Source organism: Streptomyces sp. NPDC047982 (genome assembly GCF_043204165.1).
Taxonomy (GTDB): domain Bacteria; phylum Actinomycetota; class Actinomycetes; order Streptomycetales; family Streptomycetaceae; genus Streptomyces.
This window is the reverse complement of the sequence record NZ_JBIDBS010000001.1, coordinates 115,344-172,874: the sequence shown is the minus strand read 5'-3', so window position 1 is coordinate 172,874 and position 57,531 is coordinate 115,344. Positions and strand designations below refer to the sequence as shown.

Here is a 57,531-nt window from a genome sequence, read left to right as displayed (position 1 = left end):
CTTGATGTTTCCGCTCACGATTCCGCTCAGCCGATCTTCACTTTTTTGTCGATGGTCGTCTGGTCGATGTCCGAGGTACGCACGGTCACTGCGACCCTCCAGTCGCCCGCCATCGGGATCTGGACGCCGCTCGCGGTCCAGTGGCCCTCGGCGAACCGGGTGGGGACGGCGGGGAGAGGGCCGATGCCCTTGGACTCCAAGGTGAAGGCGACCTTCAGCTCGGGGACGTCCATGGCCTTGCCCCCGGGGCCATCGACCCAGATATGGAGCTCGTTGGTGCCGGTACGGCCGGGGGCGACGTCCACGCGCACCGTTCCCTTGCCGTTCTCGCCGCCCGTGTCGAACGGCAGCTTCACAGAGACCGGTCCCTCGGCCGCCGGGGCGGCCGACGTCGTGGAGCCGCGGGCCTCCTCCTCGGTACGCGCCGGCTCGGTCGAGGTCAGCACGGTCGTCACGGCCAGGAGCGCGACGGCGACACCGACCTCCGCCAGGACCGAACGGCGCAGGCCCGAGCGGTCGGGGTCGGCATCGCGGAGCCGCTTCTTCGCGGCGGTGGCCACGGCGGCCCTCTGCCGGGCGAGCTGTGCGGCGCGCGCGGGGTCCTCGGCCCCTGACGCCGACGTGGAGGCCGCCCCCGCCCCCGACGCCGATGAGGACGCCGATTCCGACGTGTCGTCGCCCGGTGCGCGGGGGGCCGGTGAGTCCGCATCGGTGGTGCTGGCGCCGACGCCGGTATCCGCGCAGGTGTCCGCCACGGCGGCTCCGGCACTCTCGCTACCGGTATCCGCGCCGTCGTCGTCGCGCCGCTCCTCCGTACCGGCCTCGGCACCGTCGCCATCGCGTCGCTCCGTAGCGGCATTTGCACCGGCACGAGCACCGGCAGCGCCCACGACCAGCCGCGCGGTCCAGCGGCGTGAGCTCCAGGCGATCTGGACCATGACGGCGACGAGTGCCACCTTCACGAGCAGCAGCTGCCCGTAGTCCGTGCCGGTGAGCGCGGACCAACTGCCCACCTGGCGCCAGGACTGGTAGAGCCCGGTGGCGGTGAGCACCAGCACGCTGCCGAACGCGACACGGGAGAAACGCCCCACCGCCACGGCATCGACGTCCGGAGTCCGGTACAGCGCGACGAGCAGTGCCGCCAGCCCGCCCAGCCAGGCGGCGACGGCCAGGAGATGGAGCAGGTCGACCGGCATCGCGATGCCGGGCTGGAGGCCCGCCGAGGCGTGCTCGGCGAGTGACCAGGTACCGGCGATCCCCGCGGCGATCACCACCCCGCCCGCGGCCAGTCCGAACGTGAGGTCCTTCCGCTCGCGCTCGTCCTCGCGCCCCGTCTGCGTGCGCGCGTACGCCCCGAACAGCACGGCGATGAAGAGCGCGGAGACGCCGAGCAGCAGCAGCCGGGAAACGAGTGCCGCCCCGGGCTTCGTGTCCAGCACGGCCTTCAGCTCGTCGAGGTCGAAGACGTCCGCGAGCTTCCCCGAGCCGGTGTAGGGGCCGCGCAGCATCAGCATCGCCAGGGTGGCGACGGTGAGCGTCATCCAGCCCCGTACGACCAGGCGCTGCAGTGGTCGCGCGCCCGCACCGCGCGGCCAGCAGACCAGCACGAAGGCGGCGCCGCCCACCAGCAGGATGAAACCGGCGTAGGCGGCGTAGCGCGCGATGTCGTAGAGGGTGCCGACGAGGCCGCCGCTGGTCTCGTTCGCGGGGAGGGCGACGGCGGTCTTCGAGGGCGCTCCGACGGAGAAGGTGAAGGCGCCCGAGATGGGGTGGCTGTCCGCCGATACGGCCTGCCAGGCGACGGTGTACGTACCGTTGGGCAACCCGGAGCGCAGCGGGACGCTGTACTCCATGGTGGAGCCGCACATCAGATCCTGTGGTGCGGCGCCGGTGTCGGCGCGTTTGCCGCTGGGGTCCAGGACCTTGATGGAGTCGTCGCCGAGTGCGACGGACTCGGAGAAGCTGAGCTTGATGTCCTGGGGAGCGGTGTCGACCACCGCCCCGTCCTGCGGATCGCTCCTCGTGAGCGCGGCGTGCGCGGACGCGGGGCCCGCGCCGCCCAGCAGCAGGCCGAACACCATGCTGACGAGGGCGGCGAGGAGCGCGGCCGCGGCCAGGGGGCGGCGCATCGCGGAAAGGGACGGGGACGGTCCGAAGTGTGGGGCGGTGGCTGTCATGACGTGTCAGTCCCTCACTGTTTCTTCGGGTTGTAGGTGCTCTCCTTCACAGGAAGGTCGACCTTGATCGTGTCGGCCTTCTCGAAGTGCAGCTCGACGGACACCTTGTCACCCTGCTTGGGCTGTTCCTTGAGCTTCATGAACATGAGGTGGTTTCCGCCGCGTTCCAGATCGAGCCGGCCGCCCGCGGGTATGTCGAAGGACTTCACCATGCGCATCGCCCCGTTCTTCGTCTCGTGCATCGAGACGTCGTCCGAGAGGGGGCTGGTGACCGAGGTGAGCCGGTCGGACGCGCCGCCGCTGTTCTTCACGACGAGGAAGCCCGCCGCCATGTGGTCGACCGGCTGCGGCATGAACGCCCCGGTCACCTCCAGTTCGGGCTCGTCGCTCGCGGTCGAGCATCCTGTCAGTGTCAGTGCCACCCCGGTGGCGAGGGCGGCGGCACAGGCGATGGCGGTACGGCGGTTCACGGGTTCTCCCCCTTGATGATCTTCGGAAGGTCTTTGGTGTAGTCGTCGGGCGAGGTGTCCTCGCTGTAGATCAGGTAGCCCTTGTCGGTTTTCGGGGAGAACGCGACGACCTGGGAGCCGTGCATCGAGACGACCGTCCCGTCCTTCTCCTTCTTCGGCGCGTCGATGCCGATGCCGATCTGGCGCGCGCCCGCCTGGATGGTCGGGAAGTCACCGGTGAGGCCGATGAAGGAGGGGTCCTGTGCCTTGAGCCAGGCGCCCAGCGAGGAGGGGGTGTCCCGTTCAGGATCGGTGGTGACGAAGACGACCCGGAGGTTGTCCTGGTCGGCCTTGGGGAGGGACTTCTTGGCGATGGCGATGTTGCTCATGATGAGCGGGCAGACGTCGGGGCAGTTGGTGTAGCCGAAGTAGATCAGTGTCGGCTTGCCCTTCGTCTGCTCGCGAAGGTCGTACTTCTTCCCGTGGGTGTCCGTGAGGACGAGGTCGGGCTTGGTGAACGGCTGGTCGAGCACCGTCGCGGCCTTGGTCTTGGCAGGGGCGGAGACATCGGCCACGGGACCCTTGGCGGTGTCGTCGCCGCAGGCGGACAGGGTGAGCGCGGCCGCGGCGACGAACGCCGCGGCCAGCACTGTTTTCTTACGCATGGAGCACTGAATCCTGGTGGGTCGAGGGGGACTGGTGGGTCGGTTCGATGGAACTGGAGGGGCGATGGGGCCGGCGGGTGGATGGGACCGGGGGATCGAACGGGACGTACGAGCCCTGGGTATCGGTGGTGCCGCGCAGCCGCACCGCGTCGTACGGGCGGGTGGAGCCACGGAGCCGGGCATGTGCCGCGGCGCCGTGGACCGGCACCGGACGGCAGGCCCGGTCAGGCGTTGCGGCGACGGCCCGTGAGGACGCCGAAGGCCACCCCCGCGGCGCCGACGACGATCCCGACGATGCCGAGGACGCGGGCCGTGGTGTCGCTGTCCGACGAGTCGGACGTCTCCGCGGAGGCCGTCGTGCGCTCGTCCGACTCGTGCGCGGCCCCGGCACCGTTCTTGTCGTCGGCGCCCGCGCCGTGGCCACCGTCGGCCGCCGCGGTCAGCTTGAGGACCGGCGCCGGGCTCTCCGGCTCGGCGGCCCCGTCCTTCGGCTCCTCGATCCAGCGGACGACTTCCTTGTTGTCGTACGTCTGGATGGCCTTGAACACGAGCTGGTCGGCGTCCTCGGGCAGCTGGCCGATGGACAGCGGGAACTGCTGGAAGTAGCCCGGGCGGATACCGGCCTCCTCCTTGGCGCCCTCGGCGGTCCAGGTGACCTTGGAGACGGCCTCGACGATCTTCTTGCCGTGCATGTCGAGCGGCTTGTCCAGCTTGCTCTTGGTGACCTGGATGTCCCAGCCGGGCACGGCCTGCGGCGTGACCGAGGCCAGCGGGTGGTCGGTCGGGAAGCTGACTTCGAGCTTGACCGTCGAGGCGTTGTCGCGCTCGTTGGGGACCTTGATGTCGACCGTCGCGTAGCCGCCCTTGGCGGCCTCGCCCAGCGGCTGTACGGACACGTGCGCGGAGGCGGTGCCCGCGAGAAGAAGGACGGTGGACGCGGCGATGCCGCCCGTCAGGGCGATGCGGGAAACATTCATGAAGGGGATCACTCCACGGAAGCACGTAGGAAGGGTGGCCCGGTGTACGGGCGCGCATCGGTGTCGCGACATCTCTTCCCCTCCGCGGCGCGCGTACGTCGGCGGTACGGAAACCGGGTGGTCCGTGCGCCGGGGCGTGCGTGCGTCGAGTGACCGGGGCGGCCTGGTGACCCGGGGGCGTGCGGGGCCGAGAGGCTGGGTGGCCGACCGGGGGTGTCGCGTCAGGCCGCGAGTGCGTACGCGGGTGGCGGCCCGCGCCTGATCACCATGTGCTGCAACGCGTCCCCGGTGGCGGGAAGCGGAGTGTCGTCCTCGGTACGGGGGGAGCGCGGCCCGGACGTCGGGGAGCCGGGCAGTCCGGCGCGCAGGGCGGCCACGAGCGCGAGCGCCGCGCGCAGGGCGCGCAGCCGGGCCCCGGCCACGAGCTGTTGCGCGCCGTGTGCGGACAGCCGGGCAAGCCCGGACAGTGCGATCTCGCCGCGTCGCAGCAGCCAGCCGGTGGCCACGGCGGCCAGCAGATGGCCGAGCAGCATGGGCAGACCGGGCAGCAGACCGACGAGCCCGTCCGGGTGCGAGCCGAGCACGGGGGTCAGGTGCTGATGCCCGACGGTCACCGATGCGGGATCGATGCCCGCGGTGGTGACGATGTGGCGGGCTTCGGCGGCGTTCAGCTGGGCCGGACCCGCGCCGCACACGATGCTCGCCGCCAACCGGATCAGCGGGTCGTTCCCGGCCGACGAGGCCGGAGGCGCGGCAGGTGCGCCCAGGCTGAAGAGGGCGTGCAGGGCGATCTGTCCGCCGGCCAGCGCGGCGGCGATGACCGGCAGAGAGCGCTCGCGCCCGGCGAGCGGTACGACCACCGCGAAGATCCCCAGAAAACCGGCGAGCAGCGTCCACGAGGGGACGCCCGCGCACGACGCCAAGGCATGTCCCGCCGCGGACAGCGCGACACAGACCGCGGTGAACACCGTGGCCCTCAGGAGCCGTGCACCGGCCCAGGCGCGTGCGACAGGAATGGACATAGCGGGGCCATCATCGCACCGCGCCCCGTGGCGGGGAACGGCAGGTCCGGGCAATCACCGTCCGTCCGATGTGTGCGACATGCCCCGCCGCGCCCGGCTCCGAGGGACAGGCTGGGGGCCTGCCGGTCCTCGCCCGGATCACCGTCCCGGGGACCGGCGGCGGGAGCGAACGGGGTGCGCGCGGGGCCGAGGGGCGTCGGCGCGGGGCCGGCGGGGCCAACGGCCGTTCCCCGGGGGCCGGTTCGGCATACACGGGTGCGTGGGGTGCTGGTATCCGCCGAATGAGCGGTCTCACATCCGGTATGTGCTTACGAACGGTTCGGCAGGGCAATACGTACCGGTGGTATGTCGAGCCGCAGCCAGGAGGCTGGAGCATGAGCATCTGGTGGTCCCTCCATCTGCGGCGCGAGGCTGCGAGCGTTCCGCTCGCCCGCCGCTTCCTGCTGGGCACGATGGAGACGGCGGGCGTGGATCCGGAAGTCTCCTTCGACCTGTCGGTCGCGCTCACCGAGGCCTGTGCGAACGCCGTCGAGCACGGTGGCGGCCATCGCCCCCGGGAGGACCGGCCCCCGCACGAGCAGGGGGAAGGGGAACAGGAAGAACGCGCGGACCGCGGCGGACGCGACGAACGGCGGGAGGAGCAGAACGCCTGCCGGGGCCCGTGGGACGCACGGGAGGAGCAGCCGCCCGGCGCGGGCCCCGGTCAGTACCGGGTCACCGCGTATCTGGACGGCGAGAAGTGCCGTATCGAGGTCACCGACTCGGGGCCCGGCTTCCCCTCCCGCCGAACGGTGTGCTCGTCGGGACAGCAGTACGGGGCCCTGCAGTACCCCTCGCTCAGTGCCGAGGACGGCCGGGGGCTCTGTCTGATCGAGCAGTTCGCCGACCACGTCCACTTCGGCAATCGCCCCGGCCGCGGCGCCGTGGTGAGCTTCGACAAGGTCCTCAAATGGCGGGAGGGCGCCCTGCTCATGGTGTCCTGAGCGGGGCGGCCCTCCGGCACGCGCGACGTCAGCCCTTGAGGGCGGCCATCCATGCCTCGACCTCGTCGGACCGGCGCGGCAGCTTGTCGGAGAGGTTCCGGTTGCCGTCCTCGGTGACGAGGATGTCGTCCTCGATCCGGACGCCGATGCCGCGGTACTCCTCGGGGACGGTCAGGTCGTCGGCCTGGAAGTACAGGCCGGGCTCGACCGTGAGGCACATGCCCGGCTCCAGCGTCCCGTTCACGTACGTCTCGGTGCGCGCGGCGGCGCAGTCGTGGACGTCCATGCCGAGCATGTGGCCGGTGCCGTGCAGCGTCCAGCGGCGCTGGAGGCCCAGCTCAAGGACCTCGTCCGCGGACCGGTCGCCCAGCAGACCCCACTCGACGAGCTTCTCGGCGAGCACACGCTGCGCGGCGTCGTGGAAGTCGCGGTACGCGGCCCCCGGCTTGACGGCCGCGATGCCCGCCTCCTGCGCCTCGTACACCGCGTCGTAGATCTTCCGCTGGAGCGGCGTGAACGTGCCGTTGATCGGGAGGGTGCGGGTCACATCGGCGGTGTAGAGGTCGTTGGTCTCCACCCCGGCGTCGAGGAGCAGCAGCTCACCGGAGCGCACCGGGCCGTCATTGCGCACCCAGTGCAGGGTGGTCGCGTGCGGACCGGCCGCGCAGATCGAGCCGTAACCGATGTCGTTGCCCTCGACGCGGGCGCGCAGGAAGAACGTTCCCTCGATGTAGCGCTCGCTGGTCGCCTCGGCCTTGTCGAGGACCTTCACGACGTCCTCGAAGCCGCGCGCGGTGGCGTCACAGGCCCTCTGCAGCTCGGCGACCTCGAAGGCGTCCTTGACCAGCCGGGCCTCGGAAAGGTAAACGCGCAGTTCCTCGTCGCGCTCGGCGGTGACCTTGTCGGTCAGGGCGGCCTCGATGCCGGCGTCGTGGCCGCGGACGGCGCGGACCGGTCCGGTGGCCTCGGTGAGCGCGGCCGGGAGTTCGCGGACGTCCTTCGCCGGGATGCCCAGCAGCTGCTCGGCCTCGGCGAGGGAATGGCGGCGGCCGACCCACAGCTCGCCCTGGCCGTCGAGCCAGAACTCGCCGTTCTCGCGGTTGGAACGCGGCAGCAGGTGGATGGTCGCCTCGTGACCGTCCTCGGTCGGCTCCATGACGAGGACACCGTCCTGCGTCTGGTCACCGGTGAGGTACGCGTACTCGGTGGAGGCGCGGAAGGCGTACTCGGTGTCGTTGGAGCGGGTTCTCAGGTTGCCCGCGGGGATGACCAGTCGCTCACCCGGGAAGCGCGCGGAGAGCGCGGCTCGGCGGGCGGCGGTGTGCGCGGCCTGGGGGATCGCTTCGAGGCCGTGCAGCTCGGTGTCGGCCCAGCCGGACTGCATGTTCGCGGCGAGTTCGTCGGAGACGCCCGGGTACAGGCCGTTCTTCCGCTGCTTGATCGTTTCCTCTGCTTCGGTCTCCGGGTTCTCCGGGGTCTCCGGGTTCTCCTGGATGAGCTCCTCGGCCACGACTTGTCTCTCCTTGATACGGGATTGAACCCCGTCCATCGTACGGGCGTACGTATAGAGGGGTGCGGGGCGGAGGACCTGTTGCACAGCCGGGCCGGACCGTGTGCGTTCCGTGAGCGTCCGTGGGGTGTACGGGGTCCGCCGGGCCGTACGACCTGGTGCTGCTCGGTCGGTCGCGGCCATGGGCTCGGCTCGCCGGAGTCGTTCCGGCTCAGTCGAAGCGTGCGGCGAGGACCACGACGTCCTCCGTGCCGCCGTCCTGGTCGAGTCCGTCCGGCAGCATGGTGCGCAGTACGTGGTCGGCGACGGCCGAGGCATCGTCGCGCAGCGCCTTCGGCACGCGCGCCGCCGCCGAGTGCAGCCGTGCGAACGCCCGGTCCGTCGAGTCGCCGGTGCGGCGCAGCAGCCCGTCGGTGTAGAGGAGCACGGTCTCCCCCGGAGCAGGGGCGATCTCCACGCTGGGCGCCTCCCAGCAGGCGAGCATGCCCAGCGGGGCGGAGACCGAGGTCTCGACGAACTCGGTGCGCCCGTCGCCGATCAGGAGCGGCGGGGTGTGGCCCGCGCCGGCCAGCAGTATCTTGCGGCAGGACGGTTCGCAGTAGGCGAAGAGGGCGGTCGCGGAACGGGCGGGCTCGGTGAGTCGCAGCAGCAGTTCCAGATCGGACAGCACGGCGACCGGATCCTCGCCCTCCATCACGGCGTACGCCCGCAGTCCGGCGCGCAGCCGCCCCATGGCGGCCAGGGCGCTCGGCCCGGAGCCGTCCACCGAGCCCACGGCGAGTCCGAGGGCGCCCTCCGGCAGCGCCAGCGCGTCGTACCAGTCGCCGCCGCCCTCCGGCGCCGCGCGGTGCCGGGCCGCCAGTTGCACGCCGGTGACCCTGGGCAGGCGGGTGGGCAGCAGCTCCTCCGCGACGGTGGCGACATCGGCTCTGGCCCGTTCCAGCTCCAGCAGCCTGGCCAGGTGTTCGCCGGCGTATCCGGCGTAGAGGGTGACGAGATGGCGCTGGCGTTCCAGCGGCTCGGCCGGTTCGTCGTACAGCCAGACGGCGGCGCCGAGCCTGCCGGTCGCCTCGGCGGCGATCGGTACGGCGTAGCTGGCGGCGTATCCGAGCCGGGCGGCCACCTCGCGGCGCCGGGGGTCCAGGGTGGTGTCGCCGAGCAGGTCGGGGGTGGTCCGCGCCCCTTCGGTGTCCGGGGCCCCTTCCAGGATCCGGCCGTAGGACGTGGCGCTGCGCGGCACGGTCTCGAGGTGCCCGAGTTCGGCGTGGGCGAGCCCCAGACCGACGGTGCTGACGGGGCCGCGGCGGTCGGACGGTTCGAAGACGACCAGACCGCGGCGGGCACCGACCAGGCCCGCTCCGGCGTCCAGGAGTTCGCGCAGGGCGTCGTCGAGCGTGCTGGTCCTCACCAGTCGTTCGGTGAGTTCATGCAGCGTCGTGAGATCGGAGACCCAGCCGGCCAGCCGGTCCTGGACGAATGCTCCGGGGGCGGCCGGTACTCCGGAGAGAGGACCGGCAGTGTGCGTTGAAACAGGAACCATGGGATCGATTCCAGCCACTTTCGGCAGGTGCGGGGCGCTCATGGCAGGCGGCTTTCCCGCCGGTGCGTTTCTTGGAATAGCATCGCAAACCCCCATGTCATTCTGCGCCGCTATCAGTGCATCTACAGGTACACGTAGCATCCACATGTACACGTACAAGTGAGGCGATGTCCAGCATTGTCCCTACGGGTTTTTCGGTGTCCAGGCAACTGTTAAGTTGGCTGAAAAATGCACCTTGTGACGGCTAATTGCGGTCGACTGAAGGTGCTCGACAGGGGGTGTTCTCGGGGTGAAGTCCCGGGAGAAGTCCCGCAGGGAGCGTCATTTCGGGCATGCTGGGTACGTAATCGATGATGACCAGGGGCAGTTCCGATCGCCCCGGGAACCCGGCAGCCGACCCGGACGTCCTCTCCTGTGACGGCCACACCCCCACCCCGAGTGGCGGGGTTTGCACCATGGGACGACACGCGCGACGTATGCGCTTCTCCTCGCCATGTTTGTGTCCGGCTCGTCTCACCCCCTTGCTCGATCTGGCTCAGCGCACGCTCGGTACGACGAATCACCTGTACGACACGTCGTGACGGGCGTGCACGCACGGCGAAGTGATGCCCACGCGATGCGAGGCACGCGTGGTGCGATGTGGACCCTCGGCGTTCAACGGAAAGGAACGAGCGCTCATGCGCGAGATCCTCGGAAGGCGACGCAGGCTCCGGCGCAGGGCAAGGCCCGCCCAACTCGACGCGGTCCTGATCTGTGCCACCGCGTGGCAGTGGCCCGTGCTCCCCGGAGTGGGGTCGGCGGCGGGCGGCGGTCGCGGTGGCCGTGACGGCCGTGGCCGTGGGTGTGCCTGCCCCGATCCCGAGTGCGCCGTACCCGGCGCGCACCCTTTCGATCCCGGTCTTCTGGCGGCGACCACCGACGAGCGCATGGTGCGCTGGTGGTGGACCAACCGGCCCACCGCGCCGATCGTACTGGCCACCGGCGGCCGTGCCCCCTGCGCGCTGAGCCTGCCCGCCGTGGCCGCCGCGCGGGCGCTGGCCGAACTGGACCGGATGGGTACGCGGCTGGGCCCCGTGGTGGCGACGCCGACCCGGTGGTCGCTGCTGGTCGCTCCGTACACCCTCGAACGGCTCGGTGAGCTGTTGTACGTCCAGGACCGGGTGCCCAGTTCGCTGCGCTTCCACGGCGAGGGGGGTTATCTGGTCCTGCCGCCGTCAGCGACGGGAACGGGGCAGGTGCGCTGGGAACGGGCTCCCCTCCCGGTCCCTCCGCCCGGTGCGAACGGCCGCCGCTCCGGCCGCAGGGCCGGCGCAGGGGCCGGTGGCGGACCCGGGGCCGGCGCCGGGGCGCCGTGGCTGCCGGACGTCGAGACGGTGCTCGACGCGCTGGTCGAGGCGAGCAACAGTGCCCCAGGCGGTGGCAGCCGCCTCGCGTACTGACGCGACGACGGAACGGTGGGACGGTGGGACGACCGGACGGCGGGCCGAAGCCCGGTACTTCGGAAGACTTTCGCTCCTGTGCACTTCAGGGGCCTGGACATCGGGTCCTCAGGGGCATCCGGGTCCTCAGCGCGTGAGGCCCGGTGCCCGAGCCCCGGGCTTCGGGACTTCGGGAGCCCGGGGCATCGCGGGTGCGTGGGCTCCTCGCGTGCGTGCCAGGCGTGGACCGGGACGGCGCGGGGCCGGGTACACGGACACCCGGGCACGCGGGTGCTCGGACACGCGGGCACGCGGGTGCTCGGACACGCGGGCGCCCGGGCACTCAGACACACGGGGAAAGGCATCCGACGAGGAGCGGGCATACTCCGTGATGCCGTTGTGGAATCGTCTCCGGAATCTCCGTCGAACTGTTCGAAACTCGGGTGAAGTTCGGGCGAAGCGTGCAGATGCCGTCATCTTTCACATCGTCCCCAATTCCGTCCGCGGCGGTCGTCCTCGGTGGTCGTCCTCCATCGGCGTTCCCGGCCGTCGGTGTTCGTCGAGTGATTCCCGTCCGGCGCCTTCGGGTGACCGGTGCGGGAATCCCCGGAGTCATGTCCCGGCGATGCCTCATGCCGGTTCCGTACCCGCTTATGCAAAGTCTGCCGCTGCAAAGTGTGGAGATGGTTGGCTTTCTGACGGGCCTTCCGTGGCCATTTCGCGGAAATTCGAAGGACTATTCGATTGTGCTTGTGAGGCTCGCTTAAAGGGCGCCGGGAACCTTCTCTGTCCGAGAGTGACCGCCTCGACGCGGGCTGCGGTGGGCCGGGACCGAGGAGGAGGAGGAGTGACGCGGGGCAGCACGTCAAAAGGGGCTCTGTCGTGCGGTGTTGACGACGATGAGCGGTGGTGGGAAGTCCGGCTTGCCGTGGAGGGCGGGCCCGATGGTCGGGCGGCGAACGGGGGGCCACGCTGCGGGTCCGTACCGATGGCGGTTCGTGCGCCGGGCGTGCGCTGTGCGCCGTGCCGGGATATGAGGATGCCCGATCGCTGGCGACGGGGGATGCACCAGCGACCGGGCTTCTAGAACCGTAACAAGAGATCTGCCGTTCGCAAATTCGATCTCGCGTATTCGGACAGGGATTTACCTGCCGGTACGGGCTGTTGTGACGTGAGTCACCGAGTTCGCCCGCTGATCGTCACTGTCAGCTGAGTGTCACTTGGCGGTTGGTGAGCCCGCCGCGGGCCCGGCGCTCCTCGGCGGTGAGCGGTGCGTCCGAGGCGAGCGCCCCGGCCAGTCGCTCCGCGAACTCCGCAGCGGGCTTCTCGCACTCCGCCGCCCCCATCGCGCTCGGCAGATCCCAGACCGGGACCATCAGTCCGTGCGCCCGGAAGGAACCGACCAGCCGAGTCCCTTCGCCCAGTGAGGAGAGACCGGCGGCGTGCAGTCGGGCGAGTGCGTCGAGAAGCTGTTCCTCGGGGTGCGGCATGACCCAACGCAGGTGGTTCTTCTCCGGTGTCTCGCACCAGTACGCGGCTTCCACGCCGGAGAGCCGCGCCGTGGGGATCGCCGCCTCGTTCGCGCGCTCCAGGGAGGCGGACACCTCGGGCGTGGCGTTCTCCGCGTCCGGAACCCAGAACTCGAAGCCGGGGTGGACGACGGGCTCGAACGCCGCATCGAGGTCGAGTACGTCCTGAAGCCGCGGTCCCTCGGCCGGGGCACGGCGTGCGGTCACGGGCGAACCGGGATCGGCGGCCAGCGCCTGCCGGAGCGTGTCCGCGAGGTCGCGGCTGAGGTCGCCCGACGGGGTATCGTTCTGCAGCCCGATCAGCACCGAGCCGTCGTCCCGGCGGAGGGCCGGCCATGCCATCGGCAGGACGGTCGCGAGAGTCACGGAGGGCACGCCGTCGGGGAGCCCGTCCCTGAGCGTCAGCTCGACCGTGGCGGCCGGTACCAGTTCACGCAGCGCGACCCAGTCGCACTCACCGGCCAGGCCCTCGAAGGGGCGGTGGACCAGCTCGGCCACGGCCTGGGCGGCGGCGCGGCCGTGACACGCCTTGTAGCGTCGGCCCGAACCACACGGACAGGGCTCACGAGCCCCGACCACCGGGATCTCGCCGTCCTTGAGTTGCTGCTTCCCGGCCTTGGTCTGAGGGCGCTTCTTGGCCATCGTGGGCTTTCTCCCGGTTGCGACAGTGCGGTCTGGGCCGCGAGCCTAGCGGCCCTCGTCGCATCCGGGACACACGCGCCTGCGTACCCCCGGCCCACACGCGCCTCTGCGCCCCCATGACCCCACAACCCTCCGCGTACGCGGTCGCGTACTCGGTCCGCGTGCTCGGTCCGCGTACTCGCCCCCGACCTGCTCGCCGGACCCGTTTCCGTGCCGCTCCGCCCGTACCGCGAGTGGGGCCTCAGCCCACGTCGTCGAGTGCCTCCGCGAAACCCAGCCGGTCCAGCGCCACCGGACTGGGCACACCCGTCGCGCGGCGCATGCCCGACCTTCTCGACGGCTCCGGGGCACCTGGCGTTCCCGGCATCCGCCCGCGCTCGTCGCTCCCGCGCCCCTCGGTGCCGCGGCCTTCGGTCCTGTTCCCGTTACCCTTCCCGTTGCCGCGGCCTTCGGTCCCGTGGCCGTGCCCGTTCCCGTCGTTCCGGCGTCTGTCGTCGCGGTGTCCCTCGTGGACGAGGACCCAGACGGTGACCTCGCCCGACGAGTCGTCACGTACGCCCCACTCCTCGGCGAGCGCGCTGATGATATTGAGACCGCGACCGCCGCGTGCCGTCACCGACGGCGTGGACGGAACCGGCCGGGTCGGGCCGCCGCCGTCCGTCACCTCGACGGTCAGCCCGCCCGTTCTGTCCACGCGCCAGGTGGCGCGGACGTCGCCCTCGCCCACATCCGTGTGCCGGCCCAGCGGCCTGCCGTGCCGGCAGGCGTTGCTGAGCAGTTCGGAAAGAATCAATACGGCATCGTCGACGACCGAATCCGGCATCCCGTGGCTGCGCAACTGCTCGCGCATCCGGTGCCGCGCCTGCCCCACGCCCGCAGGGCCATGGGGTACGGCCATGCTCGACGACGTGGGCACTTCCTGTGCCACCACCAACGCCACCCCCGAGACCTCCTTTGCCCCACGCCACGAAGTGGATGCCCCCTTGGACTGGACCGGAAACCGACCGTTCGCCCACCGGTGACGCACTCGTGACGATCGAGTACGGTTCGAATGCGCCGTTGCACTCCCTGTAACGGATGTTAAAGGCGTCCCAGTTGTGACAGAACCTGTTTGGGGCGATTCGTGATAATTGCATCCACGCCGAGGTTGACGCAGAGTTCTACGTCCTCCGGTTCGTTCACCGTCCAGACGTGGACGCGGTGGCCCGCGCGGTGCAGGCGTTCGACGTAGCCGGGGTGGCTGCGGACGATCCGCATTCCGGGCCCGGCGATCCGAGCCCCGGCGGGCAGTCGTCCGTCGCGCAGACGCGGTGAGAAGAACTGCATCAGGTAGACGGTGGGCAGGGTGGGTGACGCGGCTTGAACGCGGTGCAGGGAGCGCGCCGAGAAGCTCATGATCCGTACGGGCGAGGGACCGTCGGCCGGTGGGACGTCGAGCGCGAAACGCTTCAGAAGATGCAGCAGTCGCTCCTCGACCTGGCCCGCCCAACGGGTGGGATGCTTGGTCTCGATGGCGAGCTGGACCGGGCGGCCGGCGGCTCGTGTCTCGGTGACCAGTTCGAGCAGTCGTTCCAGGGTGAGCACCGAGCTGAGTTCTCCCGGTACCGGGTCCCAGTCCGGGGCCTCCGAGTCCTCGCGGTCCTTCCAGGAGCCGAAGTCGAGGGCGGCGAGCGCGGACAGCTCCAGGGCGGAGACCGCGCCCCGACCGTTGGATGTGCGATTCACCCGGCGGTCGTGCACGCACACGAGGTGCCCGTCGGCGGTCAGCCGGACATCGCATTCGAGCGCGTCTGCGCCGTCCTCGATCGCCTTCCGGTACGCGGCCAGGGTGTGCTCGGGGGCGTCGTCGGACGCGCCCCGGTGGGCGATGACCTGGATGGACCGGTGGGTTGAGGGCTGTCGTGATCGGGTCACCGCGTCATCGTGTCACCGGGGCGGGGGTGCTGTGTACTGCTCGCGCTGGAGGCGCCCGTGCAACGCGTCCTGTGACGTGCGCCGCGCAGCGGGGCGCGAGGTGCGGCACGACGCGGCGAGCGACGCGCGTGCGCCGTGCCACGCGCCGTGTCACGCGGTGCGCGACGCGCCGTACCGCGCGGCGTACGACGCCATGAGTGGTGTGGTGCACGACCCATGAGCGGGAGACCGTTTTGTCGGATGTAAGGATTGCTCCGAGGACGCACAGGTCCTGCTTACAGTGGCCTGACGGGTCTTGGGAAAGGCTGTCCCGGGACACGTACACAGCGGATCTCTTGCCGGCAATCGTGTGGAATCGAGGAGTAAAGAGCTGTGAGCACAGAGAACGAGGGCAGCGAGGGCACTGCGGGCGAGGCCGTTCCGCCGGTTCCGTCCGTACCTCCGGTGCCGCCGGCCGAAGCTCCCCAGGGGCCTCCTGCTTCCACGCCCGCCCCGGGGCACCCGCAGGCACCGGAGGGCGAGGCCGCGACCACTTCCAAGGGTCCGGTTCCGGCCTCGACTCCTCCCGGCTTCCAGTCGGCCGCCGAGGCGAACTGGCCCCCGCCCCCTCCCGCCGTGCCCACGCACGGGCACCACGGTGCGGACAGCGGGGCTCCGGTCTGGGGCGCCCCGGACCAGCTCCCCGCCCAGCAGGGTCGGCGGAAGCGGGGGGTGGGCGCTCTGGTGGCCGCGGTGGCGGCGGCAGCGCTGGTGGCGGGCGGCATCGGTGGTGCACTCGGCTACTGGGCGGCCGACCGGAACAACGCGTCCAACGGCTCGACCACGGTCTCGGCCGACCCGCAGGGCTTCAAGCGCGACCCCGGCACGGTCGCGGGCGTGGCGTCCAAGGCACTGCCCAGCGTGGTCACCATCGACGCGCAGGGTGGTGACGGCGAGGGCGGCACGGGCACCGGCTTCGTGTACGACAAGCAGGGCCACATCCTCACGAACAACCACGTGGTGGCGTCCGCGGCGAACAGCGGTCGGCTCATGGTCACGTTCTCCAACGGCAAGAAGTACGACGCCGAGGTGGTCGGCCGGGCGCAGGGCTACGATGTCGCGGTGCTGAAGCTGAGGAACCCGCCGTCGGGGCTCGCCCCGCTGCCCCTCGGCAACTCGGACCATGTCGCGGTCGGTGATTCGACGATCGCGATCGGCGCCCCGTTCGGCCTGTCCAACACGGTGACCACAGGAATCGTCAGCGCCAAGAACCGCCCGGTCGCCTCCGGGGACGGGTCCAGCGGCAACAACTCGTACATGAGCGCCCTGCAGACCGACGCGTCGATCAACCCGGGCAACTCCGGCGGTCCGCTGCTCGACGCGCGCGGCGCGGTCATCGGCATCAACTCGGCCATCCAGTCGACCGGCAGCGGCATCGGCCAGACCCAGGCCGGCTCCATCGGTCTCGGCTTCGCGATCCCGATCAACCAGGCGACGAGCGTCGCCCAGCAACTGATCAAGACCGGTCAGCCCGTCTACCCGGTGATCGGTGCCACGGTCAGGATGGACGAGCGGTCCGGCGGAGCGCTCATCTCCGACCGGGGCGCGGGCGGCACGGACGCCGTGGCACAGGGCGGCCCCGCGGACAAGGCCGGTCTCCGGGCGGGCGATGTCATCACGAAGTTCGACGACACCGTGATCGACAGCGGCCCAACCCTGATCGGCGAGATCTGGACGCACGAGCCCGGCGACCGTGTGACGGTGACCTACCAGCGCGACGGCAGGACGGCCACGACCGAAGTCACGCTGGGGGAGCGCAAGGGCGACAGCTGACCGGCTAGGCTGTCCTCGCGTCAACCCCGGTCGGTGAACCGGTGACGCGAGGTGGGTTGCCCGAGCGGCCTAAGGGAACGGTCTTGAAAACCGTCGTGGCGCGAGTCACCGTGGGTTCAAATCCCACACCCACCGCACGCAGGTCGGCATGGACGCCGGTCAGAAGGGGTGCCCCGACCCAGGGGCACCCCTTCGTCGTGCGGTCCGCCCCTCTTCCGTGGCTGTGAGCCCCGTCGGCGCGGTGGTCCCGGGACCAGGCCCGGGACGGGGCCGGGACCAGGCTTGGGACGGGGGACAGGAGCGGGACCGGCTGCCGGCGGTCAGCGGATCGACTCGTCCATGAGCAGGTAGAGCAGGCCGACGAGGGAGCCGCTGCTGACGATCTCGCGGCGGTCGATCATGCTGCGGATGTCGGTGAGCGGGATCCACTCGATCCGGTCGGATTCGTTCTTCTCGGTCGGCGGGCCCACGTAGGTCGCCCCGTCGGCCCGGAAGAGGTGGTGCTGTGAGTCGGTGATGCCGTTGGCCGGTTCGGCGTAGATCATCGGTTTCACGGGGCCGGGGCGATAACCGGTCTCCTCCAGGACCTCACGGGCCGCCGCGTCGGCCGGGGTCTCGTTCTCCTCGACCAGGCCCATGGGCAGTTCCCACGCCCACGTGTCCGTGATGAAGCGGTGCCGCCACATCATCAGGACCTCGCGCCGTTCGTTGACCACCGCGGCCACGGCCAGGTGGCGGAGCTTGACGACGTGATGTTCCCAGCGGTTCCCGTCCGGCGTCTCGATGTCGGTGAGCCACAGGTTCACCCACTCGTTCTCGTAGATCGGACGTTCCCCGTGGATCTTCCACTGCATCGCTGCGGCCCCTCTCGATCGGACTCCAGCATCGCAGAGCGTCCTCGGAGAGGTGCCGGGTTCCGGGCTTTCGTCATGCCGGAGAGACGGCTCGGCGGTTCGGCCGTCCGGACTCCGGCTGTCAGGAAGGTCGTTGTGGCCAGCGGGTGTCGTATCCGACCGTGGCCCGTCGCGGACGACGGCGTCGCCCCTGTCAGGCTCCCAGCAGTCCCAGGACCTTGTCGACGGCGTCGGCGACCGGCTGGCCGAGCGCTCCGACGGTCGAGGCGATGGTGGCCACGGCGATCAGAGCGCGGTGCCGTTCCTGCGGGGCGCTCGTGCCGGAGGTGATCGCGGGCAGGGAGTCGTCGATGACCTGCGCGCTCGCGGGGGCGAGTTCACCGCGCAGTTCCTGAAGGAGCCGTACCAGTTCTCCGATCGCCTCCGGCAGGGCCGGGGACTGTTGCTTGACGATGCCCGTGTTGCCCGTACCGCCGTACATGGTGACGTTGTCGCCGTGGATGTTGTCGCCGTAGTGGTAGGAGCTGCCGTTGCTCACTTGCTCACCCCCGTGTTGAACATTCCGCCGTACATGTTCACGTTGTCACCGAAGTGGTAGTTCTTCGGATTGACCAGCACACGCTCCACGCGTACCTGGAACTCGGCCTCCGGATTCTCTATGGCGTTGACGAGGTACTGGACCAGTCGGCGGAGCTGGTTCGGGTCGGGCAGGGTGACCAGCGCGCTGGAGCTGCTGGAGGTCTCGATGGCCAGCACGTGCTCGGATGGTGCGGACAGGTCCTTCACCAGGCGCACGACCAGGCCGATCGCGACCCCTATGGCGACGACCCACACCCCGTCGGCCGGTTCGTTCGAGTCGGCGTAGCCGGACGACCCGTTCTCGTTGGCCAGTTGAAGCAGGACGAACACCACGAACGTGGCGGCGAGCCATTTCAGGAAGCTCACGAAGGCTTCCATGCGCTTGGGCCGGAGTTCGAAGGTGTGGACCCGGGTGATGTTGTGTACCGGATAGGCCGCCTCTCCCACCCACAGCAGCCGTTTGCCCACCTTCAGTTCGACGCCGTTTCCGGGCGGGGGTGCCGGTGGTACGGGCGGCAGTGGGGGTCCCGCGGTCCGTGAGTTGTCCATGAGCTCCCTGAGTCCCGTGAGTTCCCTGGATGCCTGGTTGCCTGGTTGGTTTTCCTGATTCGCTGCTTACCGACTCACCGGATGGGCTTGGTCTCCGGCTTCTCCGGCTTCTCCGGCTTCCCTGAGTTCCTGGTGTTTCCTGAGCTTGTCCTTTAACCTTTCGGCCTTTGTAGAGTGATCAGGGTCTTCTCTGGCTGCCAGTTTGGCCTGGTCTCCGTCTAGGGTGTCGAGGATGCCGCTTGTCGAAGTGACCTATGCGCCCACGGTCCCTGAGTCCCAGTTACGTGAACTCGGCTCGGTGCTGCCACACCTGGTGTCCCTGGCTGTGGAGTGCCCCGAGGAGCCGTACGACGGCGAGCTGCAACCCGGGGATGTCGAGATCCGCTTCCGGCCGCTGAGCCCGCTGGACCGTAGCGGCCTGACGGTGGTGATCGAGATCAAGTCGAAGTGGTCCACCAGCAGGGAAGCCAACCGCCAAGAGCGCGTGGATGCGCTGCACGCGGACATCCGCGCCGCAACCGGGCTCGTCGATTTCGGTGTCTACCTGTCGCTGCCGAGGGCCGCCTGGTCTCAGGGAGACTGATCACTCACACTCGACGGCGTCGTTCCCAGACCTCAGCGAAGACAAGACAGCGTGTCGGCCTGGGATGTGGGCCTGTTCGTCGAAATGATTCTCGAACTGGGTCACTGACCTGGGTATTCGCCGGACGCTGAGGCGGCCTTCGTCTGATCATGTGCCCCGACCAAGGTGCACCGATCAAGACGAAGGCTGTGTAGGTGAGTCTGCTGCCTGATGCCAGTCCCGGGGAGGCGTTCGCGAAAGCGTCACGCTTCCGGGAGGACTTATTCGACTGCCTGACCGCGCGGGGGGACGAGCTGTTCCAGCTCGCCGACGCGTTGCTGTGTGCGGACGGGCCGGTGAGGACGCCGGTGGACCTGACGCTGGTGGCTGAGCACCGGCGCGGGCACGGTGCTCTGTACGACGCCCTGAACCGCGGGAGTGTGGATGTGCCCCGGCTGCGGCAGGTGCTGGCGGGCCTGCCTATGCCGCAGGCCGCCGACGGGTGCCTGGTCCTGGCGGTCGACGTCAGCAACTGGCTCCGTCCCGACGCCCCGACCAGCGCGGAGCGTTTGTTCTGCCACGTCTACGGCCGCAGCGGACGGGCCTCGGACCAGTTCATACCCGGCTGGCCGTACTCGTTCGTCGCCGCTCTCGAATCGGGCCGGACGTCCTGGTGCCAACTCCTGGACGCCGTGCGTCTCGGACCCGCCGACGACGTAGCCGAGATCACCGCCGTCCAGGTCCGCCGGGTGGTCACCGACTTGATCGAGATGGGCCGCTGGCACGTCGGCGACCGCGACATCCTGGTCGTGTTCGACGCCGGCTACGACGCCCCGCGCATGGCCCACCTCCTCGACGGCCGATGGTCATACCCGCCGACCTTCACGACGCCGCAGCCGCGAAGGAGGTCCTCTTCCGTCTCCGCCTGATGCGCCCCGAGATCACGATCGTGTGGGCCGACACCGCCTACGCCGGAAAGCTCGTCGACTGGGCGAGACAGCACCTCAACCTCACGATCAAGCCTGTCAGCCGCCCCAAAGACGCATCCGGTTTCGTCGTGCTGCCCCGCCGCCGGGTCGTCGAACGCAGTCTTGCGTGGATGATGCACGCACGCCGCCACGCAAGGGACTACGAACGGCTCGTCCAGCACTCCGAGACCCTGATCACCTGGGCGGCCATCACCCTCATGACCAGGCGCCTCGCACGGAAAGGGGCCACTCCCAGCTGGCCGAGGAAATCCGCGTCGGCCAGCACCTGACGGCACCTGAGCTTCCCCCGAGATGCGGGGAGAGGTGACAACAGGTCAGATAGGAGTCACGAGAGGAGCTCTGACGATGCCTGCGCCGAGGAAGTACCTGCTGGGGTTGCGTGAGTAGTGCGGTGCGGATGTACCGCGCTTCCGAGCCGAAGTCCGTGATCCGCCGTATGGCCGAGGAACTCGACGTGCACCGTGAGGCTCTGCGCAACTGGATCCATCAGGCCGAGGCCGATACCAGCGAGCGAGGCGACATCCTCACCACCGCCGAGCGTGAAGAGCTGGCCGCTCTGCGGAAGGAGAATGCCCAGCTCAAGCGTGCGAATGAGGTCCTGCGGACGGCCTCGGCCTTTTCGCGGCCCAGCTCGACCCGACCCGGCCCAGGTGACCGCGCTCGTCGATGTGCACCCGCACCTGGGGGTCGAGCCCGTACTCCGGGAACTGAACATCCCCTCCTCCACCTACTACCGGTGGCGCCAGGCCGAGACCGAGCCGTGTGAACGGCGCCGCCGGGACGCCGAGCTGACGGGCATCCGGCAGACCCACGACGAGTCCGGCGGAATCTACGGCTCACCCCGGCTTCTACAACCCCCGCCGCAGGCTCGGCCACCTCAGCCCGATCGAGTACGAGGAGAAGCACTACGCCGACCAGGCAAGTGAACCTGAAACCACGTCAACCCACCCTGACCAGCTAGTCACCCACTCCCGCCCAGGGGGGAACCCCAGGAGTACCCAGCCCACCCCTTCACTGAAAGGAACGCCACCCCATGGACGCCATCGCTCAGGCCCCCGGCTCCCTTCCGATTTTCGGTCACGGCATCCAAATCCTGCGGGACCCCCTGAGCTTCCTGCGCTCACTCCCCGCCCACGGCGACGTCGTGCGCATCCGCATCGGCCCCCATGCGGCCGTCATGGTGTGCACCCCCGAGCTGACCCGCCAGGTCATCTTCGACAGCCGGCTCTTCGACAAGGGCGGAATCTTCTTCGAGCGGATCAACGACGTCGCGGACGACAACCTGCTCTCGTGCCCATACAGCCACCACAAAAGGCAGCGGCGCCTGGTCCAGCCGGCCTTCCACCCCGCCCGCCTGCAGAGCTACGCCACGGACATGACAGCTCGCATCCTCGCTGTCAGCGACTCCTGGCAGGACGGCCAGGCCATCGACGTGAGTGCCGAGATGGCCAAGCTCACCTCCGGCGTACTGATCAGCGCGGTCCTCGGAAGCTCGCTCGACGAGGCGAGCCTCTCCCGGGCCACCACCGACCTGGACGCCATCCTCAACGGAGTGTTCCGGCGGTCGATATCGCCACCCGCATTCAACCGGCTCCCCCTTCCCGGCAACCGCAGCTACCACACAGCCACAAAAAGCCTTCACCGCACCCTGCACACACTCATCCAGAACAAGCACGCCGAAGCCACCCCAGGCGGCGACATGCTGTCCATGCTTCTGGCCGCCCGCGACCAGGAATCCGACGGGCAAGGACTGTCCGACACCGAAGTCGCAAACCAGGTCATCACTTTCTTCGCCGCCGGCATCGAGACCACCGCCGGCACCCTCAGCTGGACGTTCGACCTCCTCTCCCGCCACCCCCAGATCCACACCCGTCTCCAGCACGAGGTGGACGCGGTCCTGGCCGGACGCCCCGCCACGTACCAGGACATCGACCAGCTCCCCTACACCCAGCAGGTGCTGGACGAAACACTGCGCCTCCGTCCCCCGCAATGGTTCATGACGAGGGTCACGACGCAGGACACGCGGCTCGCGGGCCACGCGATTCCCGCGGGAACCCAGATCGCCTTCAGTAACCACTTCCTCCACTACGAGCCCAGCGCGCATCCCGATCCCGAACGGTTCGACCCCGCCCGCTGGGAACCGAGCCGACCGAGCACCAGCCAGCGCGACGCCTACGTCCCGTTCGGTATCGGCGCCCGAAAGTGCATCGGCGACCGCTTCGCCTACACCGAGGCCGTCCTCACCATCGCCACCGTCGCCAACCGATGGCACTGGACGGCCGCGCCCGGAAACCGGCCGGAACCCCGGGCGCGTCTGACGCTCAGGCCGCGGGACCTCAGAATGACCATGAAGCGAAGGACCCCCTGACCGATCCAGCCCGCTTCCACCTACAACGGGCCCGCAAGCTGCGCTCCCAGCCCGCCTCTCGATCGAGAGTCAGACCGGAAATCCTAAGATCACAACAGCAGAACCTCGCCCGAGGCGGAGCACTCGGCCTCAGCCGACTCCCACACCCCTCGCACGCGCGCTCCGCAGTCTGCTCAGCGTCCTCGGACACCCAGCCAACCTAAAACACAAAGCTACTCAAAACCCGGGATCGAAAACACGCTCTGAACTTCCGTGAGCCGCTTGGGTGTACCGGAGGTTCCGTGGTCGGACGCGGCACCGCTCCCGCGCGGGTACCTATGGGTTCCCGGGCGGCACCGCTCCCGCGCGGGAACCCATAGGTACGCCCTTCGTGTGCTCGGCGAGAGACCAAATACAGCCAATCTCGCCGCCGTACCGCCGTGGTGGCGGTGGTGGGGCGGTCGCGGTGGTCGCGCGCCTTGACAGCAGTCCCAGATCTGACGGACAGTCAGAAACCGGGTTACCCGTGAACCCCGTACTGACCCCGACCTCGACCCTCGACCCGATCCGTACGCCCGTGCCCGGGAGGCAGCCGTCGTGCATCTTGCCCAGACGGAGCGGCAGCGGCAGTTGCGTGCCGAACTCCGTGCCTATTTCGCCGCGTCGATGCCGAACAGGGGCGTCACGCCGGGGACCGGCGTCGACGATCCGGGCGAACAGCGGCGACTGCTGCGTCGGATCGGCGCTGACGGAATACTCGGACTGGGCTGGCCCGTCGAGTACGGCGGCCAGGGCCGCGGCCCCGACGAGCAGTTCGTCTTCTTCGACGAGGCGTACCGGGCGGGCGCGCCCGTCTCGATGGTCACCCTCAACACGGTCGGCCCCACGTTGATGAAGTACGGCACCGAGGAGCAGAAGGCGTACTTCCTGCCCCGGATCCTCAGCGGCGAACTCGTCTTCGCCATCGGCTACAGCGAGCCGGAGGCAGGGACGGATCTCGCGGCCCTGCGCACCAGGGCCGTACGGGACGGCGGCCACTGGTTGATCGACGGGCAGAAGATCTTCACCAGCAACGCGCAGAACGCGGACTGGATCTGGCTGGCCTGCCGTACCGACCCGGAGGCGCCTAAGCACCGGGGCATCTCGATCATCCTGGTGCCGACGGACGCCCCGGGTTTCTCCTGGACACCGATCGAGACCGTGGGCGGGCTGACCACGACGGCCACCTACTACGACGGGATACGGGTGCCCGCCGGTCATCTGGTCGGTGAGGAGAACGGCGGCTGGGGGCTGATCACCAACCAGTTGAACCACGAGCGGGTGGCCCTCGCCGCGATCGGGATGCAGGCCGAGGACTTCTACGACGCGGCCCTCGCCTTCGCCCGTACCCCCGATCCGGTGACGGGCCGGCGCCCGGCCGATGAGCCGTGGGTACGGGCCCGGCTGGCCGAGGCGTACGCGCGGCTGGCGGCGACCCGGCTGCTCAACTGGCGGCTGGTGGGGGACGTCGGTGCGGGTTCGCTCGCGCCCGGTGAGGCGAGCGGCGTGAAGTTCGCGGGGACCGAGAGCGCCGTGGAGGTGTACCGGATCTGCCAGGAGGTCGTCGGGGAGGCCGGCACCCTGCGGGGTGGGTCGCCCGGCTGCTTCGGGGACGGCGAGCTGGAGCGGATGAACAGGGCCGCGCAGATCAACACCTTCGGGGGCGGGGTGAGCGAGGTGCAGCGGGAGATCGTCGCGACCATGCGGCTCGGCATGAAGAGGGGCAAGCGGTGACCCGTACGCGGCAGGAGAAGCAAGGGCCGGAGGAAGAGGACGCGTTGTACGCGCGGCTCAGGGAGTACGAGGGGAGGCCCGCCGCGACCGCGGGCGTCGGCAAGGACCCGGTCAACGCACCGATGATCAGGCACTGGTGCGAGGCGATGGGCGACACGAACCCCGCCTACACCGGCCCGGAGGCGATCGCTCCGCCGACGATGCTCCAGGCGTGGACGATGGGCGGCCTGTCGGGGCACACCGGCCGTTCCCGGGCGTACGAGGAACTGCTCGGCCTGCTCGACGGCGCCGGGTACACCTCCGTGGTCGCGACCGATTGCGAGCAGGAATACCTGCGTCCGCTCCGGCCCGGGGACCGGATCACCTTCGACGCGCTCATCGAGTCGGTCTCGGAGCGCAAGACGACCCGGCTGGGTACGGGGCACTTCGTGACAACGCGGATGGACGTACGCGTACGCGGGGAGCAGGCCGGGACGCACCGGTTCCGGATCCTGAAGTACGCACCGGCGGCGGGGGAGCGGCGCCCGGCGGAACAGCGGACGGCGGAGCGGGGGCAGAGGGAGCACGGGCCGAGGGAGCGGGAGCACGGGCGCGAGCGGGAGCGGGAGCGGGTGGGCCGGGCGGCGGCGGGCCGCAGTGGTCGGCGTCCGCGCCCGAGGCCGGTGGTCAACCGCGACAACGCCGGGTTCTGGCAGGGCGTCGCCGAGCACAAACTGCTGATTCAGCGGTGCACCGCCTGCCGGAGGCCGCGCTTCCCCTGGCTGCCCGGTTGCAACGCGTGCGGGTGCCAGGAATGGGACACGGTCGAGGCGAGCGGCGAGGGCACCGTTTTCAGCCATGTGGTGATGCACCACCCGCCCTTCCCCGCCTTCAGCGGTTCCGGGGAGGGAGGGCCGTACGCGGTGGCGCTGATCGAACTCGCGGAGGGGGTGCGGATGGTCAGCAACGTCGTCGGAGTGCCGTACGACAAGGTGCGGACGGGAATGCCGGTGCGGCTCGAATTCCTCCGTACGGACCCCGAGTTGGTGCTTCCGGTCTTTCGTGGGGGCGAGGGCTGACATGGACTTCACCCCCACGGACGAGCAGGCGGCGGCGCAGGGGCTGGCGGCGCGGATCTTCCGGGACCTGTCGACGCACGAACGCCTGGTCGCGGTTGGCACGGGCACCGACACCGAGCTGTGGAAGGAACTGTGCGCGGCCGGACTGGCCGCGGCGGTGGAGGAGATCGGGCTGCTGGGCCTGGTGCTCCTGCTGGAGGAGCAGGGCCGGGTGACGGCTCAGGTGCCGTTCGCATCGAGCTGCGTGTACGGGCTGCTCGCCGTCACCGAGCACGGTACGGACGAACAGCGGGAGCGGCTGTTGCCCGCGCTGCGGGACGGTACGGAGATCGCGGCCGGGGCGTTCCCCGCGCGCGGCGGGGTCCGGGCGGATGGCGAGGGGCGGCTGAGCGGCGCGGTGCCGTACGTGCCGTGGCTGCGGGACGCGTCCCTGGTCCTGGTCGCGGACGCGGAGCGCCGACTGTGGATCGTACGGACCGACGGCCCGGGTGTGGTGACGGAGCCCGTGGAGACCACGGCGCCGTGGTCGGCGGCACGGCTCGTCCTGGACGGGGCGCCCGGGGAGCGACTCGGTGGCGCAGGGACGCACGAGCCGATACGCGCGTACGGGTCGCTGCCGCGGACGGACGGGTCGGTGCCGCGGGCGTACGGGGAGGAACGGGCGCACGGGCCGACCGTGCGGGCGCACGAAGAAGGGCGGGCGCATGAGGGTGTGCAGGCGTACGAGGAGGTCCTGGCCGTGAGCCGGATCGCGTTCGCTGGGCTGCAGGCCGGCGTGTGCGCCGGTTCGCTGGCCCTGGCCGTCGCCCACACGAACACCCGCGAGCAGTTCGGGCGCCCGCTCTCCACCAAACAGGCGGTGCTGATGCGCGCCGCCGACGCCCACATGGACACCGAGGCGATACGGGTCACTGCGTACGAGGCCGCGTGGCGCCGCGACACGGGCCTGGCGTACGGGCCCCAGGCACTCACCGCCGCGTGGTGGGCGTCGGAGGCGGGGAAACGGGTGGTGCACGCCGGACAGCATCTGCACGGCGGGACGGGGGCCGACCTCGACCACCCCGTGCACCGGCACTTCCTTTGGGGCCGACAGCTCGACGCCCATCTGGGCTGCGGCAGTGAAGTGCTTCAGGAACTCGGCGAACTGCTGGCGCCGACGGAAGAACCGGTATGCGCGTCAGCTACGGAGGAGAGGCTGGAGCGAGGAGCGGTCAAGGGATGAAGACCGGTGAAGGGATGAAGACTGGTGAAGGGATGAAGGCATGAAGGCCGGTGAAGAGCTGGAACCGATGGAGATCGAGGTGACTCGCACCCTGATCGTGGCGGGCGCCATCGCCTCCCGCGACTACCAGGACGTGCACCACGACGCGGAACTCGCCCGGGAGAAGGGGTCTGCGGACATCTTCATGAACATCCTGACGACCAACGGCCTGGTCGGCAGGTACGTCACCGACCGCCTCGGCCCGTCCACCGTGCTGCGCAAGGTCGCCATCAGACTGGGCGCTCCCAATTACCCCGGGGACACCATGGTGCTCAGCGGCACCGTCACCGCACTCGGTGGCGACGGCACGGCCGAGGTGTCGATCGTCGGGACCAACGGCCTCGGCAGGCATGTCACCGGCACCGTGACCGTCGGCACCGGCACCGAGACCGCCGACTCCGGCACCATGACTGCCAGCACCAGCACCAGCACCAGCACCAGCACCAGCACCAGCACCGTCGGCTCCGGCACCGCGCCTGTCGGCGGCACGGGCGCCTCGGCCACCGCCGGCCCTCCCGACGCGGGGGAAGGAGCGGTGGCATGAGCCTGCGAGGGGCCGACTCGCTCGGCGGCAGGGCGGCGATCGTGGGCATCGGGGCGACCGAGTTCTCCAAGGACTCCGGGCGCAGCGAGCTCAAACTGGCCGTCGAAGCGGTGCGGGCCGCACTCGACGACGCCGGGCTGACCCCCGCCGATGTGGATGGCCTGGTCACCTTCACCATGGACACCAGCCCGGAGATCACCGTCGCCCAGGCGGCCGGGATCGGTGAGCTGTCGTTCTTCTCCCGCGTGCACTACGGGGGCGGGGCCGCCTGCGCCACCGTCCAGCAGGCGGCGATGGCCGTGGCGAGCGGGGTGGCCGAGGTCGTGGTCTGCTACCGGGCGTTCAACGAGCGCTCCGGGCGCAGGTTCGGCTCCGGGGTGCAGCACCGCGAGCCCACCGCCGAGGGCGCCGCGCTCGGCTGGAACCTCCCGTTCGGGCTGCTCACGCCCGCCTCCTGGGTCGCCATGGCCGCCCAGCGCTACCTGCACGCCTACGGGCTGACCCCGGACGCCTTCGGCCATGTCGCGGTCACCGACCGGCGCCATGCCGCCCGTAACCCGGCGGCCTACTTCTATGGGAAACCGATCACCCTGGCCGACCATGCCGCGTCGCGCTGGATTGTCGAACCCCTTCGGCTGCTCGACTGCTGTCAGGAGACCGACGGCGGACAGGCGATCGTGGTCACCAGCGCGGAGCGCGCCCGGGACCTGCCCCGGCCCCCAGCCCTCATCGCCGCCGCAGCCCAGGGAGCGGGCCGGGCACAGGAACAGATGACCAGCTTCTACCGTGACGATCTGACGGGGCTGCCCGAGACGGCGGTGGTCGCCCGGCAGCTCTGGCGGAACTCCGGGCTCTCTCCGGCCGGCATCGACGTGGGCATCCTCTACGACCACTTCACGCCGTTCGTGCTGATGCAACTGGAGGAGTTCGGGTTCTGCGGACCGGGCGAGGCCGCCGACTTCGTCGCCGCCGACGCGCTGCCCCTGAACACGCACGGCGGCCAGCTCGGGGAGGCGTATCTGCACGGGATGAACGGCATCGCCGAGGCGGTCCGGCAGATCCGCGGCTCGTCGGTGAACCAGGTGGCCGGAGCGGCGACCGCCCTGGTCACGGCGGGCACCGGCGTACCCACGTCCGGACTCGTCCTGACCGCCGACGGGTGAGCCCCGGTGAGATCCGGCGCCCGGCCCGGCACCGAGAAGCCCTGGTGAGCCCCGAGGAGCCCGGACCGCTGGGCGGCTGTGGCAGGACCCATGGGGCCGCATGCTTCCGGCCGATTACTCGCTCGCGTGGGACCGCGCATGCCCGGCCGCCGGCGACGCATGCCTGGAGGGCCGCGCACCTCCGACCGACGGCTCGCGTTCATGGGACCGCGCATGCCCGGCAGGCGACGCATGCCTGGAGGGCCGCGCACGCCCGGTCGGCCACGCGTGCCCGTATGACCGCATGTGCCCGGTTGATCGCTCGTGGGCTGCCGGGGCTGTGGGTGACCCTGAGCCCCCGTGACGCCTGCTCCACCTTCAGGAGGTGGAGCAGGCCCCACCCCTACACCCTGAGGGGGACGCCCTTTCGGGACCTGGGGCCGATCCCCGGAACGGCGCCCGCTCCTAGCGTGGAGCCATGACCACGTCAGTCCGCACGGGTACCTCTGGGGGAACCGCCGTCACGGGACACATCCCGCACGGCTCATGCGCCGCGCACACGTCGCGCGCTGTGCACGCACCACACGCCTCGCGGGCCCAGTACGCGCCGTATCCGTCGTTCTCCTCGTTCGTACGGGCGCGGGGGCCCGTACTGTTGCGCGCCGCCCGCTCGCTCACCGCGAACCCGAGCGACGCCGAGGACCTGCTGCAGACCGCGCTCACCAAGACCTATGTCGCGTGGGAGCGAATAGAGGACCACCGGGCGCTCGACGGCTACGTCCGCCGGGCCCTTCTCAACACCCGTACCTCGCAGTGGCGCAAGCGCAAGGTCGAGGAGTTCGCCTGCGACGAGCTGCCCGAGCAGGAGGCCCCGGGCACCCCCGATCCGGCGGAGCACCAGACGCTGCACGACGCGATGTGGCGCGCGGTGCTGAAGCTGCCGGACCGGCAGCGGGCCATGGTCGTCCTGCGGTACTACGAGGACCTGAGCGAGGCTCAGACGGCCGAGGTGCTCGGCGTGTCCGTCGGCACGGTGAAGAGCGCGGTGTCGCGGGCTCTCGGCAAGCTCAGGGAGGACCCGGAGCTGACCCCGGTCCGGTAAGTCCCCGGACTGGCTGGTGAGTCCGGTCCGGTGTCCCCGGACTGGTGGGTCCGGTCGGGCAAGTCCCCGGACTGGTGGCTCCGGTCCGGTGTCCCCATGGTGGGCCCCGTCCGATGACTCCGGTCCGGTGTCCCCGGGGCGTGCCTGGTCCGGTATCTCCGGTCCGGTGGCCCTGACGCGTCGGCGCAGGCCCGATACCCCCTGGTTCGCCGAGTTCGAAGCCCGCGGCCGTGAAAACTGGTGACCTCGGAACTAGTGACATACCAACTGGTATGCGCGCAGAATCGGCGGAACCCTACTGCCGCGTAGCGCCCACCGGGAGGACGCCGTGCTGAGCACCATGCAGGACGTACCGCTGACTGTGACCCGCATCCTCGAACACGGGATGACCATTCATGGGAAGTCCCAGGTCACGACCTGGACCGGCGAACCAGAGCCGCAGCGGCGCAGCTTCGCCGAGATCGGCCGGCGGGCCGCACAGCTCGCGCACGCCCTGCGCGACGAAGTCGGTGTCGAGGGCGACCAGCGCATAGCCAGCCTCATGTGGAACAACACGGAGCACGTCGAGGCGTACCTCGCGGTCCCCTCGATGGGCGCGGTGCTTCACACGCTCAACCTCCGGCTCCCCGCCGAACAGCTGATCTGGATCGTCGAGCACGCCGACGACAAGGTCGTCATCGTCAACGGCTCCTTGCTGCCCCTGCTCGCGCCGGTCCTGCCGCGACTGGCGTCGGTCGAGCACGTGATCGTCACCGGGCCGGGGGACCGTTCCCTCCTCGACGGTGCGCGGCCCCGGGTACACGAGTACGAAGAGCTGATCGCCGGCCGTCCGACCACCTACGACTGGCCCGAGATCGACGAACGCCAGGCCGCCGCCATGTGCTACACCTCCGGCACCACCGGCGACCCCAAGGGCGTCGTCTATTCCCACCGCTCCATCTACCTGCACTCCATGCAGGTCAACATGGCCGAGTCGATGAGCCTGACCGACAAGGACACGACGCTGGTGGTGGTTCCTCAGTTCCATGTACTGGCCTGGGGGCTGCCGCACGCGGCGTTCATGTCCGGCGTCAACATGCTCATGCCGGACCGGTTCCTGCAGCCCGTACCGCTCGCCGACATGATCGAGAGCGAGCGGCCGACGCACGCCGCCGCCGTCCCCACCATCTGGCAGGGGCTGATCGCCGAGGTCACCGCCAATCCCCGTGACCTCACCTCCATGGCCCGCGTCACCATCGGCGGCGCCGCCTGTCCGCCGTCCCTCATGGAGGCGTACGACAAGATCGGCGTCCGCGTCTGCCACGCCTGGGGCATGACGGAGACCTCGCCGCTCGGCACCATGGCCATCCCGCCCGCCGGGCTGACCGAGGAGCAGGAGTGGCCCTACCGTGTCACCCAGGGCCGTTTCCCTGCCGGTGTCGAGGCGCGTCTGGTCGGCCCCGACGGCGCGCACCTGCCGTGGGACAACACGTCGGCCGGTGAGCTGGAGGTGCGTGGTCCCTGGATCGCCGGGGCGTACTACGGGGGCGCGGACGGCGAGGACCTGCGCCCCGAGGACAAGTTCAGCGAGGACGGCTGGCTGAAGACCGGCGATGTCGGCGTGATCAGCCCGGACGGGTTCCTCACCCTCACCGACCGGGCCAAGGACGTCATCAAGTCCGGGGGCGAGTGGATTTCGAGCGTCTCGCTGGAGAACGCACTCATGGCACACCCGGCCGTGGCCGAGGCGGCGGTCGTCGCCGTGCCCGACGACAAGTGGGGCGAGCGCCCGCTCGCGACGGTCGTGCTCAGGGACGGCGCCGACGCCGACTACGAGGCGCTGCGGGACTTCCTCACCGAGTCCGGCATCGCCAAGTGGCAGCTGCCGGAGCGCTGGACGGTCATTCCGGAGGTGCCGAAGACCAGCGTCGGGAAGTTCGACAAGAAGGTGATCCGCAAGCAGTACGCGGAGGGTGAGCTGGGCATCACCCACCTCTGATCCGTCCGGCCGACGGGGAGCAGAGCGGGGGGGGGGGGGGGGGGGGGGGGCGGCGGCCCCGGGGGGGGGGGGGGGGGGGGGGGGGGGGGGGGGCGCGCCGGCGCCCCGGGGGGGGGGGGGGGGGCCCCCCCCGGCGGCGGCCCGCGGGGGGGGGGGGGGGGGGGGGGGCCGGCGGCCCCCCCCCCCCCCCCCCCGCGGGGGGCGGCGGGCCGCGCCCCCCCCCCCCCCCCCCCCGCCGGTGCCCGTGGTACCGATCCTCAGTTGGTACCGATCTTGGCGAGCAGGTCGACGATCCGCGACTGCACCTCGTCGCTCGTGGACCGCTCGGCCAGGAAGAGGACGTTCTCGCCCGTGCTGAGCTTCGGCAGGTCCCAGCCCGTCATGTCGGCGGAGGTGTAAACGACCAACGGGGTCCGGTTCAACTGGCCGTTGGCGCGCAGCCAGTCGATGATCCCGGCCCGGTGGCGGCGCACCTGCATCAGGTCCATCACCACCAGGTTGGGCCGCATCCGGCCGGCGAGCGTCACCGCCTCGTTGTCCGTGGCGGCCCGCCCCACCTGCATGCCGCGCCGCTCCAGCGTCTCCGCCAACGCCAGCGCGATCTCCTCGTGCTCCTCGATCAGCAGCACCCGCGGCGGGTGCTGCTCGCTGTCGCGCGGGGCGAGCGCCTTCAGGAGCACGGCCGGGTCGGCGCCGTACGCCGCCTCCCGTGAAGCCTGGCCCAGGCCCGCCGTCACCAGCACCGGTACCTCGGCCGCCACCGCTGCCTGGCGCAGCGACTGGAGCGCCTTGCGGGTGATGGGCCCGGTGAGCGGGTCGACGAACAGCGCGGCCGGGAACGCCGCGATCTGGGCGTCGATCTCCTCGCGCGAATGCACGATCACCGGCCGGTAGCCGCGGTCGCTCAGTGCCTGCTGGGTGGCGACGTCGGGCGCGGGCCAGACGAGCAGCCGGCGCGGGTTGTCCAGCGGCTCCGGGGGCAGTTCGTCGTCGACCGGCGGCGGCGTCGGGCGGTTGGCGACCTCCACCGCGCCCCCCGGTCCGTCCAGCGGCTCCGGTCCCTCGGCGCCCTCGTCGGGCGCCCCTATGGCGTACGCGCGCCCCTCGGCCTCCGGGGGCGCGAGCACCTGACCGTGCCCCCCGTGGGCAGCGTGTGCCGCGTGAGCGCCATGCCCCGCGTGAGCCCCGTGGCGCTGGGGAGGCTGCCCCTGGGACGGCTGCCCCTGGGGAGGCGCCGCGACCGGCCCCTGCGCGGCGCCGGGCCCGGACGCGGCGGGCTGAGCGGACGCGGACCGGGGAGACGTGGGCTGCGGGGCCGAGGGCGGTGGGGTGCGCTCCTCCTCCGGCGGGGTGGCGAGCTTACGGCGCCGTCCGGCGCCACCGGCCGCCGGATGCGGCTGGTGAGCGAGGTGCTGGGCGAACGGCACACCCTGGCCGAGCGTCCGCACGCTGAAAGCGCGCCCCTGCGTGTCCGACAAGTGCGTGTCCGACGAACGGTCGGCCGTCGGAGCCTCCCCGGGCAGCGGCTGCCTCCCCGCGTCCGACCCCCGGGTGATGTCGTGCGGGCGGCCCGGCGCCGTTCCGCCGGGGTCGGCTGCGTCGGTGTCGAGGGAGCCCGCCACGGGCGTGAAGCCGGTGGCGCGCGTGGTGTGACCGGCCGAGGCCGGGCCCGGGGCGTCGCCGGGCCGGATGCCGGGCTGATCGGTGGACGGTTCGCCGGGGCCCCCCGGCCCGGCCGGGCCCTGCCCCGGGATGCCGCTCCCCGTCAGATCCCCGGGCTGTGCCGGCTGCCGTACGGGGCCTTGACCGGCTTCCGTAACGCCGTGTCCGGCGTCCTGGCCGGGCTGTTGGTGGGGGTCGGCGTGACGCGCCCGGCGCCGGCCGGTCGGCAGGGGGTGTGCCTGGGGCGGTGTGTGGTCGTCGTCCGGCGCGAGGCGCGCGCCGTCGTGGCCCCCCGGCAGGGAGGCGTCCGCACCGGCGGCCGGGGGCGCGCCCCGGTCCGCGTCGGCCGGAGGGAGGGCGAACGCGGTGCGGGGGCTCGCCGGATCGGCCTGCGCGGACCGCTCCTGCGTCGCGGCCAGGGTCCGCCGGGCTCGGCGCCCGGTCGGCTTCGGGACGGGCACGCCACCCTCGCCGACGGCCGGTGAGCCCGTACCCACGGCCGGTGCCTCGCCGACGACGGGGGCGGGGGCGGTAACGGCCCCGGAGGAAGACGGGGACTGGGACGGGGACGAGGCCAGGGCCAGCTGGTTCCCGCCGCCCGGGCGCGCCGGGTGCGCACCCCCGGGGGGCACCGGTACCGGGGCCTCGGACGGAACGCCCTGGGGCGGCACGGTCCGGCCGAGCTGCGGACGGTCACCGCCGCCCTGCGCGCCCTCGGCCGGAGCCGACGCCGCGGGCAGGGCCAATGCCTGTCCCGGCGCCTGCTGACCGCCGACGGGCTCCCGGAGCCCCTGCTCGGGGCCCCGGTCCCCCGGGACCTGCTGGGGAAGAGGGGGTAGTGGGGGCATCGGGGGCATCTGCGCGGGAAGCGGGTACTGGCCGGATTCGGCCGGACTCGGCCGCCCGCGCCTGCGCCCGGACCCCTCGGCCTGCTGGGTGGGAATCATGTCGTGCGGACCGCCGTGACCGCCCTGACCGCCGTGCGTCTCCTGCACGCCCTCGGCCGTCGGCTCACGGCGCGCCCGGCGCCGCCCGGTCGGGGCGGGCGCCGCGGTCTCCCCCGACGCGTCGGCGGAACCGGGAGCGGCACCAAAACCGGCGCCCGTGTCGGCGTCCGGCCCCGAACCGCCCACAGGGCTCTCCAGGAACGCGTCCGTGGACGACCGGCGCGCCCGGCGCCGCCCGCTGCCCGGCGCGCCCTGACCGGCGCCCGTCGCCGGGCCCGCCGCCGGAGCGGCCCCCGGCCCCGACGCCGGTACCGGCTCCGCGCCGGACTCCGCTTCCGGCCCCGTCCCCGGCACGGGCGGTGGCCCGGCCACGGGCTCCGCCTCGGGCGACCGCTCCACCACCGTTCCCGAGCCGGTGCCCAACGGCACTTCGAGCACGTACGCGCTGCCGCTCATCCCCGGCACCTCGTGCGTCTGCAACACGCCGCCGTGCGCCGCCACGATCCCGCGCACGATCGGCTCGTGCACCGGGTCGCCGCCGGTGTACGGCCCGCGCACCTCGATCCGTACGACCTCACCGCGCTGTGCCGCGGCGACGACGACCGTCGAGTCGACGTATCCGCCGCCAGGTACCACCGGTGCCTTGCCCGTCGAGTCGACCCCGGCGACGTCCGCGACCAGATGGGCGAGCGCGGTCACCAGCCGGGCCGCGTCCACCTCTGCCTCGATCGGCGGCGCGTGCACCGCGAACTGGGCGCGTCCGGGGCCGATCAGCTCGACGGCCGCGTCGATACCGGCGGTCACGACCGAGTCGAGCAGCACGTTCGCCTTGGACAGCTCCTCCTCACCGGCGTCCAGGCGCTGGTAGCCGAGCACGTTGTCGACGAGCGTGGTCATACGGGCGTAGCCCGCTGCCAGGTGATGCAGGATCTGGTTGGCCTCCGGCCACAGCTGGCCGGCCGGGTCGGCGGCGAGCGTGGAGAGTTCGCCGCGCAGTTCCTCCAGCGGTCCGCGCAACGCCCCGCCGAGCACGGCGGTGAGCTGGGTGTGCCGGGCGGTCAGCGCCGCCAGCCGCTCGGCCTGCTGTTCCAGTTCGGTCGTGTACCGCTCGGCCCGGTCGGCCAGTTCCGCTTCGTGCCGTTCCGTCAGTTCCGTGACTTCGGCGGTGCTGTTCGCGGTGAGCTCGGCGACCTCGGTGGTATGGCGCGAGGTCAGTTCGGCGACCTCGGTCTCGTGCCGTTTGGTGAGCTCCTCGTAGGGCCTGCGGTCCGTGAACGTCATGACCGCGCCGACCAACTGGTCCCCGTCCCGGACCGGTGCGGTGGTCAGGTCGACCGGGACCCGCGCCCCGCTCTTGGACCACAGGACCTGTCCGCGCACCCGGTGCTTGCGCCCGGACCGGAGGGTGTCGGCGAGCGGCGACTCGTCGTACGGGAACGGCTCCCCGTCCGCCCGCGAGTGCAGGACCAGTGTGTGCAGCTCCCGGCCGCCCAGGTCGCTGGCGCGGAAGCCGAGGATCTGCGCGGCGGCGGGGTTGACCAGGACGACCCGGCCGTCCGTGTCCGTCCCGACGACGCCCTCGGCCGCCGCCCGCAGGATCATCTCCGTCTGCCGCTGCGAACGGGCCAGCTCGGCCTCGGTGTCGACGGTCCCCGACAGGTCCCGTACGACGATCATCAGGAGTTCGTCACCGGTGTAGCCGCCGCCGTAACCGCCCTGGAAGTCGTTGTACGCGGCGTGCCCGTCCTCCAGTCCGGCGCTGGTGACCTCGACCGGGTACTCGGCGCCGTCGGTCCGGCGCGCGGTCATCCGCGTCGGCTTCGTACGACCGCGGTCGTCGGCGGCGGAATCGGGCCGACGCATCGAACCGGGGATGAGACGGGAGTCGAACTCCGGCAGCAGGTCGAGAAGTCCGCGCCCGACGAGCGCGGTGCCCGGAGTCTCGAACATTTCCAGGGCGATCGTGTTCGCGTTGACGACCGTGCCATTGCAGTTGACGAGCAGCAGCCCGTCGGGGAGGGCATCGAGTATGGCTGCGAGGCGAGCAGTGCCTCGGGACGGCCTGCTGCTCACGAGACGCTTCCTCCCTGGTTACCGCACCTTGCCGACAGCGGGCCCCATCTTGCCCCTCGGGCCGCGTGCTGTCACGGAAGGAGTCTAAAGGCAGGGGAGGAGCGCGGGGCGGCGGATGAGGAGGAGCTCTCACCAAGGTCCGGTGGACACGGTGTGCCGCGCCGACCCGTCGACACCGTGCGGGGCGCCCGGCGGGGGAGCGGTCCGGACGCCCCTCCCCGGGCGCCGGACCGGACGATCGGCACCGCTCCCCGGGCGCCGGTCCGGCACCGCTCCCCGGGCGCCGGACCGGGCGTGGTTCACCGGATCCCGGGGAGCACCGGCCGCAGGTTGTTCCAGCGGGAGATCTCGCAGCCGTCGGCCCGGCTGAAGACGGCGTCGACGTGCCGCCCCCGCCAGGTGCCGGTGATCCGGGCGGTGGCCGGACCGCCGGACTGCTGGGTGCACATCGCGCCCCGAGGCACCGGTGCGAACGGGTCCGTGCCCTCGTCCGCCAGCTCCGCCAGCCGGTCGCAGGCCGGCTCCGCCGCCGGGTGGTCGCCGCCCGCGGGGGCGCACTCCAGCTCGAAGACGCCCTCGGCCGAGGGATCTCCCGCCTCCGAGACCGTCACCGTCAGCCGCGTCCGGGCGTCGTCCTCGCCCTGTGGCAGTGGCAGGAGCGGGAGGGGTCCGGAGGCCGCCGCGGCGCCCGGCGCGGCGGCGGACAGTACGGCGAGGGACACGATGGCGGTGAGAGTGAGGCGGCGCAGCATGGCGGGCTCCTGTGCTCGGGCCCTCCGAGGGTGCGCGCTTTCTCGCGCACCTTCGAAGAACGGCCTGACGAACGGAAGAACGGCGAACAGGAGGCCGGTGCCTCCCTCCCGACTAACGCGCCTCGCGCCACGACGTTGCGCACCCCGGGGCGCTTTGCCCTCGCGCCCGACTGCCTAGTACCGTAGGCAGCGATTGGTGACACGACGCTTAACTGTGTCATCATCTGCATACACCACTCGCGCTCGCGCGAGGTGTGTACTGGAGGCGTCGCCTAGTCCGGTCTATGGCGCCGCACTGCTAATGCGGTTTGGGGCTTAAACCCCATCGAGGGTTCAAATCCCTCCGCCTCCGCTTTCACCATCGAAGCCCCGTGCCGACGGCACGGGGCTTCGATCGTATTTCCGGGGCCTCGGCGTCTCAGCGGTCTCCGGATGCTCTCCCTCACCCTCGACCGTCCTCGACCGTCCTCGAACGGTCCTGCGGGTGGTTCGGCGAGCGGTCCGGGGTGGACGGATCCGTGATCCACCGTGATCGCGTACGGGCGCGCCCCGCCCGCAGAGCACCGCAGAACGGGGCGTTTTCGCAGGTCAGAGGCGATGCGGCTAATGGATTTCGCGCTACGGCGCAGGTCATGTAATGTTGTTCCCGCAACGCCGACCGGGAAGAAAAACCCGGGAAGCACAAGCACTCGTAGCTTAACGGATAGAGCATCTGACTACGGATCAGAAGGTTGCAGGTTCGAATCCTGCCGAGTGCACACAGGTGAGAGGCCCCGGAGAGATCCGGGGCCTCTTGCGTTTCAGGGGCGTGCAGCAGCGAAGTACAGCAACCGCGTCAACTGGTGCCGCCCATCGCGTCCGACAACCGCGGTCGTCCTGCCACAGTTCGCCGGCCGCCTTCCGATCCCCGGTCTGCCGGGCGCGGCGCATCCGCTGAGCCTTGAGGCAGACGGCGGGGAGGGGCAGGAAGTCGTCCGACTCCTCGGTCTTGGTCTCCGGGTGGAGAAGCTTCCGTCCGGCTCGCTGGATCTGGTGGTCCACGTACGGTTCGCCGGTCTCGAAGTCGATCGACTTCCACGTCAGCCCAAGCACCTCACCCCGACGGAGCCCGAGGCACAGCACGAGCATCCAGGCCGCGAAGAGGTGATCGTCCCGATCGGCCGCGTCCGCGAGGAACCGGCCCGCTTCGGCGACGGACCACGGCTTGATCCGGCGACGGCGAGGCTTGGGGACTTTCACCAGCCAGGCGACGTTCTTGCTGATCTCCTCCTCGCCCACCGCGTGCGTCAGCGCGGCCCGAAGCGCGTCACGGGCACCCTGGACCACCCGACGGGACGGGTACGACTCGCAGCAGTCCCCGACAGCGCAGCACTGGCAGAGGGCTCCCAGCGTGGTGAGCCATTCCCGCACATCTCGCACGGTGAGCTTGTCCAGCCGCTTCGCGCCAAGGTGCGGGGAGATGTGGAGCCGCACGTATCCCTCGTACGAGATGTACGACAGCGGGGCCAGATGGGGCTTCACGATCGAGTCGAGCCAGTACGTCAGGAAGGCCGAGAGGGTGCGGTGTTGGGTGGGCACCGCTGTGGGTCGGCCGGGTGATCCGCGAGTGGGTGGGTCCGGTCGTAGTGGGTCGCTGCACTCCGGTGCTCTGTCGCGCGGAACGGCCGGCCCTTTTCGGGCCGGTGCCGCCACGACATCGCACTCTGCGTGGCCAGGCTGGAACCGTGTTTTTCTCTCATTTCTGCGCGCCGTAACCATCGTTTTCGAATACCGCGATTTTTCGAATACCGCGAGTTATCGGGAACCATGCAGCCATCTGACACATGATCGAAGTGCGGTCGGCTTCGCGCGCTTCGACGATGAGGCTGAAGGGCGGAGCGCGGAGCGTGTGACAGCCGAGCACTCCGCCGAGTCATGCGTCGAAGAAAGAGAGAGCCATGACGGCAACGACGGAGACCCCCACTCGAGAAAAGGCCGGGGCAGGCCAGGAAGAGCCGAGCGAGGAATCCGCCTTCGGACCGCTCCTGCTGGCCGCGCTTCTGGCGCGTCGCGAGGAGCGTGGTGAGGAACCGATCATCGAGCACCCGCTGCTCCTCGCCGCGCTCGCGCGTCGCCGTGAGGAGGGCGGTGAGCAGTCGGGCATCGGGCACCCGCTTCTGCTCGCGGCGCTCATGCAGAGTCGTAAGGAGCGTGGTGAGGAGTCGGTGATCGAGCATCCGCTTCTGCTCGCCGCGCTCGCGCGCCGTCGTCGTGAGGAGCGCGGTGAGGGGTCGGGCATCGGGCACCCGCTTCTGCTCGCGGCGCTCATGCAGAGTCGTAGGGAGCGTGGTGAGGAGTCGGTGATCGAGCATCCGCTTCTGCTCGCCGCGCTCGCGCGCCGTCGTGGTGAGGAGCGTGGTGATTCGCTGATCGAGCACCCCCTCCTGCTGGCAGCGCTGATGCGCCGCCGCCGTGAGGAGGGCGGTGAGGAGTCGGTGATCGAGCATCCGCTTCTGCTCGCCGCGCTCGCGCGCCGTCGTGGTGAGGAGCGTGGTGATTCGCTGATCGAGCAGCCCCTCCTGCTCGCTGCGCTGATGTGCCGCTGAACGAGAACGGCGACATCCCTGCCCCCCGGTACTTGCAGTCGCCCGGAATCGGGGGGCGGGTCCCATGGAGAAAACGAGACATGAGGACATGAGGACATGAGGACCGACAATGGCAGCTGAGTCCGGCGGACAATCGGAACGGGATCCCCTGGAGACTTTCATCGACGAGATCTTCGATGAAATGGTGCGTGATGCCGGAATCCCCCACACCGGCATGGGCGTCAAGCATGGAAAGGACCCGCTGGCAGGAGCCCTGATGGAAGCGGCCGTGGCGTCCCTGTCCCAGCCGCCCTCCCGTTCCTCGGAACTGGAAAGGGTGCTTTTCGCGCAGACCCTCGCGACCGCACTGGCAGAAGCTCTCGCGCCCGCTCTGTCGGAAGTGCTGGCCTCGGAGATCATGAAGGTGCTGACCCACCACGCGGACCCCCGAAAAGAAGGTCCCATCCATGAAACCGTCGGTGGGACCGGCCGTGGCCGCCGTTCTTCCGGAGACGGCGAACGTTCCTAGGGACCGCGAGTGACCTCCAGCAGGGCGTTGCGCCATGGTGGACCATGGGTCCCGGACCGTCCCCCCGCGCGACGAGGGTGGAGGCTGGTGCGCTACACCTACGCCAGAGGCCCAAGGGGCCTCTGGCGTCGTCCGTACAGCAGCGAAGTGCAGCAACCGTGTGAGGCGGTGCCACCCATCGTGTCGGACCGCTTGCCGATCGCGCCGCGTACTTCTTCCTCGCTTTCCTCGCTTGCCTCGGCGGACCTCCCTCGTCATCGCGATCCGTGAAGGGCGGAGGAGAGCCGTAGGCGTACTTCTGGCCCGCTTCCCGTCCGGCTTGGCGACCCGGACGCGGGCCGCGTAGCCGTTCTTGTACGGGTGGAGGTCCCCCTGGGACCCTTCTTTCGTTGCCGCGCTCGCCGGTCACGCAGCCCACCCCTCGGCGTCGGTGGTGACGCCCTGGGCGCACTCGTCCACCCAGGCCGGGAGGATGCGGCGGTCGCGGCCGATCTTCACCCGGTTCTCGTCATCCGCTGCCCGGTAGCATCGCGGGATCTCTCATCGTCCGCGAACGTCCGGAGTTCACCCATGGGCTGGCAGTGCACGGGGTTGCGATGGCTGACGGAGGACGGCGCTCCCTCCCTCGGCTGGTGCCGGGCCGGGACGGTGCGGGCGAGCGCGCTCGCGTACGGGACGGAACTCGGGTTCCGGGCCGTGGGGCTGCGACGGTGCATCGGCGCGCGCGGGCACGCGTGTCCGGTGGGGGCGGTGGTCCCGGGAAGGAGCACGGGGGCACGGTGCCCGGAGTGTGCGCGGCTGGACCGGGCGCACTCGGTGGCGGCCGACACCATCGCCGACGACCCCCGGACGTACCGCGTGTACCTCGCCTGGTTCGGGCCCGGGATGGTGAAGGTCGGCATCACCGCCGAGGAGCGGAAGGCGGCGCGGCTGCGGGAGCAGGGGGCCCTGGTGTTCAGCTGGCTGGGCCGGGGGCCGTTGATGGCCGCGCGGCGGACCGAGGAGCTGCTGCGGTCGGCGCTCGGGGTGCCGGACCGGATCCCGTACGCCGCGAAGCGGGCCGTGCGCGCGGTGCTGCCGGGGGAGAGGGAACGGCGGACCGAGGTGGCGGAGCTGTACGGGCGGGCCGTGGCGCTGGAGGGGGCGGGGTGGCCGGAGACGCTGGAGCGCTTGCCGTTCGAAGTGGTCGACCATGCCGCGCTGTTCGGGCTGGGCGGCGCGGTCGAGGTGACGTGCGCGGTCACCGAGCTGGTGGACGGGGGTGCGGTCGCGGGGCGGCTGGTGGCGGCGGCCGGTCCTGACCTGCACCTGGAGACGGCGGTGGACGGGGTCGTGGTGCTGGACACCCGGCTGATGACCGGGTGGGAGCTGACGGACGCCGACGCGCGTGCGGGGGTCGGCGTGCCGGTGGCCGGCGTCGGGGGCGGTGCCGTGCAGGACGGACTGTTCTGAGATCGTCGGGTCCGGGCGGGTGTGGACGGGGCCGGGCAGGTCCGGGCGTGGCCGGCGCGGGTCCGCCCGGATGAAAGGCATAGGAGCCCACACAGGTCCGCACGGGGCCGCCCACGTCCGGACGGTTCCACAGGTCCGGACCGGACGGGTCCGCACGGGTCCATACGAGACGGGTCCGCACGGGTCCATACGAGACGGGTCCGCACGGTCCACACGAGCGTGCGGCCATACGAGTCCGGGCGGCGCCGCACGAGTCCGTGCGGTTCCGCACGGAAGGAAGGAGCGTGCTGTGAAAGGTCACGCCGACGACGTCGTCCGGTTCTGGGAACGGCTGGGGCTGCCCGGGATCATCGATGTGCACACCCACTTCATGCCGGAGCGGGTGCTGCGCAAGGTCTGGGCGTACTTCGACTCGGCCGGCCCGCTGACGGGCATGGAGTGGCCGATCGCGTACCGGCACGAGGAGGACGAACGACTCGCGCTGCTGCGCTCGTTCGGCGTGCGGCAGTTCACCTCGATGCTCTACCCGCACAAGGCGGGGATGGCCGCGTGGCTGAACGAGTGGGCGGCCGGTTTCGCGGGCCGGGTGCCGGACTGTCTGCACACCGCGACCTTCTTCCCGGAGGAGGGCGTGGAAGGGTACGTGCGCGAGGCGGTGGAGGCGGGGGCCAGGGTCTTCAAGGCGCATGTACAGGTCGGTGCGTATGACCCCGGCGACCCGTTGCTGGATCCGGTGTGGGGGCTGCTCGCCGAGGCGGGGACCCCGGTGGTGACCCACTGCGGCTCCGGACCGGCGCCCGGCCGGCACACCGGGCCCGCGCCGGTCGCCCGGCTCCTCGCCCGGCACCCGCGGCTGCGGCTGGTCGTGGCGCACATGGGGATGCCGGAGTACACCGAGTTCCTGGCGCTGGCCGAGACGTACCCGGAGGTGCGGCTCGACACGACGATGGCGTTCACGGACTTCACGCGGGACCTGAGTCCGTTCCCGGCGGCGGAACGTGGGCGGCTCGCGGCGCTCGGGGACCGGATCCTGCTGGGGACGGACTTCCCGAACATCCCGTATCCGTACGTGCACCAACTGCACGCGCTGGAACGGCTGGAGCTGGGCGACGACTGGCTGCGGGCGGTCTGCTACGGGAACGCGAGGGCGCTGTTCGCAGGGGTGTGAGGCGCGCGGACGGACACGCAGGCAGTGCGTGGCGTGTTGCGGGGGAGCCGCCGTGTGCGAAGTGCGCCGTGCGGGAGGACGCGTTTTCTCAGAAAATTCACAGATTGGGGAAAGAAGCCTCTCAGAGGAGCCTCACAGGGTTGAGGCATGACGACGACGACCTCGCCCCTGGGCCGTACCGAACTGTCCCCGGAACGCTCCGAAGCGCCGAGGGCCGACCGCACCCCTGTCCGCGTACTCGTCGTGGACGACGAGGCGGCGCTCACCGAACTGCTCTCCATGGCGTTGCGCTACGAGGGCTGGGAGGTGCGCAGCGCCGGCGATGCGGCCGGGGCCGTGCGGATGGCGCGGGACTTCCGGCCCGATGTGGTGATCCTCGACGTGACGCTGCCGGGTGCGGACGGATCCGCCGTGCTCGGCGGGCTGCGGCAGGAGCTGTCCGGGGTGCCCGTGCTGTTCCTGACGGCGCGCGACGCGGTGGGGGACCGGATCGCCGGGCTCACCGCCGGTGGCGACGACTTCGTCATCAAGCCGTTCGGTCTGGAGGAGGTCGTGGCCCGGTTGCGCGGGCTGATCCGGCGTTCCGGTGCGGCGGCGGCCGTACGCGCCGACTCGTCGCTCGTCGTCGGCGATCTGGTCCTCGACGAGGACAGCCGGGAGGTGAGCCGGGGCGGCACGTCCATCCACCTCACGGCCACCGAGTTCGAGCTGCTGCGCTTCCTGATGCGCAACCCGCGACGGGTGCTGAGCAAGGCTCAGATCCTCGACCGCGTATGGAACTACGACTTCGGCGGGCAGGCGAACGTCGTCGAGCTGTACATCTCGTACCTGCGCAAGAAGATCGACGTCGGCCGCTCACGGATGATCCACACCCGGCGCGGGGCGGGGTACCTCATCAAGCCGGGCGAGTAGGGGTCCGTCGCCGCGCGGTGGGCGGGCCACGTCCCGCGGGGCCGGATCCTCGGCCCCCGATGCCGTATCACTGGCCCCCGTTCACCGATTCCCGGTGCGGGGGCTTGGCGTCGTTCGCGTCGACACCACTCCAAAGTCGACACTGCTCAAATGACCTGTACGCCGTAAGAGGAGAGTTATACGGTGTACGACGATTGCTCGTACACCGTATAAGGCACCTGGAGTCCGCATGACGGCGACCGCCGCCGAGCAGAACCACCTCTCGCCGCCCAGTCATCCGCAGCGCTGGCTGATCCTCGGCGTCATCTGCCTCGCCCAGCTCACCGTGCTGCTCGACAACACCGTCCTCAACGTCGCGATCCCCTCCCTCACCCGGGAGCTGGACGCGTCCACCGCCGATGTGCAGTGGATGATCAACGCCTATTCGCTCGTCCAGTCGGGCCTGCTGCTCACGGCGGGCAGCTCCGCCGACCGCTACGGCCGAAAGAAGATGCTGATCATCGGGCTCGCCGTGTTCGGTATCGGCTCGCTGGCGGCCGGACTGGCGCAGTCGTCCGCACAGCTGATCGCCGCGCGGGCGGGCATGGGCATCGGCGGCGCGCTGCTGATGACCACGACCCTCGCCGTCGTCGTACAGATCTTCGACGAGAGCGAGCGGGTCAGGGCGATCGGTATCTGGGCGACCGTCAACTCGCTCGGCTTCGCCATCGGTCCGCTGATCGGCGGGGTGATGCTCGACCACTTCTGGTGGGGCGCGATCTTCCTGATCAACATCCCCGTCGCCGTCCTCGGCCTGGTCGCCGTGGCCCGGCTCGTACCGGAGTCCAAAAACGCCGCCGGCGACCGCCCCGACCTGCTCGGCGCGCTGCTCTCCACGATCGGCATGGCGTCCGTCGTGTACGCGATCATCTCCGGGCCGGAACACGGCTGGACGTCCGGCCCGGTCCTGCTGACCGCCGTCGTCGGAGTCGTCGTCCTCGCCGGGTTCGTGCTGTGGGAGCTGCGCATTCCGTACCCGATGCTGGACATGCACTTCTTCCGCAACCAGAAGTTCGTCGGGGCCGTCGGTGGCTCGATCCTCGTCGCCTTCGGGATGGGGGGCTCGCTCTTCCTGCTCACCCAGCAGCTTCAGTTCGTCCTCGGCTACGGGCCCCTGGAGGCCGGTCTGCGCACCGCTCCGCTGGCGCTGAGCGTCGTCGTCCTCAACCTCTTCGGACTGGGTGCCAGGATGGTGCCCAAGCTGGGCACGCCCCTCACCATCGTGGCCGGGATGACTCTGCTGGCCGCCGGGCTCGCCTCGGTCGCTCTGCTCGGCGGCGAGGGCTACGGCGGCATGCTGCTCGGCCTGGTCGTGATGGGCGCGGGCATCGCGCTCGCCATGCCTGCCATGGCCAACGCGATCATGAGCGCCATTCCGCCGGAGAAGGCAGGCGTGGGCGCCGGGGTCAACGGCACGCTCGCCGAATTCGGCAACGGTCTGGGCGTCGCCGTCCTCGGCGCGGTGCTCAACTCGCGCTTCGCGTCACTCGTGCCCGCTGCGGTGGGCGCCGCCTCGCTGCCCGTCGCGCTCGCCGCGGCCCCCGACGCCGGTGAACGGGCACGGATCACCGACGCCTTCGCCTCGGGCCTGGAGACCAGTCAGCTGGCCGGAGCGGTGGCGGTGCTGGCCGGTGGCCTGCTGGCCGCGGCGCTCCTGCGCCGTGCGGAGCGGGCGGAGTCCCTCCGGACGGAGTCCGTCGAGGCCGGGGCGGCGGCATAGCATCGGTGGCGGGGCGCATCGGACCGTACGCATCCGCTTCGTGTACGCATCCGCTTCGCGCGTACACGTTCGCTTCGCGCGTCCATCGTTCGCGCGGGTGCACGCGTACGGGACCGGTTCCGCCCCGCCGGCAAGACGAGGAGAGTGCGCCATGGTGTCCACGGCCGACCGTGTGAAGGACCCCGCCAGGACCAGCGTGTGGCTGGAGCAGCGGCCACCGTCGCGCACCCGCAGAACGGACCAGCCGACCGGTCTCGACCGGGAAAGGATCGTCGCGGCCTCGGTGCGGCTGCTGGACGCCGAGGGGCTCGACAAGTTCTCCATGCGCCGCCTCGCCGCCGAGCTGGGTGTCACCGCCATGTCCCTCTACTGGTACGTGGACAACAAGGACGATCTGCTGGAACTGGCCCTCGACTCCGTCCACAGCGAGATCAGCCCCCCGCGCGAGGACACGCACTGGCACGACCGGTTGCGTGGACTCGCCGAGCAGTACCGGGAGTTGATCGTCCGTCACGTCTGGGTCTCGCACCTCGCCGGGCACTTCCTCAACATCGGCCCGCAGGCGAGGGCGATGTCGAACGCCGTCCTGGACGTGATCCGGGCGACCGGCCTGCCGCTGGAACGCCAGGCGGGGGCGCTCTCCGCGGTCTTCCAGTTCGTGTACGGATTCGGCACCGTCGAGGGCCACTTCGCACAGCGCAGCGCGAACGCGGGACTGACCCAGGAGGAGTACTACCAGCAGTCCATGAGTGCGGTCCGCGGCCAGCCGGGGTTCGACGAGATGCTCGAGTCCTCGGAGAAGATGGCGGACGCCCGCGGCGGTGACACGGTCGAGGAGATGCGCGACCGGGACTTCACCTACGCCCTGGACCTGCTGATCGCCGGCATCGAGGCGATCCGGGCACAGGCCCGCGAGAGGGGCCGCGAGCAGGCTCGCGAGCAGTAGCGGCAGGCCGGGGCCCGGGGCAGCGAGAGAACGAGGAGACGCGGCGGACGAGGGGACGAGAGGCGGACGGACGAGAGGCGGGACAGGGCCGTGAGCAGTGGGGCCGGTCCTCGGTCGGTGCGGGATGGTGAAGGCCCCCTCCCGCCCCGTTTTCTCTTGTCCTGTCCCGCCCATCGGCTCCTGTCCCGCCCGTCGGCTACGACGGCAGCGACTCGCCCTGCACGGCCTGGATGTCGAGTTCCACCCGCAGCGTCGTACCGATTGCCGAGATGCCTGCCTGCAGCACCTGGTTGTAGTTCATGGCGAAGTCGTCGCGCCGCAGCTCCGCCGTGGCGCTGAACGCCGCGCGCACCCCGCCCCACGGGTCGGGTCCCGTTCCGAGGTAGCTCAGGTCCAGATCGACCGGCCGGTCGATGCCGCGCATGGACAGCACGCCATGGACGGTCCAGCGGTCGGGTCCCGACGGGGTCGTTCCGTTGGAGCGGTAGGTGATCTCCGGGAAGCGGTCCGCGTCCAGGAAGTCGGGCGAGCGCAGGTGCTTGTCCCGCATGTGGTTGCCGGTGTCGATGCTGGCCGCGGTGATGACGGCGTCGACCCGGGACCGGTGGACCTCGTCCGCGATCTCGATGCGGCCGCTGAATTCGGTGAACCGGCCCCGCACGCTGGAGATGCCCAGGTGCTGCGCGACCGCGGCGACCGAGCAGTGCGCAGGGTCCAGCGACCAGGCGCCCGGCGGCGGCAGCTCCACTCCGCCCTGCCGAGCCAGCACCACCGTGCCGGCCTCGACGCGCCCGCTCGCCGTGACGAGCGCGGTGGAGGCGGCCGGGGCGTACCCGACCGCGGTGACGATCACCGTGTACGCGCCGGCCGACAGGGGGGTGTCCGTCCGCACCCTCCCGTCCTCGTCGGCGGTGGCCCGCAGCACCTGCGCGCCGGTCATGTCGGTGACCGTCACGACCGCGTGTTGGACCGCCCAGCCGTCCCGCGTCCGTACCTGTGCGCGAAGTCCCATCCCGTTCTCTCTCCTTGCTCAAGGACTCGGTGAGTCACCGACTCGGACTCACCGACTCGGACTCACCGACTCGGACTCACCGAATCGGACCCTGTGACCCGGCCCCGGCGACCCCGACCCAGCGACTCGGACCTGGCGAGTGACTCGGACTCGGTGAGCCGGTGACTCGGTGAGCCGGTGACTCAGTGAACCAGTGACTCAATGAGTCGGTGACTCAATGAGTCGGGCCCCGGGGCGGGACCGGCCGGCCGTCCCCTGCCTGCCGTCCCCGCCACCGGGGCCCATTTCCACCGGCCGGTACAGCGTCTCCGCTCGGGACGCCGACCCGCCAGGGGTCTGCGGTGAGAGATCCGGCGGCAGGTCCCGCGCTGTCGCGGGCCGCCGCCGGGCCTCCTCACTCGCCGTGGTGGGCGAGTTCGACGTCGTGGCCGTCGACGCCGGGACCCGTCACGGTCAGCGCGCCGGCCACCGGCGGGTAGCCGGTCGCGACGACCGTGTACTCGCCCGCGTCCAGGTCGGTGAAGGCGTACACCCCGTCCTCCCCGGTCGTCGACGTGGCGACCACGTTGCCCGCCGCGTCGACCAGGGTGACCCGGGCGTCGGCCAGCGGACGCCGGGCGGAACCGGCCCGTACGACACCGCGCACCAGGGCGCCGGACTGCAGCGCAGCCTCGATCCGGGTGACGCCCTGGCCACCGATCTCCACCGGCAGGGCCAGCGGACGGAACCCGGCGGCGTTCACCGCGACGGTCACCGGACCGGGGACCAGCTCGCCGAAGGCGAACTCGCCGGTCCCCCCGGAGCTGCCGGTCGCCAGCACGTCGCCGCGCACATCGGTGACGACGACCACGGCGCCCTCGACCGGCGCCGCGGTCCCGGCGGCCCGGACGGTTCCGGTGAGGCCGCTCGTGCCGGAGAGCAGGATGTCGTACGACAGCGGCTCGTCACCGACGACCACGGTCGACGCCTGCGGGTGGAAGCCGTCGGCGGACGCGATCAGCACGTAGCTGCCGGTGCCCGGCGCGTCCAGCGCGTAGCTGCCGTCGGCCTGGGCCGCGGCGCGCCCCAGTTGGCGGCCGACGAGCGAGATCAGCGTGACGGCGGCCCGGGCGACGGGCGCACCTTCCGCACCACGCACCACGCCGTGCACGACCGTGCCCTGAACGGAGGCGACCGGAGTCGCCAGGGTGGCGTCCGTGGCTGCGGTCGGGTCGGGAGCGGCCTGGGCCGCGTTCGTGGGCGTGGTCGCGACAGCGACGCCCGTGGCAGGGACCGGAACCGGGGCGTCGGTGCGCTCGGCGGCACCGGGGTGCTCGGCGCCACCGGCCTGTTCGACGGCAGGGTTCCCGTCCGTGACCGGTGCGGCCTTGGCGGCGTTCGTCTTCAGCGTGACCTCCTTGATGAAGATCGTGATCAGGAAGGCGGCCAGCGCGGCCGGCGCGGCGTACAGGAAGACATCGGCGACACCGTGCCCGTAGGCGCTCTCCATGACCTCGCGGAACGGCGCGGGCAGCTTGTCCAGGTCGGGGATTCCCCCGCCCGTACCGCCGTGGCCCAGAGCGGCACCCTCGGGGCCGAGCGCCTTGAGGCCGTCATTGACGTAGTGGGTGACACGGGTGCCCAGCACGGCGCCCAGCGCCGAGACACCGACCGCACCGCCGAGGGACCGGAAGAAGGTGACGACGGAACTGGCCGAACCGAGGTCGGACGGGGCGACCTGGTTCTGCGTGGCGAGCACCAGGTTCTGCATCATCATGCCGATGCCGAGGCCCATCACCGCCATGTAGAGCGCGATGTGCCAGTACGCCGTGTCGTAGCGGATGGTGCCCAGCAGCCCGAGGCCCGCGGTGACCAGGGCGCCACCGCTGACCAGCCATGCTTTCCAGCGGCCGGTCCTGGTGATGACCTGGCCGGAGACCGTCGAGGAGATGAACAGGCCGGCGATCATCGGGATCGTCATGAGACCGGACATCGTCGGCGACTTGCCGCGCGCCAGCTGGAAGTACTGGCTGAAGAACACGGTGCCCGCGAACATCGCGATACCGACGAACAGCGAGGCCAGCGAGGCCAGCGTGATGGTGCGGTTACGGAAGAGGCGCAGCGGGATGATCGGCTCGGCGGCCCGGGTCTCGACGACGACGAAGATCACGGCGAGCGCGAGGGAACCGAGGACCATCACGGCGGTCTGCCAGGAGAGCCAGTCGTACTTGTCGCCCGCGAAGGTCACCCAGAGCAGCAGCAGTGACACGGCGGCGCTGATGAGGAACGCGCCCGCCCAGTCCACCTTGACCTCACGCTTCACGACCGGGAGCTTCAGCGTCTTCTGGAGCACGATCAGCGCGATGACGGCGAACGGCACACCGACGTAGAAGCACCAGCGCCAGCCCATCCAGCTGGTGTCGGTGATGACACCGCCGAGCAGCGGACCACCGACGGTGGCGACGGCGAACACCGCACCGATGTATCCGCTGTAGCGACCGCGCTCACGGGGGGCGATCATCGTCGCCATCACGATCTGCACGAGGGCGGAGAGACCGCCGGCGCCTATGCCCTGGACGACGCGGCAGGCGATCAGCATGCCGCTGCTGGTCGAGAGACCGGCGACGACCGAGCCCGCGACGTAGATGATGAGGGACGCCTGGACCAGCAGCTTCTTGCTGAAGAGGTCCGCGAGCTTGCCCCACAGGGGGGTGGTGGCGGTCGTCGCCAGCAGCGAGGCCGTGACGACCCAGGTGTAGGCGCTCTGGCCGCCGCCGAGGTCGGAGATGATCTGCGGCAGGGCGTTGGAGACGACCGTCGACGACAGGATCGCGACAAACATGCCGAGCATCAGCCCGGCCAGTGCCTCCATGATCTGCCGGTGAGTCATCGGCGCGCCGGACGAGGGATCGGGGGACCCCCCGTGCTTGGCGTGGCCGCCCCGCACACCGGTCGGTGTGGTCGTAGCCATAGAGTTCCTTTGTCTTTGCTTCTGTTACACGGGTGTACGGGTGTGCGCGGCGGTGTCGTCGTCGGAAGGCCGCGAACGGCACTCGCCGCTGTGCGTTCCGGGGACGCATTCACCGAAACCGCGGCAGGCGAAGCTGTCGCGCAGCCGGGCCAGGAGCCGGTTGAGCTGGCCGACCTCCTCGGCCGACCAGTCGGAGAGGTTGTGGGCGAACATCTCGGTGACACGGCGGTTCATGTCACCGAGCAGGTCGCGTCCGGCCGGGGTCAGCCGCAGGATGCGGGACCGCTTGTCCGTCGGGTCCGAGGACCGTTCGATCCAGCCGTGCTCCGCTACATGGGCGACATGCCTGCTCGTCACAGACATGTCGACGTCCAGTAGCTCGGCCAGTCTGCTGATCCGCATCTCGCCGTGCTGCCTGAGCAGTGCGAGTACGGCGGCGGAACCGGACGGGCATTCGGCGGGGAGGACGCGTGCGACACCTCGTCTGACGGCCCCGACCGCGCTCAGATGCCGGGCCAGTTCTTCGTACTGACTCCGTGCGGCCATGGGACCCCCAGGCGATTCCACCGGTGCATCTTGTTGCTTAGGGCAACCATCACCATAGAAGCCGTTGGTTGCTGCAGGCAAATGAAAGGGGGCTTGCAGAAGTAAAGGAACGCAAAAGGCTGCGTAGAGCAGCGGTCAAGGCCCCGGCGTGCGGAGTGCCGCTCGGAACGGGTGTGGCTCCTCGGAACGGGTGTGGCTCCTCGGAACGGGTGTGTCTCCTGCCGCGGTCGGGTGTCACGGTCAGGACGGGGACCCACCGGGGTCGCGACCGATTTCCACCGGGGCCGCGACCGTTCTCCGTCGAAGGCGCGAGCGTTCTCCGTCGGAGCCGTGAACGTGTCCACCCGGTATCGCGACCGTTTCGCGCCGGGGGTCGTGACCGCCTTCCGTCTGCTGTGGCGGACTGGGGGCGGACGGTGTCCGTTCCGGGGTGGGTTGTGCCGTGTGTTCCGGGGGCCGCCGCGGGGCACCTCGCGCCACACCGTCCGCCGTCAGCTCGCTGCGGTGCCCCGGGGGTTGGGCCGTAACGGCGAGTTCGCTAGGGTCCTGCCCCATGGCACACAACCCCCAGGGCCCCGAGGGCAACGGCAACCACGACCCGGCCGGCAGCACCCAGATGTTCCGCGCCTTCGTCGACGAGGGCGAGCCGCAGCGCCGACAGCCGGCCGCCGCCCCGTCCGGACCGAAGACCGGGGTGATCGTCACCGTCGTCGCGGTGCTCGTCGTCCTCGCGGCGGTCGCCTGGCTCGCGCTCGGCTGACCGGCTCGACGGTTCCCCCGTCCCTCGCGTCTCGTACCTCGTAACCTCCGGCTTCCACCTTTCACCCGTCACGGCTTCGGTCTTCACCCGTTACGGCTTCGGTAGGCGGTGGCGTCACTTCAGGCGGTGGCGCCACTGCGGGCCGTGGTGTCGTTCCGGTCCATGGCGTCGCTTCAGTACGGCCACGGCGTCGCTTGAGTACGGCCGTGGCGTCACTTCAGTACGGCGGTGACGCCGCGGGTCTCCACGTGCATTCCCAGGGGCACCCGCCAGGCGTCCACGCAGACGGTGTACGTCCTCGTCCGCGCCGCTCCCGCGTCGATCGGCGTCGGTAGCGGCGCGGACGACTCGACCGTCGCCCAGTCGACCCCCAGCCCGCCGATGATGTGGGTGGCGAAGGTGACGGTACCCGCGCGGGCCGGCGATCCCCCGGTGTTCCGGAACTCCACGGTCACCTTCTCGCACCAGCGCTCCTCGGCGGCCGCCCGCTCGGGAGCACCGACCACCAGCACGGCCGGGCCGCCCGGTGTGGACGGGCCGGGGGTCGGCGGCGCCGAAGGGTCCGTGGACCCACCGCCCGTACCGCCGCCGGGGTCATCCGGACCGTTCGAGCCACCAGGGCCAGGACCGCCCGTGCCGTCCGAACCACCCGAACCATCCGAACCACCCGAACCATCCGAACCGTCCGGACGGGAGGCGCCGCCCGTCGTCCCACCGCCTCCGCCGCTCGTGCCCCCAGCGCTTCCGGGGCCTACGACTTCTTCGCCGCCCCCAGACCCCCGGGCGTCGCCTCCGTCCCCTCTCGAACCCTCGTTCCCGGAACCGCGCCCACTGGCTGAGGCGCCCGGCGAGGCCCCGCTGCCGCTCCTGTCCAGCGGTATCAGCGTCACCTTCCCCGACGGCGCAACCGCCCCGGACGGTGTGCGTCCGGCCTCCGGCCCAGCCGCACCCACCGCCACATAGCCGTCGCCCGCCGCTCCGCCACCGCAGGCGGCCAGCGCACCGCCCAGACACAGCACGGCCGCCGAGGCGGCGATCACGGTGCCCCGGCGGCCGGTCGAGTGGAGTATCCGACGTCGCATCGCGCCAGTGTGACTGACGGGTTGTCAAATGGAAACCCTTGTGCCGCGGTGCGGCGGGCCATGGCGGTCAGTCGGCGATGAGCCCTTCCCTGAGCTGGGCGAGCGTACGGGTCAGCAGGCGCGAGACGTGCATCTGTGAGATGCCGACCTCCTCGCCGATCTGTGACTGGGTCATGTTGGCGAAGAACCGCAGCATGATGATCTGCCGTTCGCGCGGCGGTAGTTTGGCCAGCAGCGGCTTGAGCGACTCGCGGTACTCGACGCCCTCCAGCGCCGAGTCCTCGTACCCCAGCCGGTCGGCGAGCGAGCCCTCGCCGCCGTCGTCCTCGGGCGAGGGCGAGTCCAGCGAGGACGCGGTGTACGCGTTGCCGACGGCCAGACCGTCGACCACGTCCTCCTCCGAGACGCCGAGCGCCTTGGCCAGCTCCGGCACGGTCGGCGAACGGTCCAGCTTCTGGGCGAGTTCGTCGCTGGCCTTGGTCAGCGCGAGCCGCAGTTCCTGGAGGCGGCGCGGAACGCGCACCGACCACGAGGTGTCACGGAAGAACCGCTTGATCTCGCCGACGACGGTCGGCATCGCGAAGGTCGGGAACTCCACGCCCCGTTCGCAGTCGAACCGGTCGATTGCCTTGATCAGCCCGATCGTGCCGACCTGGACGATGTCCTCCATCGGCTCGTTGCGACTGCGGAACCGCGCGGCGGCGTACCGCACCAGCGGGAGGTTGAGCTCGATCAGCGTGTCCCGCACGTAGGCGCGCTCCGGACCGTCCGTTCCGTCGGGACCGGGCGCCAGCGCGGACAGCCGCAGGAACAGGGAGCGGGACAGCGTACGGGTGTCGATGGCTTCCGGCGAGCTGACGGGCGCAACGGGTGCAGCGGGCGCAACAGGTGCGGGTGCGCCCTTCGTGAGCGTGAGCACCTTCGAGCTGCCCTGTTCTTCGGACATGCCACCCCCTTGAGGTCGCGGACGGTCGCGTCGAGCCGCGACCATCGGAGGAACGCAGCCCCCACCTGAATACCGGAGGCGAGGCCACGGCAAACTCGGTTTCCGCAGAATGTCACATGTCGGCAACACGCTGTAGTGACATATCGACAAGTCTTTGTGACGTCTGACCAGTTGGCGAGCGTTCGTCGGCGGGGTGGGCCGCCCGAACCGGACTTCGAGTGTTCTACCCGTTCTGGTTAGGCATCGATCCTGTTTGCGGATCGGAGACGGGCGAAGCTACGGGCCAGAAGCCTTGACACGTGCATCTGTGAGACGCCCAGCTCGGCGCTGATCTGTGACTGCGTGAGGTTGTTGTAGTAGCGCAGCAGCAGGATGCGCTGCTCGCGCTCGGGCAGCTGTACGAGCAGATGCCGGACCAGGTCGCGGTGCTCGACCCCCGCGAGGGCCGGGTCCTCGTATCCGAGCCGGTCCAGCAGACCGGGCAGCCCGTCACCCTCCTGAGCGGCTTCCAGCGACGTCGCGTGGTAGGAGCGGCCCGCTTCGATGCAGGCCAGTACCTCGTCCTCGGAGATCCTCAGCCGTTCGGCGATCTCCGCGGTGGTCGGCGACCTGCCGTGGGCCGTCGTCAGGTCCTCGGTGGCGCCGGTGACCTGTACCCACAGTTCGTGCAGCCGACGGGGGACGTGGACGGTGCGCACGTTGTCGCGGAAGTATCGTTTGATCTCGCCGACGACGGTCGGCATCGCGAAGGTCGGGAACTGCACTCCGCGCCCGGGGTCGAACCGGTCGATGGCGTTGATCAGCCCGATCGTGCCGACCTGGACCACGTCCTCCATCGGCTCGTTCCGGCTGCGGAAGCGCGCTGCGGCGTACCGGACCAGGGGAAGGTTCGCCTCGATCAGTGCCGCCCGCACCCGGCTGTGCTCCGGCGTGCCCGGTTCCAGCGCCGTGAGTTGCCCGAAAAGCACCTGGGTGAGAGCCCTGGTGTCCGCGCCCCTGCTCCTGGCGGGCGCCGCCGCCGTATCGTCGGATTGCCCGGACCGTCTGGCCCCGACGGCCGCCTGCGCCGCCTGTACGGCCTGCGCGGCTTGGCTGTGGGGAGCGCTCGGTGTGCTCGGTGTGCTGGGGGTGTCCGGTGTGCTGCGGGCGTTCGGGGTGGTCCCGGTGGAGTGGGTGGACGCGGCGGCCTGGGCGGCCCGTCCGGTCTGGATGGTCTGGACGGTCTGGACGGTCTGGGGAGGCACTTGAGGCGCTGTACTGGCCGGCACGGTGGGGCCACCCCTTTGCGGTCAACTGTGGGCAACTCATCCTTCAAAAGCGGTCATAGCATCACAAGACATGCCCACTGTGTGCAAGCACCGTATAACGTCGTGTTGGGTTCAATCTGGTTTAAACACCGGAAAGGCCCCTCGCCGCAGTGGCGAGGGGCCCGGGGGACCGTATGGATCAGGCGGAACGGATGGATCAGAACGGGTAGTCGGCGATCACCCACGTGGCGAACTCCCGCCACTGACCGGCGGCGGCCTGATGGGCCGGATGCTCGACGTAGCGCTTCAGCGCGGCCTCGTCGGCGACGGCGGAGTTGATGGCGAAGTCGTACGCGATCGGCCGGTCGGTGATGTTCCAGGCGCACTCCCAGAACTCCAGCTCCGGAACCTGTCCCCCCAGGTCCTGGAATGCCTTGGCCCCGGCGACGACCCGTGGGTCGTCCCGCTCGACGCCGTCGTTCAGCTTGAACAGGACCAGATGGCGGATCATGGGGGTACTCCTACTTCACGAGCTCGGACATGAAGTCGCCGACGCCCTGTGCGGCACTCGACACGCCCTCGAACCCTATCTGCACGAGGTCCGCCGCCCGGGCCGGGGACGTGATGATCGTGTACAGCACGAAGACGACTATCGCGTAGAGAGCTATCTTCTTCGCTTGCCCCATCAGCCCCCGCCTCCCCTTCGGTCCCCTGTGCAGTCGGGCGATTGTATCCGCACGAATGGTCGTATCCGTCTGGATCTCTGACGTGCCCCACACGGCCTTCAAGGACCAAGGACCCGCCGATGGAGGCCCTTCGGCGGCCCACGGAACCGCTTCCGCGACGCAGGATGGGTGCTGTGGCCCCACGGGAGCAGTCAGGAACCCGAGGGGCGAGGAACAGGCCCTCCACTGTGAGGTCCGCCGCGCGCTTCCCCCAGACCGCGCGCGGACCCGAGCGGCCGTTCTCACCGGGGGAAGCGGCTTGTCCCCCCGATGCCGCTTCCCCCGACCTGTTTCTTCCCTCGCGCGGTGTGTGCGTTGCGGGGCCTTGTGCGTGCCGCGCGCATGCGCGGGCCATGGCGGAGGGCTCCGTGGTGAGGTGGCGGAAGCCGGGGCAGGAACGCGATGAAGGGCGGACCCGTTCGGGCCCGCCCTTCAATCATCTGCGGTAGCGGAGGGATTTGAACCCTCGGTGAGTTTCCCCACACTCGCTTTCGAGGCGAGCTCCTTCGGCCGCTCGGACACGCTACCGAGAGAGAGCTTAGACCATGCCGGGCCGTGGAAAGAAATCGGTTCTCAGGGGGTGCGGAAGAAGGCCGTCAGCCGCTCCGCGCACTCTGGCTCCAGGACGCCCTGGATGACTTCCGGGCGGTGGTTGAGGCGGCGGTCGCGGACGACGTCCCAGAGGGAGCCGGCGGCGCCCGCCTTCTCGTCGCGAGCCCCGTAGACCACCCGCTCCACACGGGACTGCACCAGTGCGCCCGCGCACATCGTGCACGGCTCCAGGGTGACCACCAGGGTGCAGCCGTTCAGGCGCCATTCGCCGAGCGCGGTGGCCGCACGGCGGAGGGCGAGGATCTCGGCGTGGGCGGTCGGGTCGCCCGTCGCCTCACGTTCGTTGTGGCCGACGGCCAGCAGCGCGCCGTCGGGGCCGAGGACGACGGCGCCGACCGGCACGTCGCCGGCCGCCGCCGCCAACTCGGCCTCGGCCAGGGCGCGGCGCATGTGCGCCCGCCATGGGTCTCGTACGGGATCGTGCGGCTCTTCCGCCGGGTGGTGCGGTTCCGGCGGGCCCTGCGGGCGGGGTGGTTCGGTCACCCGCGGACCCTAGCGGACGGTCTCCAGGACCTCGGCCGCGCCCAGCGCGTCCGCGATCTCGCCCAGCGCGTCCGTGCGGAGCATCAGCAGTTCGGCCTCGGGGAGACCGAGGTCGGCCAGGATGGTGGTGTCCCCGAGCGGCCCCGCCGGTACGGCGTCGGCGTCGAGTACGTCGTCATCGTTGTTGTCGTCGTGGTCGTTGTCGGGGGTGGTGTCCGGTTCGCCGTCCTCCGTACCGTCGAGGCCGACGAGTTCTTCGAGGGCGGCAATGGTGTCGTCGGCCCCGGGTTCGCGGCCGAGCAGTTCGTCGGTGAGCAGGATCTCCCCGTACGAGGACCGGGCGGCGGCGGTGGCGTCCGAGACGAAGATACGGGGGTCGTCCTCACCGTCCACCCGGACGACGCCGAACCAGGCGTCCTCCTGCTCGATGAAGACGAGCACCGTGTCCTCGTCCGTCGATGCCTCACGGGCCAGATCCGTCAGGTCGGACAGGGTCTCCACATCGTCGAGTTCCGTATCGCTCGCTTCCCACCCGTCTTCGGTGCGCGCGAGCAGTGCGGCGAAGTACACCGTGACTCTCCCACTGGTCATAGGGGTGTCGGTCCGGCGGGAGGGCAGTCGGTGGCCCGGCTGTCCTGCGTCCCGCCCATCGGAATCGTGGCAGAAACAAGTGCTTCGCGAGAGGAGGTTCGGCCGTTGCGTCGGCCATCAGTTCTCCTGGACGGGGCCACCAGGGGGACGCGGGACCGCCGTACGACCTACCAGCGGAAGGTGCGCATCCTCATGGCCTGGCGCATTCGGGCGGCCCGGGCCCGGCGGGGCTGGACCCGGTCGCGGAGCGCCTTGGCCTCATGGAGCTCACGCAGGAACTGGGCGCGGCGCCTGCGACGCGCGGCCTCGGCCTCCTCGGAATCCGGGGAGGCCAGGGAAGCCGGGGAGGTTGCGGGGGTCCGGGGGGCCGTGGGTTCTGCGGGGCCCGAGGCGGCCGTCGGTTGTTGCGTAGAGCCTATGGGTTCTATGGGTTCCGC

General features: G+C 70.7%; 46 protein-coding genes, 4 tRNA genes and 4 pseudogenes. 26 read left to right on the top strand and 28 right to left on the bottom strand.

Translation table 11 applies throughout. The features are described 5' to 3' along the window. Positions 1-26 precede the first annotated feature (26 nt). The 5 genes from ACGF2V_RS00755 to ACGF2V_RS00735 all read right to left on the bottom strand — a co-directional run bounded on the left by ACGF2V_RS00755 (position 27) and on the right by ACGF2V_RS00735 (position 5,290). Positions 27-2,177: a copper resistance protein CopC gene (locus ACGF2V_RS00755; RefSeq protein ID WP_362619736.1), complete on the bottom strand. Its 2,151-nt coding sequence runs from the start codon at positions 2,175-2,177 to the stop codon at positions 27-29. 14 nt (positions 2,178-2,191) lie between these two features. Next, on the bottom strand, positions 2,192-2,647 hold the full coding sequence (locus tag ACGF2V_RS00750; protein WP_362619738.1) for a copper chaperone PCu(A)C: 456 nt from the start codon (positions 2,645-2,647) through the stop codon (positions 2,192-2,194). Further along, positions 2,644-3,291: an SCO family protein gene (locus tag ACGF2V_RS00745; protein WP_362619740.1), complete on the bottom strand. Its 648-nt coding sequence runs from the start codon at positions 3,289-3,291 to the stop codon at positions 2,644-2,646. The genes ACGF2V_RS00750 and ACGF2V_RS00745 overlap by 4 nt, the downstream gene beginning before the upstream one ends. A gap of 224 nt (positions 3,292-3,515) precedes the next feature. Further along, complete coding sequence (locus ACGF2V_RS00740; protein WP_362619742.1) at positions 3,516-4,268, bottom strand: YcnI family protein; 753 nt, start codon at positions 4,266-4,268, stop codon at positions 3,516-3,518. A gap of 221 nt (positions 4,269-4,489) precedes the next feature. Further along, a complete protein-coding gene (locus ACGF2V_RS00735) occupies positions 4,490-5,290 on the bottom strand; it encodes a hypothetical protein (protein ID WP_362619744.1) in 801 nt (266 codons plus the stop codon). Between the two features lie 374 nt (positions 5,291-5,664). On the opposite strand from ACGF2V_RS00735, the gene ACGF2V_RS00730 reads away from it, so the two are divergent. After that, positions 5,665-6,273: an ATP-binding protein gene (locus ACGF2V_RS00730; protein WP_362619746.1), complete on the top strand. Its 609-nt coding sequence runs from the start codon at positions 5,665-5,667 to the stop codon at positions 6,271-6,273. A gap of 28 nt (positions 6,274-6,301) precedes the next feature. On the opposite strand, the gene ACGF2V_RS00725 is transcribed toward ACGF2V_RS00730, so the two are convergent. Together ACGF2V_RS00725 and ACGF2V_RS00720 are read right to left on the bottom strand one after the other, a co-directional pair. Continuing rightward, complete coding sequence (locus ACGF2V_RS00725; protein ID WP_362705787.1) at positions 6,302-7,783, bottom strand: aminopeptidase P family protein; 1,482 nt, start codon at positions 7,781-7,783, stop codon at positions 6,302-6,304. Positions 7,784-7,994: 211 nt separating this feature from the next. Continuing rightward, positions 7,995-9,365 carry a PP2C family protein-serine/threonine phosphatase gene (locus tag ACGF2V_RS00720; RefSeq protein WP_362619750.1) on the bottom strand — a complete coding sequence of 457 codons (1,371 nt, stop codon included), beginning with the start codon at positions 9,363-9,365 and terminating at the stop codon, positions 7,995-7,997. Between the two features lie 635 nt (positions 9,366-10,000). On the opposite strand from ACGF2V_RS00720, the gene ACGF2V_RS00715 reads away from it, so the two are divergent. After that, complete coding sequence (locus tag ACGF2V_RS00715; RefSeq protein WP_362619751.1) at positions 10,001-10,762, top strand: bifunctional DNA primase/polymerase; 762 nt, start codon at positions 10,001-10,003, stop codon at positions 10,760-10,762. Between the two features lie 1,184 nt (positions 10,763-11,946). Here ACGF2V_RS00715 and ACGF2V_RS00710 read toward each other — a convergent pair. The 3 genes from ACGF2V_RS00710 to ACGF2V_RS00700 form a co-directional block, all read right to left on the bottom strand. Continuing rightward, positions 11,947-12,912 carry a DUF5926 family protein gene (locus ACGF2V_RS00710; RefSeq protein ID WP_362619752.1) on the bottom strand — a complete coding sequence of 322 codons (966 nt, stop codon included), beginning with the start codon at positions 12,910-12,912 and terminating at the stop codon, positions 11,947-11,949. A 241-nt stretch (positions 12,913-13,153) separates the two neighbouring features. After that, positions 13,154-13,735, bottom strand: coding sequence for an ATP-binding protein (locus ACGF2V_RS00705; RefSeq protein WP_392910403.1), 582 nt, complete (start codon positions 13,733-13,735; stop codon positions 13,154-13,156). A 257-nt stretch (positions 13,736-13,992) separates the two neighbouring features. Further along, positions 13,993-14,826, bottom strand: coding sequence for a glycerophosphodiester phosphodiesterase (locus ACGF2V_RS00700; RefSeq protein ID WP_362619754.1), 834 nt, complete (start codon positions 14,824-14,826; stop codon positions 13,993-13,995). 372 nt (positions 14,827-15,198) lie between these two features. On the opposite strand from ACGF2V_RS00700, the gene ACGF2V_RS00695 reads away from it, so the two are divergent. Then, positions 15,199-16,638 carry a trypsin-like peptidase domain-containing protein gene (locus ACGF2V_RS00695; RefSeq protein ID WP_362619756.1) on the top strand — a complete coding sequence of 480 codons (1,440 nt, stop codon included), beginning with the start codon at positions 15,199-15,201 and terminating at the stop codon, positions 16,636-16,638. Positions 16,639-16,688: 50 nt separating this feature from the next. Beyond that, positions 16,689-16,773: transfer RNA gene (locus ACGF2V_RS00690), tRNA-Ser, on the top strand. 185 nt (positions 16,774-16,958) lie between these two features. On the opposite strand, the gene ACGF2V_RS00685 is transcribed toward ACGF2V_RS00690, so the two are convergent. The 3 genes from ACGF2V_RS00685 to ACGF2V_RS00675 form a co-directional block, all read right to left on the bottom strand. Further along, the gene (locus ACGF2V_RS00685) at positions 16,959-17,492 is read right to left on the bottom strand and encodes an NUDIX hydrolase (protein WP_362619768.1); all 534 of its coding nucleotides are present in this window, start codon (positions 17,490-17,492) and stop codon (positions 16,959-16,961) included. A 193-nt stretch (positions 17,493-17,685) separates the two neighbouring features. Then, complete coding sequence (locus ACGF2V_RS00680) at positions 17,686-18,030, bottom strand: hypothetical protein (RefSeq protein ID WP_362619770.1); 345 nt, start codon at positions 18,028-18,030, stop codon at positions 17,686-17,688. Continuing rightward, on the bottom strand, positions 18,027-18,620 hold the full coding sequence (locus ACGF2V_RS00675) for a DUF6232 family protein (protein WP_362619771.1): 594 nt from the start codon (positions 18,618-18,620) through the stop codon (positions 18,027-18,029). Before ACGF2V_RS00675 ends, ACGF2V_RS00680 begins: the two co-directional genes overlap by 4 nt. 232 nt (positions 18,621-18,852) lie before the next feature. Here ACGF2V_RS00675 and ACGF2V_RS00670 point away from each other — a divergent pair, with 232 nt between their 5' ends. From ACGF2V_RS00670 to ACGF2V_RS00615, 12 genes and pseudogenes are all read left to right on the top strand, one after another. Continuing rightward, complete coding sequence (locus ACGF2V_RS00670; protein WP_073783723.1) at positions 18,853-19,203, top strand: hypothetical protein; 351 nt, start codon at positions 18,853-18,855, stop codon at positions 19,201-19,203. 194 nt (positions 19,204-19,397) lie between these two features. Further along, positions 19,398-20,042 (top strand): annotated as a pseudogene (locus ACGF2V_RS00665) (transposase); the annotation flags it as partial. Next, positions 20,033-20,419: pseudogene (locus ACGF2V_RS00660) on the top strand (transposase); the annotation flags it as partial. The pseudogenes ACGF2V_RS00665 and ACGF2V_RS00660, both read left to right, overlap by 10 nt. A 149-nt stretch (positions 20,420-20,568) precedes the next feature. Further along, on the top strand, positions 20,569-20,937 hold the full coding sequence (locus ACGF2V_RS00655) for a transposase (protein WP_362619774.1): 369 nt from the start codon (positions 20,569-20,571) through the stop codon (positions 20,935-20,937). A 267-nt stretch (positions 20,938-21,204) separates the two neighbouring features. Then, entirely contained in the window at positions 21,205-22,539 is a 1,335-nt protein-coding gene (locus tag ACGF2V_RS00650; RefSeq protein ID WP_362619776.1) for a cytochrome P450, read from the top strand. A gap of 576 nt (positions 22,540-23,115) precedes the next feature. Beyond that, positions 23,116-24,291 carry an acyl-CoA dehydrogenase family protein gene (locus tag ACGF2V_RS00645; protein ID WP_362619778.1) on the top strand — a complete coding sequence of 392 codons (1,176 nt, stop codon included), beginning with the start codon at positions 23,116-23,118 and terminating at the stop codon, positions 24,289-24,291. After that, the gene (locus ACGF2V_RS00640) at positions 24,288-25,349 is read left to right on the top strand and encodes an OB-fold domain-containing protein (protein ID WP_362619780.1); all 1,062 of its coding nucleotides are present in this window, start codon (positions 24,288-24,290) and stop codon (positions 25,347-25,349) included. The genes ACGF2V_RS00645 and ACGF2V_RS00640 overlap by 4 nt, the downstream gene beginning before the upstream one ends. Position 25,350: 1 nt before the next feature. After that, entirely contained in the window at positions 25,351-26,571 is a 1,221-nt protein-coding gene (locus ACGF2V_RS00635; protein ID WP_362619782.1) for an acyl-CoA dehydrogenase family protein, read from the top strand. Positions 26,572-26,611: 40 nt separating this feature from the next. Next, positions 26,612-27,004 (top strand): annotated as a pseudogene (locus ACGF2V_RS00630) (MaoC family dehydratase); the annotation flags it as partial. Between the two features lie 146 nt (positions 27,005-27,150). Further along, on the top strand, positions 27,151-28,317 hold the full coding sequence (locus tag ACGF2V_RS00625) for a lipid-transfer protein (RefSeq protein ID WP_362619783.1): 1,167 nt from the start codon (positions 27,151-27,153) through the stop codon (positions 28,315-28,317). A 457-nt stretch (positions 28,318-28,774) separates the two neighbouring features. Further along, the gene (locus ACGF2V_RS00620) at positions 28,775-29,398 is read left to right on the top strand and encodes a SigE family RNA polymerase sigma factor (RefSeq protein WP_362619785.1); all 624 of its coding nucleotides are present in this window, start codon (positions 28,775-28,777) and stop codon (positions 29,396-29,398) included. A 328-nt stretch (positions 29,399-29,726) separates the two neighbouring features. Further along, positions 29,727-31,376: a long-chain fatty acid--CoA ligase gene (locus ACGF2V_RS00615; protein WP_362619786.1), complete on the top strand. Its 1,650-nt coding sequence runs from the start codon at positions 29,727-29,729 to the stop codon at positions 31,374-31,376. Positions 31,377-31,633: 257 nt separating this feature from the next. Here ACGF2V_RS00615 and ACGF2V_RS00610 read toward each other — a convergent pair whose 3' ends face one another. Together ACGF2V_RS00610 and ACGF2V_RS00605 are read right to left on the bottom strand one after the other, a co-directional pair. Beyond that, positions 31,634-36,058, bottom strand: coding sequence for a PAS domain-containing protein (locus ACGF2V_RS00610; protein ID WP_362705791.1), 4,425 nt, complete (start codon positions 36,056-36,058; stop codon positions 31,634-31,636). Positions 36,059-36,357: 299 nt separating this feature from the next. Next, the gene (locus ACGF2V_RS00605) at positions 36,358-36,810 is read right to left on the bottom strand and encodes an SSI family serine proteinase inhibitor (RefSeq protein ID WP_362619788.1); all 453 of its coding nucleotides are present in this window, start codon (positions 36,808-36,810) and stop codon (positions 36,358-36,360) included. A 261-nt stretch (positions 36,811-37,071) separates the two neighbouring features. Here ACGF2V_RS00605 and ACGF2V_RS00600 point away from each other — a divergent pair. Together ACGF2V_RS00600 and ACGF2V_RS00595 are read left to right on the top strand one after the other, a co-directional pair. Next, positions 37,072-37,162 (top strand) — tRNA-Ser (locus ACGF2V_RS00600). A 333-nt stretch (positions 37,163-37,495) separates the two neighbouring features. Beyond that, a tRNA-Arg gene (locus ACGF2V_RS00595) sits at positions 37,496-37,568 on the top strand. 76 nt (positions 37,569-37,644) lie between these two features. Here the strand turns inward: ACGF2V_RS00595 and ACGF2V_RS00590 are convergent. Beyond that, positions 37,645-38,388 (bottom strand): annotated as a pseudogene (locus tag ACGF2V_RS00590) (site-specific integrase); the annotation flags it as partial. 359 nt (positions 38,389-38,747) lie between these two features. Between ACGF2V_RS00590 and ACGF2V_RS00585 the strand changes: the two are divergent. The 7 genes from ACGF2V_RS00585 to ACGF2V_RS00555 all read left to right on the top strand — a co-directional run bounded on the left by ACGF2V_RS00585 (position 38,748) and on the right by ACGF2V_RS00555 (position 46,140). Then, positions 38,748-39,395 carry a hypothetical protein gene (locus ACGF2V_RS00585; RefSeq protein WP_362705793.1) on the top strand — a complete coding sequence of 216 codons (648 nt, stop codon included), beginning with the start codon at positions 38,748-38,750 and terminating at the stop codon, positions 39,393-39,395. A 109-nt stretch (positions 39,396-39,504) separates the two neighbouring features. After that, complete coding sequence (locus ACGF2V_RS00580; protein ID WP_362619791.1) at positions 39,505-39,903, top strand: hypothetical protein; 399 nt, start codon at positions 39,505-39,507, stop codon at positions 39,901-39,903. A gap of 570 nt (positions 39,904-40,473) precedes the next feature. Beyond that, positions 40,474-41,355 carry a DUF2797 domain-containing protein gene (locus tag ACGF2V_RS00575; RefSeq protein ID WP_362705796.1) on the top strand — a complete coding sequence of 294 codons (882 nt, stop codon included), beginning with the start codon at positions 40,474-40,476 and terminating at the stop codon, positions 41,353-41,355. A gap of 289 nt (positions 41,356-41,644) precedes the next feature. After that, a complete protein-coding gene (locus ACGF2V_RS00570) occupies positions 41,645-42,523 on the top strand; it encodes an amidohydrolase family protein (RefSeq protein WP_362705798.1) in 879 nt (292 codons plus the stop codon). A gap of 147 nt (positions 42,524-42,670) precedes the next feature. Further along, positions 42,671-43,435, top strand: coding sequence for a response regulator transcription factor (locus ACGF2V_RS00565; protein WP_362619796.1), 765 nt, complete (start codon positions 42,671-42,673; stop codon positions 43,433-43,435). 229 nt (positions 43,436-43,664) lie between these two features. Next, complete coding sequence (locus ACGF2V_RS00560; protein ID WP_362619798.1) at positions 43,665-45,194, top strand: MFS transporter; 1,530 nt, start codon at positions 43,665-43,667, stop codon at positions 45,192-45,194. Positions 45,195-45,345: 151 nt separating this feature from the next. Continuing rightward, positions 45,346-46,140 carry a TetR/AcrR family transcriptional regulator C-terminal domain-containing protein gene (locus tag ACGF2V_RS00555; RefSeq protein WP_362705801.1) on the top strand — a complete coding sequence of 265 codons (795 nt, stop codon included), beginning with the start codon at positions 45,346-45,348 and terminating at the stop codon, positions 46,138-46,140. A gap of 196 nt (positions 46,141-46,336) precedes the next feature. Here ACGF2V_RS00555 and ACGF2V_RS00550 read toward each other — a convergent pair whose 3' ends face one another. From ACGF2V_RS00550 to ACGF2V_RS00540, 3 genes are all read right to left on the bottom strand, one after another. Next, positions 46,337-47,152, bottom strand: a complete 816-nt coding sequence (locus ACGF2V_RS00550; protein WP_362619800.1) for a YceI family protein — start codon at positions 47,150-47,152, stop codon at positions 46,337-46,339. 394 nt (positions 47,153-47,546) lie between these two features. Then, the gene (locus ACGF2V_RS00545) at positions 47,547-50,102 is read right to left on the bottom strand and encodes a DHA2 family efflux MFS transporter permease subunit (protein ID WP_362705803.1); all 2,556 of its coding nucleotides are present in this window, start codon (positions 50,100-50,102) and stop codon (positions 47,547-47,549) included. A 24-nt stretch (positions 50,103-50,126) separates the two neighbouring features. Beyond that, positions 50,127-50,648, bottom strand: coding sequence for a MarR family transcriptional regulator (locus ACGF2V_RS00540; protein WP_362619802.1), 522 nt, complete (start codon positions 50,646-50,648; stop codon positions 50,127-50,129). A 553-nt stretch (positions 50,649-51,201) separates the two neighbouring features. Between ACGF2V_RS00540 and ACGF2V_RS00535 the strand changes: the two genes are divergently transcribed. Then, positions 51,202-51,408: a hypothetical protein gene (locus ACGF2V_RS00535; RefSeq protein WP_362619804.1), complete on the top strand. Its 207-nt coding sequence runs from the start codon at positions 51,202-51,204 to the stop codon at positions 51,406-51,408. Between the two features lie 212 nt (positions 51,409-51,620). Here ACGF2V_RS00535 and ACGF2V_RS00530 read toward each other — a convergent pair whose 3' ends face one another. From ACGF2V_RS00530 to ACGF2V_RS00490, 9 genes are all read right to left on the bottom strand, one after another. Beyond that, positions 51,621-51,920 carry a hypothetical protein gene (locus ACGF2V_RS00530; RefSeq protein ID WP_362619805.1) on the bottom strand — a complete coding sequence of 100 codons (300 nt, stop codon included), beginning with the start codon at positions 51,918-51,920 and terminating at the stop codon, positions 51,621-51,623. A gap of 637 nt (positions 51,921-52,557) precedes the next feature. Continuing rightward, positions 52,558-53,436 (bottom strand): RNA polymerase sigma factor SigF, encoded by an 879-nt coding sequence (locus ACGF2V_RS00525; protein ID WP_362619807.1) that lies wholly within the window; start codon positions 53,434-53,436, stop codon positions 52,558-52,560. 236 nt (positions 53,437-53,672) lie between these two features. Next, positions 53,673-54,704 carry an RNA polymerase sigma factor SigF gene (locus ACGF2V_RS00520; RefSeq protein WP_392910223.1) on the bottom strand — a complete coding sequence of 344 codons (1,032 nt, stop codon included), beginning with the start codon at positions 54,702-54,704 and terminating at the stop codon, positions 53,673-53,675. A gap of 196 nt (positions 54,705-54,900) precedes the next feature. Next, the gene (locus ACGF2V_RS00515; RefSeq protein WP_362705808.1) at positions 54,901-55,194 is read right to left on the bottom strand and encodes a Dabb family protein; all 294 of its coding nucleotides are present in this window, start codon (positions 55,192-55,194) and stop codon (positions 54,901-54,903) included. Positions 55,195-55,204: 10 nt separating this feature from the next. Further along, entirely contained in the window at positions 55,205-55,369 is a 165-nt protein-coding gene (locus ACGF2V_RS00510; RefSeq protein ID WP_362619811.1) for a hypothetical protein, read from the bottom strand. Positions 55,370-55,851: 482 nt separating this feature from the next. Beyond that, positions 55,852-55,936 (bottom strand) — tRNA-Ser (locus tag ACGF2V_RS00505). 45 nt (positions 55,937-55,981) lie between these two features. Then, positions 55,982-56,410, bottom strand: coding sequence for a tRNA adenosine(34) deaminase TadA (gene tadA, locus ACGF2V_RS00500; protein WP_362619936.1), 429 nt, complete (start codon positions 56,408-56,410; stop codon positions 55,982-55,984). Between the two features lie 102 nt (positions 56,411-56,512). Beyond that, on the bottom strand, positions 56,513-57,073 hold the full coding sequence (locus tag ACGF2V_RS00495; RefSeq protein WP_362619937.1) for a hypothetical protein: 561 nt from the start codon (positions 57,071-57,073) through the stop codon (positions 56,513-56,515). A gap of 188 nt (positions 57,074-57,261) precedes the next feature. Then, complete coding sequence (locus ACGF2V_RS00490; RefSeq protein WP_362705897.1) at positions 57,262-57,513, bottom strand: hypothetical protein; 252 nt, start codon at positions 57,511-57,513, stop codon at positions 57,262-57,264. Positions 57,514-57,531: the final 18 nt, after the last annotated feature.

Coding starts and splice junctions, on each gene's coding strand:
- ACGF2V_RS00755 (WP_362619736.1), bottom strand. CDS start 2,177: ATGACAGCCACCGCCCCACACTTCGGACCGTCCCCGTCCCTTTCCGCG.
- ACGF2V_RS00745 (WP_362619740.1), bottom strand. CDS start 3,291: ATGCGTAAGAAAACAGTGCTGGCCGCGGCGTTCGTCGCCGCGGCCGCG.
- ACGF2V_RS00740 (WP_362619742.1), bottom strand. CDS start 4,268: ATGAATGTTTCCCGCATCGCCCTGACGGGCGGCATCGCCGCGTCCACC.
- ACGF2V_RS00735 (WP_362619744.1), bottom strand. CDS start 5,290: ATGTCCATTCCTGTCGCACGCGCCTGGGCCGGTGCACGGCTCCTGAGG.
- ACGF2V_RS00730 (WP_362619746.1), top strand. CDS start 5,665: ATGAGCATCTGGTGGTCCCTCCATCTGCGGCGCGAGGCTGCGAGCGTT.
- ACGF2V_RS00720 (WP_362619750.1), bottom strand. CDS start 9,365: ATGAGCGCCCCGCACCTGCCGAAAGTGGCTGGAATCGATCCCATGGTT.
- ACGF2V_RS00715 (WP_362619751.1), top strand. CDS start 10,001: ATGCGCGAGATCCTCGGAAGGCGACGCAGGCTCCGGCGCAGGGCAAGG.
- ACGF2V_RS00710 (WP_362619752.1), bottom strand. CDS start 12,912: ATGGCCAAGAAGCGCCCTCAGACCAAGGCCGGGAAGCAGCAACTCAAG.
- ACGF2V_RS00705 (WP_392910403.1), bottom strand. CDS start 13,735: ATGCCGGATTCGGTCGTCGACGATGCCGTATTGATTCTTTCCGAACTG.
- ACGF2V_RS00685 (WP_362619768.1), bottom strand. CDS start 17,492: ATGCAGTGGAAGATCCACGGGGAACGTCCGATCTACGAGAACGAGTGG.
- ACGF2V_RS00675 (WP_362619771.1), bottom strand. CDS start 18,620: ATGGACAACTCACGGACCGCGGGACCCCCACTGCCGCCCGTACCACCG.
- ACGF2V_RS00670 (WP_073783723.1), top strand. CDS start 18,853: ATGCCGCTTGTCGAAGTGACCTATGCGCCCACGGTCCCTGAGTCCCAG.
- ACGF2V_RS00655 (WP_362619774.1), top strand. CDS start 20,569: ATGTACCGCGCTTCCGAGCCGAAGTCCGTGATCCGCCGTATGGCCGAG.
- ACGF2V_RS00650 (WP_362619776.1), top strand. CDS start 21,205: ATGGACGCCATCGCTCAGGCCCCCGGCTCCCTTCCGATTTTCGGTCAC.
- ACGF2V_RS00635 (WP_362619782.1), top strand. CDS start 25,351: ATGGACTTCACCCCCACGGACGAGCAGGCGGCGGCGCAGGGGCTGGCG.
- ACGF2V_RS00625 (WP_362619783.1), top strand. CDS start 27,151: ATGAGCCTGCGAGGGGCCGACTCGCTCGGCGGCAGGGCGGCGATCGTG.
- ACGF2V_RS00620 (WP_362619785.1), top strand. CDS start 28,775: ATGACCACGTCAGTCCGCACGGGTACCTCTGGGGGAACCGCCGTCACG.
- ACGF2V_RS00605 (WP_362619788.1), bottom strand. CDS start 36,810: ATGCTGCGCCGCCTCACTCTCACCGCCATCGTGTCCCTCGCCGTACTG.
- ACGF2V_RS00585 (WP_362705793.1), top strand. CDS start 38,748: ATGACGGCAACGACGGAGACCCCCACTCGAGAAAAGGCCGGGGCAGGC.
- ACGF2V_RS00580 (WP_362619791.1), top strand. CDS start 39,505: ATGGCAGCTGAGTCCGGCGGACAATCGGAACGGGATCCCCTGGAGACT.
- ACGF2V_RS00575 (WP_362705796.1), top strand. CDS start 40,474: ATGGGCTGGCAGTGCACGGGGTTGCGATGGCTGACGGAGGACGGCGCT.
- ACGF2V_RS00565 (WP_362619796.1), top strand. CDS start 42,671: ATGACGACGACGACCTCGCCCCTGGGCCGTACCGAACTGTCCCCGGAA.
- ACGF2V_RS00560 (WP_362619798.1), top strand. CDS start 43,665: ATGACGGCGACCGCCGCCGAGCAGAACCACCTCTCGCCGCCCAGTCAT.
- ACGF2V_RS00555 (WP_362705801.1), top strand. CDS start 45,346: ATGGTGTCCACGGCCGACCGTGTGAAGGACCCCGCCAGGACCAGCGTG.
- ACGF2V_RS00550 (WP_362619800.1), bottom strand. CDS start 47,152: ATGGGACTTCGCGCACAGGTACGGACGCGGGACGGCTGGGCGGTCCAA.
- ACGF2V_RS00545 (WP_362705803.1), bottom strand. CDS start 50,102: ATGGCTACGACCACACCGACCGGTGTGCGGGGCGGCCACGCCAAGCAC.
- ACGF2V_RS00540 (WP_362619802.1), bottom strand. CDS start 50,648: ATGGCCGCACGGAGTCAGTACGAAGAACTGGCCCGGCATCTGAGCGCG.
- ACGF2V_RS00535 (WP_362619804.1), top strand. CDS start 51,202: ATGGCACACAACCCCCAGGGCCCCGAGGGCAACGGCAACCACGACCCG.
- ACGF2V_RS00525 (WP_362619807.1), bottom strand. CDS start 53,436: ATGTCCGAAGAACAGGGCAGCTCGAAGGTGCTCACGCTCACGAAGGGC.
- ACGF2V_RS00515 (WP_362705808.1), bottom strand. CDS start 55,194: ATGATCCGCCATCTGGTCCTGTTCAAGCTGAACGACGGCGTCGAGCGG.
- ACGF2V_RS00510 (WP_362619811.1), bottom strand. CDS start 55,369: ATGGGGCAAGCGAAGAAGATAGCTCTCTACGCGATAGTCGTCTTCGTG.
- tadA (WP_362619936.1), bottom strand. CDS start 56,410: ATGCGCCGCGCCCTGGCCGAGGCCGAGTTGGCGGCGGCGGCCGGCGAC.